Origin of the sequence: Chryseobacterium sp. T20, assembly GCF_047345655.1 — a bacterium.
Classification (GTDB): domain Bacteria; phylum Bacteroidota; class Bacteroidia; order Flavobacteriales; family Weeksellaceae; genus Chryseobacterium.
Map to the genome: position 1 here is coordinate 1,095,490 of NZ_JBLFDU010000001.1, position 57,671 is coordinate 1,153,160.

General features: G+C 35.7%; 52 protein-coding genes, 1 tRNA gene and 1 pseudogene (1 of these 54 running past the window's edge). 19 read left to right on the plus strand and 35 right to left on the minus strand.

Annotated features, from left to right (window positions below; translation table 11 throughout):
* Together ACMA47_RS04825 and ACMA47_RS04830 are read left to right on the plus strand one after the other, a co-directional pair.
* Positions 1-1,156: the 3' portion of a sugar MFS transporter gene (locus ACMA47_RS04825; RefSeq protein ID WP_413928893.1), read on the plus strand. The gene continues 266 nt to the left of window position 1, outside the view; the window shows 1,156 of its 1,422 coding nt (coding positions 267-1,422); its start codon lies off the left edge, out of view; it ends in the stop codon at positions 1,154-1,156.
* 125 nt (positions 1,157-1,281) lie between these two features.
* Positions 1,282-1,641, plus strand: coding sequence for a DUF4260 domain-containing protein (locus tag ACMA47_RS04830; protein WP_413928894.1), 360 nt, complete (start codon positions 1,282-1,284; stop codon positions 1,639-1,641).
* A 379-nt stretch (positions 1,642-2,020) separates the two neighbouring features.
* Here the strand turns inward: ACMA47_RS04830 and rpsO are convergent, their stop codons facing one another.
* Positions 2,021-2,290, minus strand: coding sequence for a 30S ribosomal protein S15 (rpsO, locus tag ACMA47_RS04835; protein ID WP_034692246.1), 270 nt, complete (start codon positions 2,288-2,290; stop codon positions 2,021-2,023).
* Positions 2,291-2,463: 173 nt separating this feature from the next.
* Here rpsO and ACMA47_RS04840 point away from each other — a divergent pair, with 173 nt between their 5' ends.
* The 7 genes from ACMA47_RS04840 (at position 2,464) to ACMA47_RS04870 (ending at position 7,165) form a co-directional block, all read left to right on the plus strand.
* Positions 2,464-3,012, plus strand: a complete 549-nt coding sequence (locus ACMA47_RS04840) for a hypothetical protein (RefSeq protein ID WP_047432712.1) — start codon at positions 2,464-2,466, stop codon at positions 3,010-3,012.
* Between the two features lie 256 nt (positions 3,013-3,268).
* Positions 3,269-3,424, plus strand: a complete 156-nt coding sequence (locus tag ACMA47_RS04845) for a bacteriocin-like protein (RefSeq protein WP_156106372.1) — start codon at positions 3,269-3,271, stop codon at positions 3,422-3,424.
* 160 nt (positions 3,425-3,584) lie between these two features.
* The gene (locus ACMA47_RS04850; RefSeq protein ID WP_156106371.1) at positions 3,585-3,725 is read left to right on the plus strand and encodes a bacteriocin-like protein; all 141 of its coding nucleotides are present in this window, start codon (positions 3,585-3,587) and stop codon (positions 3,723-3,725) included.
* Positions 3,726-3,758: 33 nt separating this feature from the next.
* A complete protein-coding gene (locus ACMA47_RS04855) occupies positions 3,759-3,905 on the plus strand; it encodes a bacteriocin-like protein (RefSeq protein WP_156106370.1) in 147 nt (48 codons plus the stop codon).
* 648 nt (positions 3,906-4,553) lie between these two features.
* Positions 4,554-5,876 carry a magnesium transporter gene (gene mgtE / locus ACMA47_RS04860; RefSeq protein ID WP_413928895.1) on the plus strand — a complete coding sequence of 441 codons (1,323 nt, stop codon included), beginning with the start codon at positions 4,554-4,556 and terminating at the stop codon, positions 5,874-5,876.
* 26 nt (positions 5,877-5,902) lie between these two features.
* On the plus strand, positions 5,903-6,643 hold the full coding sequence (locus tag ACMA47_RS04865; RefSeq protein WP_413928896.1) for an ABC transporter substrate-binding protein: 741 nt from the start codon (positions 5,903-5,905) through the stop codon (positions 6,641-6,643).
* 54 nt (positions 6,644-6,697) lie between these two features.
* Positions 6,698-7,165, plus strand: coding sequence for a cupin domain-containing protein (locus ACMA47_RS04870; protein ID WP_413928897.1), 468 nt, complete (start codon positions 6,698-6,700; stop codon positions 7,163-7,165).
* 52 nt (positions 7,166-7,217) lie between these two features.
* On the opposite strand, the gene ACMA47_RS04875 is transcribed toward ACMA47_RS04870, so the two are convergent.
* A complete protein-coding gene (locus ACMA47_RS04875; protein WP_034692242.1) occupies positions 7,218-7,667 on the minus strand; it encodes a GAF domain-containing protein in 450 nt (149 codons plus the stop codon).
* Positions 7,668-7,679: 12 nt separating this feature from the next.
* Complete coding sequence (locus tag ACMA47_RS04880; protein ID WP_034692241.1) at positions 7,680-9,107, minus strand: hypothetical protein; 1,428 nt, start codon at positions 9,105-9,107, stop codon at positions 7,680-7,682.
* Positions 9,108-9,161: 54 nt separating this feature from the next.
* On the opposite strand from ACMA47_RS04880, the gene ACMA47_RS04885 reads away from it, so the two are divergent.
* Positions 9,162-9,929 carry an MBL fold metallo-hydrolase gene (locus ACMA47_RS04885; RefSeq protein ID WP_413928898.1) on the plus strand — a complete coding sequence of 256 codons (768 nt, stop codon included), beginning with the start codon at positions 9,162-9,164 and terminating at the stop codon, positions 9,927-9,929.
* 92 nt (positions 9,930-10,021) lie between these two features.
* Positions 10,022-10,101 (plus strand) — tRNA-Leu (locus ACMA47_RS04890).
* Between the two features lie 242 nt (positions 10,102-10,343).
* Here the strand turns inward: ACMA47_RS04890 and ACMA47_RS04895 are convergent.
* The 7 genes from ACMA47_RS04895 to ACMA47_RS04925 form a co-directional block, all read right to left on the minus strand.
* Positions 10,344-11,651, minus strand: coding sequence for a hypothetical protein (locus ACMA47_RS04895; protein WP_413928899.1), 1,308 nt, complete (start codon positions 11,649-11,651; stop codon positions 10,344-10,346).
* 773 nt (positions 11,652-12,424) lie between these two features.
* Positions 12,425-13,705 carry a hypothetical protein gene (locus ACMA47_RS04900; RefSeq protein WP_413928900.1) on the minus strand — a complete coding sequence of 427 codons (1,281 nt, stop codon included), beginning with the start codon at positions 13,703-13,705 and terminating at the stop codon, positions 12,425-12,427.
* A 716-nt stretch (positions 13,706-14,421) separates the two neighbouring features.
* Complete coding sequence (locus ACMA47_RS04905; RefSeq protein WP_413928901.1) at positions 14,422-15,117, minus strand: VIT1/CCC1 transporter family protein; 696 nt, start codon at positions 15,115-15,117, stop codon at positions 14,422-14,424.
* Between the two features lie 80 nt (positions 15,118-15,197).
* On the minus strand, positions 15,198-16,118 hold the full coding sequence (locus ACMA47_RS04910) for a carbohydrate kinase family protein (protein WP_413928902.1): 921 nt from the start codon (positions 16,116-16,118) through the stop codon (positions 15,198-15,200).
* A gap of 61 nt (positions 16,119-16,179) precedes the next feature.
* Positions 16,180-16,905, minus strand: coding sequence for a hypothetical protein (locus ACMA47_RS04915; protein ID WP_413928903.1), 726 nt, complete (start codon positions 16,903-16,905; stop codon positions 16,180-16,182).
* Between the two features lie 86 nt (positions 16,906-16,991).
* Positions 16,992-18,338: an MFS transporter gene (locus ACMA47_RS04920; protein ID WP_413928904.1), complete on the minus strand. Its 1,347-nt coding sequence runs from the start codon at positions 18,336-18,338 to the stop codon at positions 16,992-16,994.
* Positions 18,339-18,345: 7 nt separating this feature from the next.
* Complete coding sequence (locus ACMA47_RS04925) at positions 18,346-19,782, minus strand: mannitol dehydrogenase family protein (RefSeq protein ID WP_413928905.1); 1,437 nt, start codon at positions 19,780-19,782, stop codon at positions 18,346-18,348.
* A gap of 163 nt (positions 19,783-19,945) precedes the next feature.
* Here ACMA47_RS04925 and ACMA47_RS04930 point away from each other — a divergent pair, with 163 nt between their 5' ends.
* Positions 19,946-20,950 carry a LacI family DNA-binding transcriptional regulator gene (locus tag ACMA47_RS04930; RefSeq protein ID WP_413928906.1) on the plus strand — a complete coding sequence of 335 codons (1,005 nt, stop codon included), beginning with the start codon at positions 19,946-19,948 and terminating at the stop codon, positions 20,948-20,950.
* A 144-nt stretch (positions 20,951-21,094) separates the two neighbouring features.
* On the plus strand, positions 21,095-21,931 hold the full coding sequence (gene lgt / locus ACMA47_RS04935; RefSeq protein WP_413928907.1) for a prolipoprotein diacylglyceryl transferase: 837 nt from the start codon (positions 21,095-21,097) through the stop codon (positions 21,929-21,931).
* 81 nt (positions 21,932-22,012) lie between these two features.
* Here lgt and ACMA47_RS04940 read toward each other — a convergent pair whose 3' ends face one another.
* Positions 22,013-22,768 (minus strand): SDR family oxidoreductase, encoded by a 756-nt coding sequence (locus ACMA47_RS04940; RefSeq protein ID WP_076597636.1) that lies wholly within the window; start codon positions 22,766-22,768, stop codon positions 22,013-22,015.
* Positions 22,769-23,454: 686 nt separating this feature from the next.
* Here ACMA47_RS04940 and ACMA47_RS04945 point away from each other — a divergent pair.
* Positions 23,455-23,877: a cold shock domain-containing protein gene (locus tag ACMA47_RS04945; protein WP_105702934.1), complete on the plus strand. Its 423-nt coding sequence runs from the start codon at positions 23,455-23,457 to the stop codon at positions 23,875-23,877.
* Between the two features lie 250 nt (positions 23,878-24,127).
* Here the strand turns inward: ACMA47_RS04945 and ACMA47_RS04950 are convergent, their stop codons facing one another.
* Genes ACMA47_RS04950 through ACMA47_RS04965 form a run of 4 tightly spaced genes read right to left on the minus strand, consistent with a single transcriptional unit; the run spans position 24,128 to position 30,192 of the window.
* Entirely contained in the window at positions 24,128-25,579 is a 1,452-nt protein-coding gene (locus tag ACMA47_RS04950; RefSeq protein ID WP_413928908.1) for a TolC family protein, read from the minus strand.
* Positions 25,560-28,682 carry an efflux RND transporter permease subunit gene (locus tag ACMA47_RS04955; RefSeq protein WP_413928909.1) on the minus strand — a complete coding sequence of 1,041 codons (3,123 nt, stop codon included), beginning with the start codon at positions 28,680-28,682 and terminating at the stop codon, positions 25,560-25,562. The genes ACMA47_RS04950 and ACMA47_RS04955 overlap by 20 nt, the downstream gene beginning before the upstream one ends.
* 28 nt (positions 28,683-28,710) lie before the next feature.
* The gene (locus tag ACMA47_RS04960) at positions 28,711-29,799 is read right to left on the minus strand and encodes an efflux RND transporter periplasmic adaptor subunit (RefSeq protein WP_413928910.1); all 1,089 of its coding nucleotides are present in this window, start codon (positions 29,797-29,799) and stop codon (positions 28,711-28,713) included.
* Positions 29,800-29,859: 60 nt separating this feature from the next.
* Positions 29,860-30,192: a hypothetical protein gene (locus ACMA47_RS04965; RefSeq protein ID WP_209785599.1), complete on the minus strand. Its 333-nt coding sequence runs from the start codon at positions 30,190-30,192 to the stop codon at positions 29,860-29,862.
* A gap of 520 nt (positions 30,193-30,712) precedes the next feature.
* Between ACMA47_RS04965 and ACMA47_RS04970 the strand changes: the two genes are divergently transcribed.
* Complete coding sequence (locus ACMA47_RS04970) at positions 30,713-31,936, plus strand: hypothetical protein (protein WP_413928911.1); 1,224 nt, start codon at positions 30,713-30,715, stop codon at positions 31,934-31,936.
* A 235-nt stretch (positions 31,937-32,171) separates the two neighbouring features.
* On the opposite strand, the gene ACMA47_RS04975 is transcribed toward ACMA47_RS04970, so the two are convergent.
* The 6 genes from ACMA47_RS04975 to ACMA47_RS05000 all read right to left on the minus strand — a co-directional run bounded on the left by ACMA47_RS04975 (position 32,172) and on the right by ACMA47_RS05000 (position 42,082).
* Positions 32,172-32,624 (minus strand): hypothetical protein, encoded by a 453-nt coding sequence (locus ACMA47_RS04975; protein ID WP_413928912.1) that lies wholly within the window; start codon positions 32,622-32,624, stop codon positions 32,172-32,174.
* A gap of 616 nt (positions 32,625-33,240) precedes the next feature.
* A complete protein-coding gene (locus tag ACMA47_RS04980; protein ID WP_413928913.1) occupies positions 33,241-33,594 on the minus strand; it encodes a hypothetical protein in 354 nt (117 codons plus the stop codon).
* A 426-nt stretch (positions 33,595-34,020) separates the two neighbouring features.
* Positions 34,021-37,167: an RHS repeat-associated core domain-containing protein gene (locus ACMA47_RS04985; RefSeq protein WP_413928914.1), complete on the minus strand. Its 3,147-nt coding sequence runs from the start codon at positions 37,165-37,167 to the stop codon at positions 34,021-34,023.
* A gap of 98 nt (positions 37,168-37,265) precedes the next feature.
* Positions 37,266-40,760: a SpvB/TcaC N-terminal domain-containing protein gene (locus ACMA47_RS04990; RefSeq protein ID WP_413928915.1), complete on the minus strand. Its 3,495-nt coding sequence runs from the start codon at positions 40,758-40,760 to the stop codon at positions 37,266-37,268.
* Between the two features lie 5 nt (positions 40,761-40,765).
* Positions 40,766-41,242: a hypothetical protein gene (locus tag ACMA47_RS04995; protein ID WP_413928916.1), complete on the minus strand. Its 477-nt coding sequence runs from the start codon at positions 41,240-41,242 to the stop codon at positions 40,766-40,768.
* Positions 41,243-41,269: 27 nt separating this feature from the next.
* Entirely contained in the window at positions 41,270-42,082 is an 813-nt protein-coding gene (locus ACMA47_RS05000) for a cell wall anchor protein (protein WP_413928917.1), read from the minus strand.
* Positions 42,083-42,438: 356 nt separating this feature from the next.
* Here ACMA47_RS05000 and ACMA47_RS05005 point away from each other — a divergent pair.
* Positions 42,439-42,801: pseudogene (locus ACMA47_RS05005) on the plus strand (helix-turn-helix domain-containing protein); the annotation flags it as partial.
* Positions 42,802-43,022: 221 nt separating this feature from the next.
* On the opposite strand, the gene ACMA47_RS05010 reads toward ACMA47_RS05005, so the two are convergent.
* The 4 genes from ACMA47_RS05010 to queG form a co-directional block, all read right to left on the minus strand.
* Positions 43,023-43,475 (minus strand): SRPBCC family protein, encoded by a 453-nt coding sequence (locus ACMA47_RS05010; protein ID WP_413928918.1) that lies wholly within the window; start codon positions 43,473-43,475, stop codon positions 43,023-43,025.
* Between the two features lie 51 nt (positions 43,476-43,526).
* A complete protein-coding gene (locus ACMA47_RS05015; protein ID WP_413928919.1) occupies positions 43,527-44,174 on the minus strand; it encodes a murein L,D-transpeptidase catalytic domain-containing protein in 648 nt (215 codons plus the stop codon).
* 3 nt (positions 44,175-44,177) lie between these two features.
* Positions 44,178-44,861 carry a TIGR02117 family protein gene (locus ACMA47_RS05020; protein ID WP_413928920.1) on the minus strand — a complete coding sequence of 228 codons (684 nt, stop codon included), beginning with the start codon at positions 44,859-44,861 and terminating at the stop codon, positions 44,178-44,180.
* Between the two features lie 360 nt (positions 44,862-45,221).
* Complete coding sequence (gene queG, locus ACMA47_RS05025) at positions 45,222-46,160, minus strand: tRNA epoxyqueuosine(34) reductase QueG (protein WP_413928981.1); 939 nt, start codon at positions 46,158-46,160, stop codon at positions 45,222-45,224.
* A gap of 99 nt (positions 46,161-46,259) precedes the next feature.
* Between queG and ACMA47_RS05030 the strand changes: the two genes are divergently transcribed.
* From ACMA47_RS05030 to ACMA47_RS05040, 3 genes are all read left to right on the plus strand, one after another.
* The gene (locus ACMA47_RS05030; RefSeq protein WP_413928921.1) at positions 46,260-47,465 is read left to right on the plus strand and encodes a porin family protein; all 1,206 of its coding nucleotides are present in this window, start codon (positions 46,260-46,262) and stop codon (positions 47,463-47,465) included.
* A gap of 73 nt (positions 47,466-47,538) precedes the next feature.
* Positions 47,539-47,838 (plus strand): rhodanese-like domain-containing protein, encoded by a 300-nt coding sequence (locus ACMA47_RS05035; protein ID WP_034692125.1) that lies wholly within the window; start codon positions 47,539-47,541, stop codon positions 47,836-47,838.
* A gap of 28 nt (positions 47,839-47,866) precedes the next feature.
* Complete coding sequence (locus ACMA47_RS05040) at positions 47,867-48,484, plus strand: hypothetical protein (RefSeq protein ID WP_413928922.1); 618 nt, start codon at positions 47,867-47,869, stop codon at positions 48,482-48,484.
* Between the two features lie 80 nt (positions 48,485-48,564).
* On the opposite strand, the gene ACMA47_RS05045 is transcribed toward ACMA47_RS05040, so the two are convergent.
* The 10 genes from ACMA47_RS05045 to ACMA47_RS05090 form a co-directional block, all read right to left on the minus strand.
* Entirely contained in the window at positions 48,565-49,335 is a 771-nt protein-coding gene (locus tag ACMA47_RS05045) for an alpha/beta fold hydrolase (RefSeq protein WP_413928923.1), read from the minus strand.
* A gap of 15 nt (positions 49,336-49,350) precedes the next feature.
* A complete protein-coding gene (locus ACMA47_RS05050) occupies positions 49,351-50,340 on the minus strand; it encodes an NAD(P)H-dependent flavin oxidoreductase (RefSeq protein WP_413928924.1) in 990 nt (329 codons plus the stop codon).
* A gap of 72 nt (positions 50,341-50,412) precedes the next feature.
* Positions 50,413-50,910: a hypothetical protein gene (locus tag ACMA47_RS05055; RefSeq protein WP_413928925.1), complete on the minus strand. Its 498-nt coding sequence runs from the start codon at positions 50,908-50,910 to the stop codon at positions 50,413-50,415.
* A 61-nt stretch (positions 50,911-50,971) separates the two neighbouring features.
* The gene (locus ACMA47_RS05060; protein WP_034692121.1) at positions 50,972-52,339 is read right to left on the minus strand and encodes a peptidylprolyl isomerase; all 1,368 of its coding nucleotides are present in this window, start codon (positions 52,337-52,339) and stop codon (positions 50,972-50,974) included.
* Positions 52,340-52,425: 86 nt separating this feature from the next.
* A complete protein-coding gene (locus ACMA47_RS05065) occupies positions 52,426-53,349 on the minus strand; it encodes a PfkB family carbohydrate kinase (RefSeq protein ID WP_034692120.1) in 924 nt (307 codons plus the stop codon).
* Between the two features lie 27 nt (positions 53,350-53,376).
* Positions 53,377-53,934 (minus strand): gliding motility lipoprotein GldD, encoded by a 558-nt coding sequence (gldD, locus tag ACMA47_RS05070; RefSeq protein ID WP_413928926.1) that lies wholly within the window; start codon positions 53,932-53,934, stop codon positions 53,377-53,379.
* 44 nt (positions 53,935-53,978) lie between these two features.
* Positions 53,979-55,013 carry an A/G-specific adenine glycosylase gene (gene mutY, locus ACMA47_RS05075; protein WP_413928927.1) on the minus strand — a complete coding sequence of 345 codons (1,035 nt, stop codon included), beginning with the start codon at positions 55,011-55,013 and terminating at the stop codon, positions 53,979-53,981.
* Between the two features lie 121 nt (positions 55,014-55,134).
* Positions 55,135-55,596, minus strand: a complete 462-nt coding sequence (locus ACMA47_RS05080; protein WP_413928928.1) for a hypothetical protein — start codon at positions 55,594-55,596, stop codon at positions 55,135-55,137.
* A 78-nt stretch (positions 55,597-55,674) separates the two neighbouring features.
* A complete protein-coding gene (locus ACMA47_RS05085) occupies positions 55,675-57,036 on the minus strand; it encodes a DUF5458 family protein (RefSeq protein ID WP_034692114.1) in 1,362 nt (453 codons plus the stop codon).
* 20 nt (positions 57,037-57,056) lie between these two features.
* Positions 57,057-57,503 carry a type VI secretion system contractile sheath small subunit gene (locus tag ACMA47_RS05090; protein WP_034692320.1) on the minus strand — a complete coding sequence of 149 codons (447 nt, stop codon included), beginning with the start codon at positions 57,501-57,503 and terminating at the stop codon, positions 57,057-57,059.
* Positions 57,504-57,671 lie beyond the last annotated feature (168 nt).

Genomic DNA, 57,671 nt, shown 5'->3' on the forward strand with positions numbered 1-57,671 from the left:
AATCCTGTTCGGAATTTTTCTGGCAGCATTCGGTTGCGTTCTGTTTTATCCGGCAGCTACATTTTCATATTATCCGCTGTTTCTGGGAGCTTTGTTTATTTTAGGACTCGGCTTTACAGTACTGCAGATTACAGCCAATGCTTATGTTTCATTGCTGGGAAGTGAAGAATCTGCTTCCAGCCGACTGAACATGACTCAGGCATTCAATGCCTTCGGAACCACCATTGCTCCGGTACTCGGAGGTCATCTTATTTTTGAATTTTTCTCATCTCCGGACGGATCATTCAGTGCGGTAGCAACAAGAATTCCTTACCTTATTTTTGCAGGGATTCTTTTACTGGTTGCTTTATTGATTTCCAGAGTTAAACTTCCTTCATTCCAGATGGGTGAAGAAGAAATCGTAAAAGGTTGGGGAGCGCTTGAATTCAGCCACCTGAAATTCGGCGTATTCGCTATGTTCTGCTATGTAGGAGGAGAAGTTGCTGTAGGAAGTTTTATCATCAGTTTCCTTGAGCAGCCACAGATTATGGGCTTTAATGAAATCATCAGTAAAAATTATCTTTCCTTATATTGGGGTGGAGCTATGATTGGCCGTTTTTTGGGAGCTATTTCTTTAAACCAGTCTTTAAGCCAACAAAAAAAGGCTGTTTATATGCTGGGAGCAGCTGCAGCAGTTTTCCTTGTGATTTTCAGTATTGTGAATCTTACGTTCTCTCAGATCAGCTTTTTCCTTGTATTTATCGTTCTTAATTTCATTGCCTTTTTCGTGGGTAAAGCGGCTCCGGCAAGAACATTATCCATCTTCGCAGCAATTAATGTTATCCTATTGATTTCTGCAATGGTAAATCATGGTGAGCTGGCGATGTACAGTATTTTAGGAATCGGAATTTTCAACTCTATCATGTTCTCTAATATTTACACACTGGCAATTTCGGGACTGGGTAAATACACCAGCCAGGGATCTTCTTTAGTGGTCATGGCGATTCTGGGAGGAGCTATTGTTCCGATATTCCAGGGATATCTTGCAGATCAGTTTGGAGTACAGCATTCATTTATTATTCCTGTATTCTGCTATCTGGTTATTCTGATCTTTGGAGCTTACTGTACCAAATATTTGGGGCATGTAGAAACTACAGAAGCCAAGTCAGGACATTAAAATCAAATTCAATCAAAATGTATAGGGCGGAATATCTCAAAGGTATTCCGCTTTCTTTTTTCAGATTTTAAAATGTAACTTTTCATGAGAAAAAGGAACTTATCTTATAAACTAACACAATTATTATGAAAATACAGTTAAAGCTTGAATATGCCACATTTCTACTCTTAGGTATATATGCTTTTGCACAAACGGAATATTCCTGGTGGTGGTTTGCCGGATTATTTCTTGCTCCGGATATTTCTATGCTGGGATATACAGTTAATACAAAAGTTGGGGCTTTTTGTTATAATCTCTTCCATCATTTCGGAGTAGCTGTCATTGTTTATTTTGCCGGAACAGCCTTGTCTCTGCCCTATTTACAAATGATCGGAGCTATTCTGTTTTCACACTCTGCGTTTGACAGAATTCTGGGGTATGGATTGAAATATCCGGATAGCTTTCAGAATACGCATTTGGGAAAGATTGGGAAGAAGGCTGAATAGCGATGTTGTAAACCACCCCGTCAAAAATTCTTTGAATTTTTGACACCCCTCCGAGGGAGGGGAATTATCGCTCCTTCAGTTGATATTTTTGGTCAGGATTGAATTTCTGTTAATGCTTTTCTCGTTGTTTTAATGCGCCTGGATTCCCACAGAATAACACAATTGGCGTATTGGTCTATCCATACAGTTTATCATTCTGTAGGAATCTTAGCTGTTATAAAGGTTTTCAAAGCTTGTGAACTTTTAAAGCAGTTACTTGTAACTTAAAACAAGCAAATAAAAAACTTTTGTGCCTTTTGTGGTTAAAAATCCCTTGGTGTATAAAAACAAAAAAGCAACCTCTTTCGAAGTTGCTTTTTATTTTGAAAATCTTTATAGATTATTTTCTTAAACCTAGTTCAGCAATAATTGCTCTATATCTTGCGATATCTTTGTTTTTAAGGTAATCTAATAAACTTTTTCTCTTACCTACCAATTTCACTAGAGATCTCTCTGTGTTGAAATCGTGACGGTTAGCCTTTAGGTGTTGAGATAAGTGGTTGATTCTGAAAGTGAAAAGAGCGATTTGTCCTTCAGCACTCCCTGTGTCTTGTGCAGATTTTCCGTGTTTTGCGAAAATTTCCTGCTTTTTGTCTGTTGTTAAGTACATTCCAATATTGTTTAATGATTATTATGTAACGGGTGCAAAATTACGACTATTTTTTGATTCTGCAAACATTATTGATTTCATATATCAAATTTGATAGAAAAAAATGTTAAAAATTTCTTAATCATTTGTATGCAATCCAATGAAAAGGCAGTAATTTTGCATTCGAATTACAAATGAAAAAAATTATATTCTTTACAGCGGTTACTACTTTTTTATTCATCGGATTTACTTCGGTAAAAGCCCAGAAGAATGCTGATGATAAAATAAAAAAAGTTCTTTACTTCAATCCTGAGGTAGAGCCTGATATCGACGAAATAAAAGACCCTACCAACAACGCTTTCTTTGATGCTGTTACCGATAATTTCAGTAACAGAAGAAATAAAATGCTCCGGGCAGAGGTTCAGGTTCCCTTTGATAGTATCGACAAACAGACTATTGCAGATTACTGTCTTAACAATGATGCAGATTTTGCTATTGTTTCCAAAGTAAGATATTTCAAAGTGGGATTTGGAAAATACGTATTCTCCAATCAGGTGGTTGTGAGTATGAAACTCTTTGGTGCCGACGGAACTCTTGTCACCGAAACCGATCATGATACCTACCGCAAAAATATGCGTCTTCTGGGTTCTACAACCAACTCTGTTAAAATAGGAACTGAAGGAGCGATAAAAGGAATCATTAAGAAGCTGAGAAAACTGAAACCCACGGAAGCAGAGCTTTAAGATTTAAGGTTCAAGGTTTAAAGTTCTGGGTTTAAGGTTTAAGGTTTAAGGTTTAAGGTTGGAATATACAGCCTTTTATCGTCAATGGTCAATTTTACTATAGAGATCTGTGCGTATATCAAACTCATTCATAATTCATAATTCATAATTCATAATTCATAATTCTTTCATAGACACTATCCTGTAGTGTATCTTTATCCTTATCAATAAGTTGAAAGCTTTCATTAGTTTAGTTTTATCTTAAATCTAAATTATTATGAAAAAATTAAATCTCAAAAAACTGAGCAGAGAAAGTCAGAAAGAAATTCTGGGGAGTATCATACGTCTTCAAAAATGCCAATATCATTTTGAATGTCCTGGCGGTTCTTGCTGTCACAGAGTATGTGTTGCGTATGCATGCCCTGAATTATAAATATTTTCATGTTAAATAAAGCACTTGTTCATCCTTACGAACAGGTGCTTTTTGTTTAAAACACACTATAAACAATTGATTCACAATTAAATATTTTCACTAAATAAGGATTTATTAAATATTTTTTACTATTTTAGACCAACATTAAAACCAAAATCTCATGAAAAATCTAAAGAAACTCAGCAGAGAAAAAGCAAAACAGATTAATGGAGGATCTATGGAAAGATGCAGCGAAACTAATCCGTGTACCGTTGGATGGTGCTGTTTTGGGATCTGTTCTCCCTTCATCTGCCTTGAATAAAAGATAAAACTAAACCGTATAAAATCAAATCTTATGAAAAATCTAAAAAAACTAAGCAGACAAGTACAAAAGGAAATTAAAGGCAGTGGACCTTTCAAAAGATGTACAGAACATTACGAATGTCCGGGCGGATCATGTTGTCACAACATTTGTGTTGTCAATCCATGTCCTCTGGAATAATATATGATCATTACAGACACCTGCATTAGTAGGTGTTTTTTATTTAAAACATAAATAAAACACTGATTACTAGCAAAATATTTTCACTCTCAAATGAATAATATAGAAATATTTACTATTTTAGTCTGACATTAAATCTAAACTATAGCGCTATGAAAAATCTAAAAAAACTCAGTAGAGAAGCTGCCAAGCAAATTAATGGCGGTATCGGACCGTTCAGATGCAGCATCACAAGACCTTGCTCTGTTGGATATTGCTGTAATGGAGAATGCCTTGACCATGATTGCATGATAGAGCCTTAATTTAAATACAATCATATAGTATGAAGAATTTAAATCTTAAGAAGCTCAACAGGCTTGAACAAAAAAACATTAAAGGAAGTGGAATAAAAAAGTGTGGTGACAATTCAGATTGTGGCCCTTACCAATGCTGTACAAACGCTGTCTGTACATACATTCCCACTTCAGAATGCGAACCAATATAAAGAATATTGGAATTTAAAATTTAATTTTTATACATCCGTTTCGGCGGGTGTTTTTTTTACCCTTATACTGAAGCAATAAACTTTAATTAATCCTTAATTTTGCCAGTTTATTACTCAGTCTTAAAAATTTGAATTATTTTTGCATATCCAAAAAATTTCACGTTTTGAATTCTAGAGACGAACTTATCTTCAACCCTGCCGATATTGCCGAAACCCTCAGCGAACTTCCTGCTGACGAGAGGCTGCTCGCGTTTCTGAAGGTTCCGAAAGAATATAAAGCTGAAGTTTTCTCACACCTTAACCCTGACTTTCAGGAGGATACCATCAGAAGTATCGGAAGCGACGAAGTTTCCGAAATCCTGAATGCCATGACTCCGGATGACAGAACTGCTCTTTTCGAGGATTTTCCGGATGAGCTGATTAAATATTCCATCAACCACCTTAATCCGCAGGAAAGAAGAATTGCTTTAAAACTTCTTGGATACAACTCGGATTCGATTGCCCGTCTGATGACACCTTATTATATCCAGATCCGTAAGGAATGGACGGTAAAAAGATGTCTTCAGCAGATCAAAAAGGTAGGAAAAAGAGTGGAAACCATGAACTATCTGTATGTGGTGGATGAAAGAAACCGCCTGATTGATGACCTTGCCATCGGAACTTTACTGCTGGAAGAGGAAGATACTTTGGTTTCCGACATTACAGACAATCATTTCGTAGCGATTACTACAACAACTTCCAAAGAAGACGCCGTAACCTATTTCGAAAAGTATGACCGTGGCGCTCTTCCTATTATTACGGAAGCCGGTGTTTTGGTAGGAATCGTGACTATTGACGACATTCTCGATCAGATTGAACAGCAGAACACGGAAGATATCCAGAAGTTCGGGGGATTGGAAGCGTTGGACCTTCCCTATATCCAAACTTCATGGACCGAAATGATCAAAAAAAGGGCGACCTGGCTGATCATTCTATTTGTTTCGGAAATGCTGACAGCTTCTGCAATGGGATATTTTGATAAAGAAATTGAAAAAGCGGTTGTACTCGCCCTATTTGTTCCATTGATTATTTCCAGTGGAGGAAATTCCGGATCACAGGCAGCAACTTTGATTATCCGTGCGATGGCTCTTCAGGAAATCAGTCTGAAAGATTGGTGGTATGTCATGAAAAAAGAAATTATCTCCGGATTATGTCTGGGCGCAATTTTAGGAGTTATCGGATTTATCAGAATTATGCTTTGGCAGCAGATAGGCCTGTTTGATTACGGCCAGTATTGGGTATACGTAGGATTGAGTGTTTCTGTTTCCCTGATTGCTATTGTGTTGTGGGGAACATTATCCGGTTCTATGATTCCGTTTGTTTTAAAGAAATTAAATCTTGACCCTGCTACTTCTTCTGCTCCGTTTGTAGCAACATTAGTGGATGTGACCGGACTTATTATCTATTTTACCGTAGCCGGACTTTTCTTAACCGGAAAACTTTTGTAATTTTAGGCATCATCTAACATGCCAATATGAAAATCGTTTCACTTGTACCTTCTATTACTGAGGCTTTATTTGACCTTGGACTGACCGAAAATGAAGTGGTAGGAAGAACCAAATTCTGCATTCATCCTCAGGACAAAATAAAAAATGTAGCCGTAATCGGAGGAACTAAGAATATCAATATTGAGAAAATTAAAGCATTACAGCCGGATCTTATTCTTGCCAATAAGGAAGAAAATGTAAAAGAACAGGTTGAAGCTCTGATGGACGATTACAAGGTAATGGTAACCAATATTGATACAATTGAGGATAATTATTATCTGCTTAAAAATCTCGGAAAACTTTTAGGAAAGGAAGACAGAGCCCAGCAATTCAATCTTAAAATTTATGATGTTCTGAATCAGGCCAAACTGGAAGCTCCGGTAAAAGCAGCTTATCTTATCTGGAAAAATCCTTATATGACCATTGGTTCTGACACTTTCATTCACAGGATTCTGTCAGAAATTGGTTTTGAAAATATTTTCAAGGACAAAACCCGTTATCCACAAATTACCACTGAAGATCTGGCTGATGCCGATGTCATTATGCTTTCCTCTGAACCTTTTCCGTTTAAAGAAAAACATATTGAAGAGCTACAAGTTTTCTATCCCGATAAAAAGATAATGATTGTGGATGGTGAAGCCTTTTCCTGGTATGGAACTCATATTGCAAAATGCGAGAATTATTTTAAAGAACTTCTCACAGAAATTCAACAGGTGCAGCAAAGCTAATTTTTCACGATCAACTTTAATCCCAAAACTTTAAACTTTAAATATTCAATTCACATGTCTGGTACAGTTTTATTATCTGAAGGAGAAGAATTCGATCACGTTATACAGGAGGTTTCAAAATACATCAATCTTTATGTAATGGCATTTGGAAAGGAAGAAAGAGCTATCGCCCGTTTAGAAAAACGTGAAAACATGTATGGAGGAAACGGAACGGTCTATATGATACAGATGTTTGATCAGGAAGAATTGGCCAATAACCGCCTGGCCGCCTACATGGTTTTACTGAATAAAGGAGATGAATCAGGATTCCACACGCACAATCTAAGAAATGAAGAGGAATTGTACGTTGTAGTGCACGGAACCGGAGAATATCGTGAAAGAACCGGAACTGAAGGGACAATACGTAAGAAAACACTTCAGAAAGGAGATATTACAGCCATCAGCTCTATAGGATACCATTCTGTTGAAAACACTGGCGAAGCACCTTTAATTATGTTTGTTATTACCACTAATAATCCATAAAAAACTCCGGCGGAAATAGCCGGAGTTTTTATTTTTTTATAGTAAGTTTCGATTACAAAATCTTAGAAACTTCGTTACAAAGCCATTCTAGCAATTCACGGTCTTCTTTCGTGAAAGGATCGATGGTATGAGAATCAATATCGATCTGACCAATATTTTTTCCATCCTTAAAAATCGGAACTACAATTTCTGCTTTTGTATCGATAGAACAGCTTAAATAATTGCTTTCTTCATGGACATCAGGCACTACAAATGTTTCATTGGAAACCGCAACCTGACCACAGATTCCTTTACCGTAAGGAATAATGGTATGATCTGTTGGTGCTCCTACGTAAGGACCTAAAATCAACTCATCCTTATCTCCATTTTTGAAATAGAAACCCGTCCAGTTGAAATAAGGAATCTCCTGATCCAACAAGTGGCAAACTTTTTCAAGTTTTTCTTCTGTATTATGTTTAGGACTTTCAAGAATTGAGGAAAGTCTTTTCTTTAATTCTGACATTGTTTTTATATTTTAAGAGAATTGTTTTAGGGAAAGTTCTTCTTTATATCCGAACATTCCACGCTCTTTAATCATTTCTGCTACGCCTTCCGGAACCTGAGTTTCCCAGCCTTTCACACAACATGCAATTTTTCTCAATATTTCTCTGGAATAAATCTCCAAAAACTCCGGATTATAGTTGGTAATATCTACAATACGGTTGTTGTGTTTGAAATATTTGTATAATTCTTTAAGGTTTTCTTCTACTTTAAGGTTGGAAGAATCCAACAGCTGATGAGTTTCCGGATCTTTATAAGGATACAGATATACTCTCATCCCGTTTCTGAAAAATTTACCGAAGGCTTCAAGAATTCCTCCTGAGAGATTTTTATAATATTTCTCATCGAATACCATCAACATATTATTTACTCCCATTGCTACTCCGATGTCTCCACTTGTGTAAGATGCGAAGTAATCAATCAGTCTGTAATATTCAGAGAAGTTTGAAATAATAACCGTGTACCCCAGTTTTCCAAGAATGTCTACTCTATCCAGGAAATCTCTTTCATCAATATCTCCGTCTGCTCTCAGATTGGAAATGGTAATCTCGATAAGAACTTCCGTTTCTTCGTGAGTACAGGTGGCATCTTTGAAGAACATATCCATACCGTTTTTAAGCATATCAATGTTCACTTTCGTCACGGGTCTGAAACTTCCTCTTACCGCGAAAATATTTTTCTTGTACAAAACATCTGCCGGAAGCATATTGTTTCCCTGAGAATTGAAGATCACCGCATCGGTCATTCCATTCTTTACCAATTGAAGAGACATCAATCTGTTATCAACATAGGCAAAAGCAGGTCCGCTGAAGTCGATCATATCAATTTCCAGATTATCTTTTGCAATATCGTCATAAAGCGATTCTACTAAAGTTCTTGGATTGTCAAAATAATGAAAAGCTCCGAAAATAAGATTCACTCCCAGATTCCCTAAGGTTTCCTGCTGAAGTGTAGCATCATTTTCTTTGAATTTTACGTGGATGACGATCTCATTATAATCTTCATTTTCTTTGGTCTGAAAACGAATTCCTACCCAGCCGTGGCCTTTTACAGTTTTGTCAAAATTGATAGTAGTTACCGTATTGGCGTAAGAAAAGAATTTTCTATCCGGATTATTATCTCTTGAAATTCTCTCTTCAATCAAAGCTACCTCATATCGAAGCATTTTGCGAAGCCTATTTTGGGTAACGTACCTGTTTTTTACTTCCTTTCCGTAGATGGCATCACTAAAATCTTTGTCATAAGCAGACATTGCCTTAGCAATCGTACCGGAAGCTCCCCCTGCTCTAAAAAAGTGGCGAACAGTCTCCTGCCCGGCTCCAATTTCTGCGAAAGTACCATAAATAGTAGGATCTAGATTAATTGTTAATGCTTTTTGTTTAGGAGTTAGTTTCTGATACATTAGGACATGAAATTTTTTGTAAATTTACCAAAATTAAACCAACCTCAAAACAAAATGAAGTTGAAATTTTTAGGAACTGGTACTTCTCAAGGTGTACCCGTTATAGGCTGTACATGTGAAGTGTGTACTTCGGAAAATCCCAAAGACCAACGTTTACGCTCTTCCGTGATGATCACTACGGAGGAAAATAAAAAAATACTGATCGACTGTGGTCCCGATTTCAGGCAGCAAATGCTTACCAACCATGAACATAACGTAGACATTGCGTTGATTACCCATGAACATAATGACCACGTGATCGGGCTGGATGATATGCGGCCCCTGATTTTTAAAAGTGGAAAAGATGTTCCGTTGTACTGCTATTCAAGAGTGGCTCATGAAATAAAAAACAGGTTTCCATACGCTTTTGCTGACGTAAGGTATCCCGGTGCACCCGCTTTTGAACTTCACGAAATTGAAAATAAACCTTTTCAGGTATTGGACACAGAAATCACTCCTGTGGAGGTGATTCACTATAAAATTACTGTTTTCGGATATAAGTTTAAAAAACTGGCTTACATTACGGATGCAGGATTTATTTCTGAAACGGAAAAGGAAAAATTGAAAGATCTTGACATTCTGATCTTAAACTGTATCAGAAAATTTGATCCCCATCCTGCCCATTTTATCCTTCCGGATGTTATTAAATTGTTTGATGAGCTAAAACCCAAAAAATTATTTTTAACACACATCAGCCATCATTTAGGACTGCATGATATTGAAGATAAGGAGCTTCCATCCGGAATACACCTTGCCTACGATGGTTTGGAACTTAATTTTTAAAAAAAATCTTCAAAAAGCTTTTGAACATTGAAAAAAGTTCCTATATTTGCACACCAATTTGAAACAAACATCACGTTTGAAATCAACATCAAGCCCAGGTGGCGGAATTGGTAGACGCGCTGGTCTCAAACACCAGTTCTTAGGAGTACCGGTTCGATCCCGGTCCTGGGTACAAAAAACCTCTGAAAATTTCAGAGGTTTTTATTTTTTACATATTCTTCAAAATTCTTTTAAGCTCCAGATCCTTTTTTTTGAATAGAAAGAACGGATATCCTCTGATTTCAAAATATATAATGGATCACAAGCAGGATTAATCAATTATTTTCAAACACAAAACCATCTGAAAATCAATTGATTTCCAGATGGTTTTCATATAAGCATTATCATCATTGGGATTTTCCTCAACTTAACATATTAAGTACCATAATACACAATAGTCATTGATCCCTGAGTTATTCTAAAAACTCTGGTATAACTTGCAGTAACTCTAACAACATCTCCAACATTAAAAAACTGGGTTCCTGCCAGGTTATGTCCTATATCTCCGGTTCCATCCCCATGCCCCGAAAGATTATATGAAAATATAGAACCATTTTTAAGGAGGTTTGTACTAGCAGATCCTCCTGTGGGGGAGTTCATGGAGATGTCATATTTTAAAAATACAGAAAAATTATAATATCCTGCTTTATTTATGGTAAAATTACCACTACTGTAGGTTATATTGGTGGCATTATTTTTATTAATCGTAAAAGCTACTGTATAAAAAGTAGTTGCTGCCTGATTAGCAGATATTTCAGCAAAACCTATCGTAGCAATAGCAGGAATATTTAAGTTGCTTCCATCTACCAGAAAACCGTTAGCATCAGTTCCTAACACCCCGATATTTTTGTATTTTTCAAGACGAACAGATCCGTCATCTTGCAACCCCAGCAATTCTTTATTAGTACTGTCATTAATTTCCAAAGCTTTGGTTGCATTAGTAGTCCCTTTACTCAGGATATCAAGCACTGCGCTTGGAGAAGATGTATTAACACCCACAGTACCTGTAGGAGTAACAGTCATTTTGATTGCATTATTAGTCATCACATTCAGGTTATGAGCCGTAGTGGTTCCTATATAAGCAGCACCACCTCCTATATACGTTTTCAGATTGATTGTACCATTGGTATGGTTCAAACCAAAACTATTGTCAGGAGTACTCACGGTAAGCTTTGTATCAGGAGTGATTGTTCCTACTCCAACGCGATCATTGGCAGCATCTACTGAAAGTGTACTGTTATCTACCGAAAAAGCATTGGTAGCCGTTCCTGTGAATGCCAATGTATTGCTACCTTGTGAAACGGCACGATTACCCGTAAGAGCACCATCCGCATTGTAAAGATTAGCAGCTATTGAATTGGTAGGATTATGCAGTTTTACCCACGATGTTCCATCATAATAGTAATAACCAACAGTATCAATATTAACCGCGGTTCCGGTTTGTGATCCCGTAGCAATACTGTTTACGTAAACTAAGGTTGAAACAGGAATTCCAGTCATACTCTGAACTCTCTGCCGATCTACCCGGGTAATCAGAACCCCGTCTATACTGGTAGAAGTACCTGTAGCATTTTTGGCACGAATATCTAAAGTAGCAGCCGGACTGCCAGTATTAATACCTATTTGTGAATAAGCTTTGAAAAAAGCAAACAACACGATCAATGGTAATGCTTTTTTTTTCATAAATTCAGTGTTTTATTTGTTCTTAATATCAAGTCGACAATTCTGTATTTTCGACCCGTCAAAACTAAATACAAAACATTGCTCATTTTGAAATACAAGATGCAACAAACATACACCAAACATACACCAAACATACACCATGAGAAAATAGACTTAACTTTTGAGAGACAGTACCTCTTTTTAATTATTCAATTAATTTTTTTTATCAAAATCACATTATTTTCATCATTTTTGAACAGTGCAATTGTTTTTAATTTAAATTAACATTAGTTGAACTAAAAGGAATAGATATCAGAGAACAACATATCCGCCCAAACCCAATACCGTAATTATTTTCTGATCATTTTTTCATCTAACGCATGGCTGTTGGCAATTATAAATTTAACAGAAGATCAATTGAAATCTTATTTTTTAATAAATGGGCTGAAATTTCATATTGAAAACAACCCCCAACTACCACCACGTGAAATGGGAATATATTTTTTTTAACATAATGTTCGCAAAGCATTTTATTCAATATAGCAGTGGTGGTGGTACTTATCAGACAGTATGCACTGATTATACAGCATTGCTAAATAAAAACGCCCTTACCTAAAATTTATAAAGACATATAGAGATCTATCCGCTTCAGATAAAAAAAACTCCCGAAAACAAATTTCAGGAGTTATTTTTATTGGACAATAAACATTTTTTCAGTACCATCATCAGTATTATTGAAGATTTTATTAACAGTTTATTTTACTAACTGATCATGATACGAAATAATGTAAAATTTAATCAATATAAGTTGAGTTAAAAGAAATGGATATTGGAGAACAAGACATATTGGCTCCGGATGTAGTTCCATTATTATATTTTCTAATCATTCTTACATTTAATGTATGACTGCCGGCAGCTAAAAACTTAACACAAGATAGATTGAACTGCGCCTGCGCCCCTGTCCCAGACTCCTGGGTTGTCTGGTAAACATTAGTAGCCACATTATCTATAAATAAGATAGCTTGATAAAAGGCTGCACCCCCACCAGCAGGAAGTGAGCTGTAATCAATGCCGAGCATGAAATTAACAAATAAAGCTTTACCTCCTGCCGGTATTGTAACAGATTGATTACTACCCGTAACAATAGTATACCCTAAATCATTTACGCTAAAGACTACAGAGCCAGGAGGGTTATTAACAGCATTTTCAGTGGTTGCTGCCTGGGTTGACGTAGACACTGTAATAACATTCCCTGACGCATCTACACCTAGAGCCTGCCCCGTTCCCACAGTCGAAGCTGAATTGAGGTTAGTAAACTTCAATCCCGAAACACCTGCGGTACCTGAATTCACTTCTAACTTAGCACCTGGTATTGCAGTTCCAATTCCTACATCCCCACCAGAAGTAATTGTTACTCTTGCAGCATTAGTAGTCATCACATTCAAGTTATGAGCCGTAGTGGTTCCCATAAAAGCAGCACCTCCTCCGATATACGTTTTCAGACTGACGGTCCCATTGGTATGGTTCAAACCAAAACTATTGTCAGGAGTACTCACTGTAAGCTTGGTATCAGGAGTGGTTGTTCCAACTCCAATACGATCATTAGCCGCATCTACCGAAAATGTCGTATTATCTACCGAGAAAGCATTGGAAGCCGTCCCTGTGAATGCCAATGTATTGCCCGCCTGTGAAACAGTACGGTTTCCGGTAAGGGTACCATCAGCATTGTAAATATTAGCAGCTATTGAATTGGTTGGATTATGAATTTTTACCCAAGCTGTTCCATCATAATAGTAATAACCAACAGCATCCATATTTACTGCCGCTCCCGTTTGTGTTCCCGTAGCAATACTATTTACATACACTAAGGTTGAAGTAGGTACTCCTGTCATACTTTGAGCTCTTTGCCTATCTACCCGGGTAATCAGAACACCATCCACATTGGCAGAAGTACCTGTAGCATTCTTGGCATTAATATCTAATGTAGCAGCAGGAGTGGTTGTATTAACACCTACTTGTGAGTACATTTTACAAAAAGTAAATAATAAAGCCAAGGGTAATAATTTTTTTCTCATAAAATTGGTTTTAAATGATTCGTAACCAAAATTAAGCACAAACCAACATTTAGATTAAAATCACCAATACATCATAAATACATCAATGGCATATCAAACATACAACACAATACCTAATCAACTGTAAATCAAAAGACAAGGTCTCTATATTTAAATATTTCAACAATGAATGATTTACTAACAATTATTCATATCCTAGTAAAAATTTACGTTACATTGACTCCAAAAAGCTTCCCTACTAACGCTGTAATTCCCATCACACAGTTCCCCAGAAATAAATCCTCAATACAACTATTGTATTACCAGAACCACCGGCTCTGGCAGAAATTATCCCTAAAAGCATTAAAAATATAATTGAAAAGCCATATTGAAAATACACCATTTTTTAAGAGAAGCCTAAAGAGAAACAATAAACAACAATAAGGCTCTCACTGCGAATGAACCCAATGAAGTTACTACCGTCTGCAGAGGTTTTGCCTTACAATTCCAGTGATTAACGATAATATGGAAATAAAAGGAGGGTTTAAAAGGTATATCAACAGAAGAGCTAAAAGATTAAATCCAGCACCAGATAAAAGAGATAAAATTTTTCATCACCTGTTATACAAAATTCTATCATCATATATAAAAAAAGAACACCTGCTTTTTCAGGTGTTCTTTTTTATTTTAAATTAATTCAATTCTTTAAACTCTTTCAAGCTTCAGATATCACATCTTTACGCGACATTAACCCCGAAAATATGGCCTACTAACGCTGTAATTCCCATCGCCACAGTTCCCCAGAAACAAATCCTTAATACAGCTATTTTAATACTGGAACCTCCTGCTCTGGCAGAAATTGCCCCTAAAAGCATTAAAAATACAATTGAAAATCCATATTGGAAATACACCATTTCTTTAAGAGGAGCCAAAAGAGACACCGTAAACGGTAATAGGGCACCCACCGCAAATGAGCCGAATGAAGCTATTGCCGCCTGCAGAGGTTTCGCCTGCGTTATTTCATTGATTCCCAACTCGTCACGGGCGTGTGCTCCCAATGCATCATGTTCTGTAAGTTCAATAGCTACCTGCATGGCTGTTTCTTTGGTACAGCCTCTTTTTTCATACACTTTGGCCAGTTCTCTGAGTTCTATTTCGGGCATTTGTTCCAGTTCGCGTTGTTCACGGATCAAATCAGCTTTTTCTGTATCCTCCTGAGAGCTTACAGAAACGTACTCACCGGCAGCCATAGACATTGCACCGGCAATCATACCTGCCAATGCAGCAAGAATAATGATATGCCGTTCCGGTTCTGCAGCTGCAACTCCTATAACAATACTTGTGGTGGATAATAACCCGTCATTAGCGCCTAATACAGCTGCACGAAGCCAGCCTACTCTGTTTACATAATGTTTCTCCAGCTGATGATGCATAACTTTTGTTTTGGTGGTAGGCTAAAGTTACCCAATATTTCATCAAGAATCAATTTAAATTAACATGAGATTCTACCACCTTAACTAACAACTGATACTGGATGTTCGTTTTTAAATCTGATAAAATCCTCTAATGAATATTCCGGGCATGCTCCTTCCTGTGAGGTGATGAATGCTCCGAGAGACACAGCCTGAGTCATAATTTCATGAACAGTACTTCCTTTTTCCAATCTTTTGGAAAGAAATCCTGCAAGGAAAGAATCTCCGCTCCCTACGGTATCTTTTACAGTAACGGGTATGGTAGGATACAGATAAAAATGATCTTCTGAGGCATACAGAGCTCCTTTGCTTCCTTTGGAAATAATAATTTCTTTAAGATCAAACTGATCCTGAAGATATTTTATCCCATCTTCTTCTGTAGTGTATGCTTTTCCTAAAAAATCAAGCATCATTCGCATTTCTGCTTTATTGAATTTAGCGAGATGTGTTTTATGAAGTAAGTCTTTTATCATTCCAACCTCATAATAAGGTTCTCTGAGATTGATATCAAAGACATTATAATGACTGAGTTCAAGCAGCTGGAACAGCGTATTTCTGGATTTCTCATTTCGGGCAACCAGCGTTCCGAACACCAACGCATCTGTTGTATTAAGGATTTCCTTATTTTCCGGGGTGGTTTCAATATAATCCCATGCTACCCCTTCCACAATATCATAATGAGCATCATTATTTTCATCTACCGTAGCAATGACCGTACTTGTCGGATACTCCATATTGATCTGAACATGATCTGCGGGAATATTCCAGTTTTTCATTTTATCCAAAAGATCACGCCCAAGCTGATCATCACCAATACTGCTTATCATATTGACTTCTACGCCCATTTTGGAAAGATGGTAGGCTACATTAAAAGGAGCACCTCCTACTCTTTTCTGCTCTCCCGGAAAAATATCCCAGAGCACCTCTCCAAAACATACTGCTTTATTTTTTTTGTATTCCATTATATAAAAGTAATTAAATGTATTGAGTTTATAAAAAATTTACTCTTTGAAGCTCTTTGCTTCAGAATGAATAAACCTGCACAGAAAACTGAAGAAATGCATTATTATTGACCGGATTCCACATTCCCCAAATTCCCACAGGAATTGTATAGCCTTCAATGGTAAAGCTTTTCGAAACGATAAGGCTTACCTCGTTGAAACCTGTATCTTTAGCAAAGAAATTATTCTTTTCTCCATGACTGTCTAAGGCAAAGGCATAACCTACTCTTCCTCTTACTTCAAGATTATCCTTCTTGTATACAGGATATTCTCCTGAAACAAATGAAGAATATTTATTCCCTGTATTTTCACTATTTCGGTCTCTTCCGAAAACTACAGTATTCCAGCTGAGTACTAAAGGAAATTGATCACTTATGGTATAATAAGATCTGAAATCCCAAAAACGACCAGTTTCCTGAGCGGAATAATTAAAAAATTCCTTATTGTTATAGTTTGCTCCAGGAGAAAAGTTATAGATATCCCATAACTCCAGCGTAAGATGCTTATTCTTATATCCTATATAGTTGTTGAATTCTTTATAGGACCCATCAACATTTTCGCCTGCCCAGAATCCTGCATAAAAATTCTTATAGTCAAGATGTAAATCTCCGGTATAAATAAGCCCTGCAGAGACTTCAATTCCGCGCCATAAATGGCTGTTGCGAAGCTGCAGCGCTGAATGCACTTCCTGCGCGCCCATACAATGTCCTATAATCAGGAAACAAGGTAATAAATAGTTTTTTAACATGACTCAAGTGTTTTTTAAGGCAGTAAGTATCCTGTATCCAGTAATAGTCTACAGGATATTTACATGAATTGAAAGAAACTATATAATTAGTGAATAAAGTCTTTTTCTCTTATACGCGATCCGAACAGCGCATAGGTAAGCATAAGCAGTTCACAGATTACAGTAAGCCACCATGTCCATCTCCATGAACCTAAAATATCTGCTAAGCCTCCCTGAATAAGCGTAAAGACGGCTCCACCAAATACGGCAGAAATAAAAATACCGGATGCTTTTGAGGTATATTTATTCAAACCTTTAATAGAAAGTGTATAAATACAGCTCCACATGGATGAATGCAGAAGGCCGATTGCGACAAGAAACCAAAGATTCTGAGTGATCATGGATATTAAAGCAAGTATTGCTGCAAGTACTGTGGTTGTGATCAATTGCGTTCTTGCGGAAATCTTACTGAAAAAGCTGGACACTGCTCTTCCTACCAGAAAACCTCCCCAATACAATGTGGACAATAATGCATGAATTCCTAAGTCCATTCCTCCGACAATGATATCTGTTTTTCCGAAAAAGGTAATAGGATGCCCTGAATCCATGAGCTCAAAAGCATACAGATTAATATTCGCACCAATGGCCACTTCGGTTCCTACATAAAAAAAGATGGCTAAAACTCCCAATACAAAATGCCTGAATGTCCAAATGCTTCTCTCCAGTTTTTCTTCTCCAACCACTCTTGTATGGACAAGGTCAGGAAGATGAAGTCTTTTCGTGATGATCATGACGGTAAGAATGCAGACAATCAAGATAGAAAGCGGAAACAAAAGCTGTCTGATCTCTATATTTTCAATGGAAATCCCACTGAACATCACTACCGTAACAAAAAAAGGTGCGGAAGTAGTTCCGATAGAGTTAATGGCTGTCAGAATATTCAGACGCTGTACGGGCTGAGTTCCTTTCAGTTCATAGGATGCTGCATAAGGATTTACAACCACCTGAATAATTGCTGCGGCTGTCCCCATTAAATAGGAACCCATGACAAAGACGATAAACCCATAAGGAATAACAGCATCTTTTATATTAAATTTCAAATCAGGATAATGGTCACCAACCCATGATGAGCACAGATACATGAAAAGACCTGAAATCATAAAGAAAAGCCCACGCAGAATTGTATTCTTATATCCGAAAGCATTTACCCATTTGCTTCCCAGAGTTCCATTCAGAAGATATCCTAAAAAGAAGAAAAAGGAAATCAGAGTAGTAAATGTATTTTTAAGACTGCCCGCATGACTCAAAAAAGTAAATTTCAAGGGTGCTTGCAGCTGTTCATTCACTGTGGTCAGAAAACCTACAATAAAATAGATAAACGTAATGATGGCAAACGGCAGTATAGCATTGTTTGCTTTATTGTCTGAAGAGGTTATCCCTGGATTTATCTGCATGGCTGAATTATTTTATGATGGATTGTAAAACCGAAGCGGTTCCTGAGCTTTTTATATCTTCTACAAAACGGTTGTATTGTTTGATGAACGATTCAGAAGTTTTTAGCTGAATTCCTTTAAAAGCTGACAACTCCAGGAAGTCCTGTGGATTTTCACTGGCAATAAGCTTCTGATCATTTTCTGTAATCCAGGGTTCTGCTGTCTCGAATATATTGCCATGATCATCTTTTTTATATGTAAGATAATGTCTGTAGGAAGCAATAAGAAAAGCCGGTCTGGTAAGGTCTTTCCCTCCTTTGATCATTTTATCAAGGTTTGGAATGATATACACTGGGAATTTTGAAATCCCATCGAAACACAGACGACTCACCTGATCGCTTACACTGTGATTGGCAAATCTTTCAATCAATGTCTGTTTATATTTTTCCAGATCTGTATTTTCAGGGGCAGGAACAAAAGGTGTAATGTCTGTATCCATAAAATCTTTGATGAATTTTACAAGATTTTCATCTTCCATAGCCTGATCTACTTTACGGTAACCCATTAAGAAAGCCGGATAAGATAAAAGGGTGTGGGAAGCATTCAATAAGCTTAATTTCATATTTTCAAATGCAGTTACATCATTGGTAAACTCTACACCTACTCTTTCCCATGCCGGTCTCCCTGCAATAAAGTTGTCTTCTATCACCCATTGTGTAAAGTCTTCACAGTATACAGGAACACGATCATCCGTTCCATTCAACTTATTTAATCTTTCCACATCTTCCGGAGTTGTGGCCGGAGTAATACGGTCTACCATACTGTTTGGGAAGGTTACGTTTTCCTTTACCCAAGCTGCCAGTTCTGTATCCTGAGCTTCTATGAATGACATAAAAGCTCTTTTTGCCGTATTTCCGTTATGCTGAAGGTTATCACATGAAAGTATTGTAACGGGTCCTGCATTTTGAATCTTTCTTTGACGCAACCCTTCTGCAACAAAGCCGAAAACAGTATTAGGAAGGGAAGGATTTTTCAGGTCATGCTGTATTTTTTCATCTTCCAATATAAATTCTCCCGTTTCTTTATCAAGATTATAACCTCCTTCTGTAATGGTTAAAGTGATGATCTTAACAGAGCTGTCTGCAATTTTTTTCACCACAGCCTCAGGATCTTCTATTCCCCAGATCAACTCTCTCAAAGAACCTATTTTATACACCTCATCATTTCCGTTTCTTCCACAAACAGTAAGAGAATAGTGAAGATTCTGAGCTCTTAAATTTTTTACGATCTTTTCATCTGAAGGCAGCAGACATACTCCGCAGATTCCCCAATCTTTCTGATCCTTGTCATTAAGCAGCATATTGGTATAAAACTGCTGGTGAGCCCTGTGAAAGTTCCCTACTCCAATATGTAAAATTCCTGTGCGGATTTCCGATGCATCATAGTTGTAATAAATCATACTCATAAACATAAAATTGTTATCATATTAACCGATTCGTTAAAACTATATTAACAAATGGTTAACCGGATAATTTTTTTTAAAATTTCAGACTGGGAACGTTCCCAAAAATCAGGGAACGTTCCCAATTGTCTATTTTTTTATTATTTTTAGCCCAAAAACAAGGCTGATGAGACGTATTACGATTAAAGATCTGTCCAAATTTTTGTCATTATCTACCTCTACCATCTCCAGAGCGCTGCTTCATGATAAAAATGTGAATGAAGAAACACGAAAAAGAGTGCTGGATGCAGCAGAGAAATTGGGCTATAAACCGAACCTTACCGCTTTGAATTTACAATCCGGACAATCCCGGACAATTGGCTTTGTAGTACCGGAAATGATTACTCCTTTTTCCTCCACTGTACTGAAAGGAATTCAGAATATTCTTTACCCTCTCGGATACCGTATTATCATTACTCAATCTGATGAAGATCCTCTTATTGAGAGAAAAAATCTTCAGCTTCTGGAAGAGTTTAATGTAGATGCTATTATTATTAATTTATGTCATGAAACCTCTAATAATGATATTTATCAAAGCATTATGGATAGAGGAACTCCTTTAATCTTTTTCGACAGGATTCCTCACAAATCTCTGGATGTCTCAAAGGTTATTATTGATGATACTATTAAAGCTTCATTAATGGTAGAATATTTAATTAAGACCGGAAGAAAAAGAATCGTTCATCTCATGGGACCATCCACCATCCGAAATGCTGTAGAAAGGGTAAATGGTTATAAGCGCATTCTTATGAAATACAATATTTTTGATGAAAACCTGATCGTACAGACCGATGGAATGACTTTCGAGCATGGAAAAAAAGCGGTTAAACAGCTATTGAACAAGAACATAGAGTTCGACAGCATTTTTGCCTTCAGTGATACTCTTGCCATGGGAGCCATGAATTTTCTTCTTGAACAAAAAGTAAGAATTCCGGACGAAGTTTCTATTGCAAGTTTTTCCGGAACGGAATTGTCAACCATGGTGTATCCTCAGCTGACCAGCGTACAACAGCCTTTGGAAAAAATGGGTGAAGCCGCTGCTGAGCTGGCATTGGAAAAAATCAAAAACAATAATCTTCCAAGCAGGGCTGTATTGATGGATGCAGAACTGATTTACAGAGCTTCTACTTAAATGATTCTCAATTTTGATAGTATGGCATTTTATAGTCTATTGTAAAATGACAAAAAGTTCGGGTAACAGATTACTGTTCAACACATAACCTCTTCAAAACACACCATTCTGTTCAGAAAATCCTATTTTCTTATCTTTGCAGCAATGAATTTATTATATATCAACTGGGATGTTAATCCCGAAATCGTCAATATCTTAGGACTTCCCATAAAATATTACGGATTACTATTCCTTGCGGGACTTGTTTTATCTCTCAATATTTTAAAAAGAATTTATAAAAAAGAAGGTCTTAGCTCACAGGCACACGAAGCTTTATTCTCCTATGCACTGATAGGAATTCTGGTGGGAGCCCGATTGGGTCACTGTATTTTTTATGATTTTGATTATTATTCCCAGCACCCGCTTGAAATATTTTTACCCATTCAGAAAGGGCCGGATGGATCCTACCATTTTACAGGATTTGCAGGTCTTGCCAGCCATGGTGGCGGTATCGGTTTGGTGATTATGCTTCTCATCTATGCAAGAAAGTATTCTATCCCATTCATGACCGTTTTGGATGCCATAGCTATTGTACTTCCGTTGGGTGGAACTTTTATAAGGCTTGCGAATCTTATGAATTCTGAAATTATAGGAACTCCTACTGATGTTCCATGGGCATTTATTTTCCGTCAGGTGGATGATCTTCCGAGACATCCTGCCCAGCTGTATGAATCGATTTCCTATTTTATTATTTTCCTTCTTGTGTATTTTATTTACAGGAAAAATATTTTTAAGATCGGAAAAGGTTTTTATTTTGGAATCAGTATTCTATTGATCTTCATTATGAGAATTCTGATTGAGTTTATCAAGGTGGATCAGGTAGAATTTGAGCATGGAATGAGCCTTAATATGGGACAGCTTCTGAGTATTCCATTTGTTCTTCTTGGATTATTCTTTATCATCAAAAGTATACTGGAGAAAAGAAAGATTAAAACTACTTAATTTTCTTATTTCTTTTACCATAAAAAACTCACTGAAAACAAATTTCAGTGAGTTTCTTTTTTGAATGGATTTTACAATATGCTATCTCGTTGTATAGCCACCGTTGGCAAAAATGGTTTGTCCGGTAATCCACCAACCTTCTGTTACCAGGAATTCTACCAGCGGAGCAATATCTTTAATATCTGTCAATCCTCCTAATGCAGATGCAGATTTATGATAAGCAACGGCATCATCGGTTTCCTGTCCGTAGAAGAAAGGAGTATCCATTGGTCCAGGTGCTACAGCTGTTACGGAAATTCCTCTTGCCCCAAATTCTTTGGAAGCCGCTCTGGTAAAGTGCTCTACCGGTGCTTTTGCTCCTGCATAGGTGGAATATAATCCGGTGTAGGCTGCCAATAATGAAGTTACAATGGTACAGATTTTCCCATGATCGTTCAGTTTTTTACCAGCTTCCTGAAGAAAGAAGTAAGCAGACTTTGAATTGACATTGAACATGGTATCATATTCAGCTTCTGTAGTTTCTGAAAATGGCTTTTTAAGTACCATTCCTACGGTATTGATTGCAATATCGATTCCTCCGAAACGGGAAATGGTTTCATCAAAAAACTTCGTGATATGATCTACTTTGGTAAGATCTCCCTGAAATAAAAATGCTTCAGCTCCTAATGCCTGTACTTCAGCCAGTGTTTTTTCACTTTCAGCTCTTGAGCTTTCGCTGTTATAATGTATGGCCAGCTTTGCCCCTTTGGATGCAAAATCTCTGCTTAATAATCCTCCTAAGTTTTTACCTCCACCGGCAATTAAAACAACTTTTCCTTGTACATTTTGTGTTGACATGTTTTTATATTTAAATGTTAATGAGACAAAGATCAATAATAAAAACCGCCTCAACATGGTGAAATTTTCGGGAATTTCTTTTTATTATTTTTAAACCGAAGGAAAAATGTTTATTATTTTATGTAAACAATATTTTTTAATAGAATGTTATTTACCAAACAGATACGCCTTGACACCTGCCTTTTCAGTTAAACACTTTGGGATAATTCACAAACTCACATCAATTTTAGGCATAACATTTGATACCTTCCTCCCGTATCACGCACCACCACTTCATTTTTAATATATTTTTTTATAATCCTCAGGCTTCTGAGGATTTTTTTATACAATTATTACAACTTCCTTTACTCCTTCATATAGAACATAAAGGATCACTTAAAACCATTTCTGATAATCAATCATTTAAAACCTGATTATTCATTTTATTGTTGTATATTTGCATATTATTAACCAAGTCATTACTTTGTTTTCTGTAACGACCCGAATATTTTTTATTCAGTCTTTGCCTTTTGAGCAGCCATATTTTTAACTTTTATTCTTCTATTAAAGAACAATACTTGTCGGAATTTTAAAGCTCTGTATGATTGGGATTATCCAGGACAGAAAACATAGCCAGGCTTTATAGGGGTCTATACGGACCAGATTGAACTCAATAATTTATAGAAACTAAATACTAAAAATAATTTATGGCAGATTCTTTTTCTAAAAAGGAAAATTTCAAGAAAAAAATTCAAAAGCAAAAAGAAAAGGCGCTAAGACGCGAAGAACGTAAAACGAACAACAACAAAGGAGCGGAGGATGTCTTCATGTATGTAGACGAATTCGGAAGATTAACATCTACTCCACCTGAACAAAGACAGGAAGTAAATCTTGATGACATTCAATTGGGTGCAGCTCCTATTATTGAGGAAGATCCGAGAAAAACAGGAATTGTTACTTTCCTGAGTGAAAAAGGATATGGATTTATTACTGAAGATAATAACAAAGAAAATATCTTCTTCCACAACAACAACTGTGCAGAACCGGTGAAAAAAGGGAATAAGGTATCTTTTGAAAAAGAGAAATCTCCTAAAGGATTTTCTGCTGTTGAAATTCAGATTGTTAAATAATATGTACTTATAAAGTGTTTCTGCACTGAAAGCAGATTCATTTTAAACCATATACAAAGAGACTGCCCGTTAGGACAGTCTCTTTTTTTAGGGACATATAAAAAAAGTTAACTCAACTTATAAAAGTTAGATTGTACGCAAGATCCTGGAATTATTTCAATTAGCATTACGGGAATCCGTAGAATCTGATTAAAACATAAAAGAAGCTGTCTAAAGAGACAGCTTCCTTCATCGTAAAAAAAGTAAAAAATCAATCCAGTTTCCCACCCAATGCTTTAAACAGCAGGACGTTATTTCTGGTATTCTGGTGCTGAAACTGCAGTAAATCCAGCTCAGCAGTTAATTTGCTCTTCTGAGAATTGATCAGTTCAAAATAATTGGCATATCCTGTGAGATACAGATCGTTGGAAACCTCAACACCACGGTCAAGGAAACCTACTTCTTCTGATTTCAGTTTCAGAACACGTTCATAGATCTTCGTCTGCTTCAAAATAGACTGAAGTTCATTAAAAGCAGTCGTGATACTTTTCTGATAGTTTAAAAAGGCAATTTCCTGCTCTTTGCTGGCTACTTTAAATTCATATTTCAACTGTCCTTTATTGAAAACCGGAACCATTAATCCTCCCAACAACTGCCCGGCCAGTGAGCTTGGCTTGAAGAACGTTTCTACAGAAAACGAATTCAGTCCGAAACCTGCACCCAGATCAATTTTAGGATAAAAAGCAGCTCTTGCAGCTTTCGCATCAGCCTGAGAAGCTTCCAAGACATAATAGTTTGCAGCTACATCCGGTCTGGAATGAATCACATTTTCTACATTAATGGTTTTATTCAAGACTTCCATATTGGTAGGCATCAGTATTTTTCCGCGTTTTACATCTCCGCCGTAACTTCCCGTCAAGGTTGTAATCGCCTGTTCTACCGTAACAATTTCTACTCTGATGTGTTCAATCTCTGCCAGCCAGTTGTTATTCTGAGCTTTGAATTGCTGAACTGCCAATTCCGTGGCCTTTCCCACTTCACGCTGAGCCAGAACAATTTCGAAAGCTCTTTGCTGAAGTTTATAGTTCTTCTGATAAATGGCAAGACGATTATCCAACGCTACCAACTGGTAATACAGATTGGCAATATCGGTGAAAAGTTCTACCTGTAATAACCTCAAACCTTCAGTGGAAGCCAGATATTTCTTCTGAGCCGCAATCTTCTTATTTTTCAGTTTTCCCCAGGCATCAATTTCCCAGCTGCTTCTTGCTCCCAACCAGTAATTAGGCGTAAAATCCCGGTTAATTTTCTGATTTTCGGTAATATTAGGGGAAAGATTGGTATCATAATTTCCAACGCCTTCCATTGTATATTTACCGTAGCGGTCACCGGAAGCCTGTACTCCCACTTCAAGAGATGGCAATAGATCCATCTTTGATCTTTGAAGGAAACTGTTGGCAATTTCCACTCTTTGCTGGGCAATTTGAAAATCCGGATTAGCCTGAACTACTTTATCAAAAAGTTCAAGCAGGTTTGAATCTGTAAAATAAGCTTTCAGATTGATCTGCTGGAATTCATCCGGAGATTTATTTTTATCAGCTTTAAGAATCTCTTCAGGTAATTCCTGAGCTTTTTTCAGCTCCGTTACTTTGGGAACAGCACATGAAACCAGACTCAGTGATGCTATTCCATACAATATATTTCTATGATTTAATCTTTTCATCTTTCTTCTTATTTTCAAGTTTTGCAAAGAATATATACAGTCCCGGAATCACCACCAGTCCGAAGATGGTTCCGATGAGCATCCCTCCTGCTGCTGCCGTACCAATGGAACGGTTACCAATCGCTCCGGCTCCTGATGCAATACACAGAGGAATAAGCCCTGCTACAAATGCAAAAGAAGTCATCAGAATAGGTCTCAGACGCTGTCTTGCCCCTTCAATAGCTGCCGGAACAATATCAAATCCCTGTTTATTTCTTGCCACCGCAAATTCTACAATTAGAATGGCATTTTTTGCCAGAAGCCCAATCAGCATGACCAATGCTACCTGTGCATAAATATTGTTATCCAGCCCTGCAGCCACCAATGCGATGTAAGACCCGAAAATTCCTGTCGGAAGGCTTAATAATACCGGCATTGGGAGAAGGAAGCTTTCATACTGTGCTGCTAATAAAAGATACACGAATAAAAGACAGATCGCGAAGATATAAACGGTTTGGTTTCCTGATAAGATTTCTTCTCTTGTCATCCCCGACCATTCAATATCGAATCCTCTTGGCAGGGTTTCTTTGGCTACACGTTCTACAGCGGCAATGGCATCTCCTGAACTGTAACCGTCTGCCGGTTCTCCATTGATCATCGCAGACATATACATATTGTACCTCGTCAGTACTTCAGGACCGTATACCTTCTCGATAGTGATGAAAGTTGAAAAAGGAACCATTTCCCCTTTATCATTTTTCAAATATAAATTCAGAATACTTTCAGGAGTATCTCTATGCTCCGGACTCGCCTGGACCATTACTTTATACATCTGACTGAAACGGATAAAATTCGTGGCATAATAAGATCCCAGCATGGTCTGTAATGTAGACATTGCGTTGTCTACGGATACTCCTTTCTTCGCTGCCATATCATAATCTACATTGATCATGTATTGCGGGAAAGTAGCATCAAAGCTGGTAAAGTTGTTCTGCAGTTCAGGAGCTTCGTTTAATTTCTTAACAAAGTCCTTTGTGATCTTATCTGTATTTTCAATCGTTCCTCCGGTTCTGTCCAGTAAACGTAATTCAAAACCGCTGGTATTACCGAAACCAGGAACCGTTGGCGGAGCAAAAATCTCAATCTGTGCATCTGCAATGCTTTTTGTTTTGTCTGAAAGTTCCGCGATCAGATCATTAACTGAAATATCTCTTTCTTTCCAGTCTTTAAGATTAATCATCGCCATTCCGTAAGAAGAACCTGCAATTTCTGTTACAATGCTGTATCCTGCAAGTGTGGTCACGTTTTCCACGCCTTTAATCTTCTTGGCAATAACCGTCACTTCATCCAACACCTTTTCTGTTCTTTCTACTGTTGCACCCTGCGGAGTCGTTACACTTACATATACCATTCCCTGATCTTCCATTGGAATAAATCCGGTTGGTAAGAATTTGCTGGTCACAAAAGTAAGTCCGACAAATAAAAATAACAGTCCGAAAGTCACTGTGGTTCTTGTGGCAAATTTTGATAAAATACCTACATAGCCATTCGTCAGTCTTTCAAATCCTGTATTGAAACTCTGGAAAGCCCTGTCAACAATGGTTTTCTTCTTATTATGGTCATGAGGTTTTAAAATAATTGCACAAAGTGCCGGAGTAAGCGTCAATGCATTTACCCCAGAAATCACAATACTGATGGCCAATGTTAATGAAAACTGACGATAAAATACACCCACCGGACCATCCAGGAATGCTACAGGAATAAATACAGCAGACATCACAATGGTAATCGCTACTACAGCTCCTGCAATTTCTTTGGTGGCACTGATGGTGGCATCCATCGCATTCATTCCTTCCTCCATTTTCACGTGGACGGCTTCAACGACGACAATCGCATTATCAACGACAATTCCAATGGCAAGAACCAACGCAAATAATGTCAAAAGGTTGACAGAGAAGTCCAACATATTCATGAATGCAAATGTTCCTACCAATGCTACCGGTACAGCCAGTACAGGAATCAATGTGGAACGCCAGTCCTGAAGGAATATAAATACTACAATTCCTACCAGAATAAAGGCTTCGATAAGGGTTGTCAGTACCGCACTGATGGAAGCATCCAGGAATCGGGAAACATCATAAGCCATGTTATACTCCATTCCGGGAGGGAAAGACGTAACTTTTAATTCTTCCATCTTTGCCTTTACACTTTCAATAACCTCTGAAGCGTTTGAACCGGGACGTTGTTTCATCATGATCGATGCAGAAGGTCTTCCGTCTGTTTTGGAAACCATTCCGTAGTTCATCGCTCCGAATTCTACTTTTGCAATATCTTTAAGCTTTAAAATAGTTCCATCCACATCAGATCTGATGGGAACTTCTTCATATTGCTTAGGCTCAAAAAACTTTCCTTTATATTTGATTACATACTGAAGCTGGCTGGAGGTTTTACCAGAGGTTTCACCTACTTTTCCAGGTGCAGCGGAAATATTCTGCTTTTGCAGGGAAGTGATCACTTCATCTGCTGAAATATTATAAGCTGCCATTTTCTGAGGATCCAGCCATACTCTCATCGAATATTCTTTCTGCCCCATGATTTCAGCACGCCCTACTCCATCAATACGTTTCAGCTCCTGAAGGACGTTGATATCTGTAAAGTTATAAATGAACTGTTCATCCTGGCTCGGATCTGCACTGGTGATGTTGAGGTACATCAGCATACTGTTCACCTCTTTTTCAGTAGTTACTCCGGCTCTGATTACTTCTTCAGGAAGTTCATCAAGAATAGTCGTTACCCTGTTCTGAACGTTTACTGCTGCCACATCAGGATCTGTTCCTACTTCAAAGAAAACCTGAATAAGGGTAAGACCGTCATTGGAGGTTACTGTAGACATATAAGTCATTCCCGGAACTCCATTGATCGCACGTTCCAGAGGAAGAGCTACCGCATTGGCAGATACTTCGGCATTTGCTCCTGTATATTTTGCTGTAACAGTTACTGAAGGTGGTACAATATCGGGAAACTGGGTGATCGGCATTTTCAGCAACGCCATAATTCCCAGCAATACAAATAATATGGAAATAACCAACGAAAGAACCTTTCGTCTTATAAACATTTCTACCATAGCTAGTTGATTTAAAGATTATGAAAGGTTAATACTTCTTTTTGATTTTGATAATATCACCATCTTTCAAAGACTGAGTTCCTTCATAAATGATTAAATCTCCCTTTTTAAGACCGCTTTCTACCATATAAGAATCTCTTAAAGTAGTTCCGATCTTAATATTGGTCATTTTCACTTTATTCTGTTTATCCACTACAAAAACATAGGTCTTATCCTGAATGGAGAAGGTAGATTTCTGTGGAATAAGGATCGCATTATTCTGTTGTTCAGAAATGATAAGCTTCCCGGAAGTACCGTGTTTGATCAAACGGTCCGGATTCGGGAAAAGCACTTTATAACGAATAGAACCTGTGGTTCTGTCGATTTCCCCTTCGGCTGTTTTCAAAGCTCCGTTGAACTGGTAATTAACTCCATTCGGAAGTGTTAACTCAATCTTCTGATGACTTCCTATTTTATCATTAGCTAAAAGCTCAAAATATAAGTTTTCAGGAATGGAGAAATAGGCATACACTTCGTTCAATTGAGAAAGGGTGGTTAACAATGTTCCATTTTCCACCAAACTTCCGTCTTTATGGGGAATTACATCAATTACTCCATCAAAAGGCGCCGTAATTCTTGTAAAGCTTATTTTCTGAAGAACTGTCCTCTTTTCTGCATCAGCAAATGCATGTTTTGCTTTGGCAGAAGATAGTTTTGCTTTCACCATTTCCAGCTCATTGTTGGCCACAAATTTTTTAGCATGAAGACTCTGAATCTGCTTCAATTCTACTTCTGCAATACGAACGTCTGCTTCCGTCTGTTTTAAAGCTGCATTCGCCTTTAAAAGTTCCATCTGAAGTTCAGCGTCATTGATTTTAAATAAAGCCTGTCCCTGATGTACAAACTGCCCCTCGTTAACATAAATATGCTGTATAATACCTCCGATTCTGGAACGCATTTCAACATTCTTTTTTGCCTGGATATCGGTCACAAACTGGTTGCTCACCAATGTATCTTTTTCTTTGATTTCCAGTACGGGAACTTCTTTATCTTTCTGATTGTTCTTCTCCTTGTCTTTACTGCATGACACAGCGAATAATGTTGCAAGAATGCAAATTATTACAGTTTTAAAATACATTTTTAAATGTTTAAGTTATAAGATTTCCGTTAAAATGATTTGGTTTTCAAAAGCTTAAACCTAGTACAACTGAAGGAGATGGAGAAAGGATTTAACTCCACAAATAATAGAAATTGCAATTTCAGGAAGCGTAACTTTTGGAATAACTTTTAAAATTCCTGAAAAATCTGCAATTGCAGGATCATTTTTTTTAACTGAATGTTTTACAATTTTAGCAGCTGCAGGCAATGCATGCGTATTCATATCTGCTTCTTCGTAAACATCCAGAACATGAATGTTGGTTACAGGCGGAACATGAGGAATATTCTGCAACGATTTTTCTGCCCAATTCGAATTGAAAAGGGAAAAAACCAGTATGATATAGAATAAGAAAAATGACCTCAGACTTGCCATGTCAACCAGAACACATTAGTTTTTCAGTAAAAACGATAATCCGGCAAAATTAGTGATTTTTACTGGGAAATCCGGTCATTGAACTGTTAAAAAAACTTAAACAATGGATGATTCTACTCATTCATATTGGGATTTCTACGGCATTATACGCGTAATTTATATTTTATTGATTATTAATCACTTACATTTATTTCAAAATAAAAAGTGTCAATATTTGTGTCAATTACAAAGAAAACTGTAATTTCTTATTTCAAATATTTCAGGCATTAGATAAACAGCTTCTATTTCTTTTTAACTGTAACTACGTTTAACGTTCCAAAAACTAAATAACACTTTATTTTCTATTCTAAGTAGCAAACCTCCCTGTTTTGATGTTATGTAGCAAAATCTTTTTGAAGGAGAATTTAGAATTGACAATAAATAATAAGTGAAAGGAGAATCTGTAAATTAATTGAATGTAATTTTTAAATACTATATTTGAAAAATTTATCATTTCAAGCTATCATAAAATACTTAATGCATGAAGTTAATAAAAAGAAACGATAATATCTATATTTTCCCATTATTATTTATAGGTATTATGTATATATGCTCAATAGCTCAAGATCCCAGCTTTGGTGATAGCTTAGTTTTTACGATACAGGGATATAAAGGATTTGAGTTTTCTTCTAATGCAACAAACCATATACTATTTTCTAATTTTTTATCATTGCTCCACAAAATATTTCCTTTTGTAGAGGTACATTTTCTTTTTGTAGGTGTCTGTATTTTATCAGGAATATTGTCGTTATTTTATTTGGGTAGATTACTAAATCTCTTAGATATTTCTCCCAGATCTTCTCTCATATGTATTATGATTTTAGGGCTTTCATTTACATTTTGGAGACAGGCTATAATAACCGAAGTTTATACATTTTATCTGTTATTTTCTATTTTGTATTTAATTAACCTATTTAAATTTGTCCAAAGCAAAGAAATTAAATACTTTTATTATTTGTCATTCTTACTGGGCATTCTTTTTTTAATCCATATTCAGACTATTCTTTTTTTACCGCTCTATTTGTATTTTATTTTTAGAAATTTCACCATTTTAAAGATGCATATTATTTATGGTGGAATAATAACGGGGCTTTTATTTTCTGTTTTATTGATTCCTGTGTTTATGGGACGCAATACTTTTATATCCATATTCACAGATAACTCCTACGAGGATTCTATTTTCAATTATGATCCTTCAATTATCTTAAAAAGTATTATAAGAAATTTGGTATTTTTAATCTATAATTTTCTGTTTTTTATTGTGTTTTTATTTTGGGGGTTGAAAAATAAAACACATCTTGATTATATAGCTATAGGTATCATTCCTTTTTTAGTTTTTTGTATAAAACATAATGTATCGGATGGGTATGTATTTCAATTGATTCCTTATGTGTTTCTGTTAATACTTATGGGAAGAGGATTAGATTATTTTCCCAAGATCTATATAATATTACCGTTATTTTTCCCTGTAATATATTTTACTTCTTACAAGATAGTTGAAAAAACTTCTTTAGGAAAGACTTTCGATAAGGAAAAGTATTACAAGGGAGGAACAAGATATATGCTGTTTCCTCCATTGAATGGAAATCCTGACTGGGATTATTTTATTAATAAATACAAAGGAGGTGCATTATATAACGATCCTAATCTAAAATACTTAGATTCTTCTATTAGAGAATGGGACGAAATTAGAAAGAAAAATTAATTATAAACAAAACATAACTATGAGAAATAATTATTTTAAGTTTTTTCAGACTATAATAGCAGACTTACACGAATAAATATTTATTATATACCTCGAAATACAATAAAAATTCCTGTATCAATTGATACAGGAATTTGATAATTACAAATCAGTGGATAAAAAGTATAAACTTTTTATCTCAAAAAAAGAGAGCAATTCCAAAATCCGTCTCATTTTAAAACAATACGGATAAAGATTAGTTTTGATAATAAAGCCAATCGGTTTTATAATTGCTACACCCACTAAATAAATAAGTATCAAAAGATAACTTAAATCTATACTTTTTCTTTTCTTTAAAAGCTCTTGAGATTCTTCCAGGAATAATTTTAACTTTATATTGTTTGGATTCTTCTCTTTTAAGACATATCATTTTACCAAAACAACCATTAGCTTCAAAACAATCTATATCATCAGCTACATATTTTGTATCCTGATATTCTTTTTTATCATCATTATATACCTGCATATTTATTGGTCTAGCCCATATATCAGAATATTGTTTTGGAATTTTTATTCTTTTATTCTTAATATTTTTAATAGTAAACACTATTTCCCCATTTTCTGAAAGTGAGCTATTGGAAAAAGATAGCTTACAAGTCTGTTGAGCGGATAAAAGACCTATACAAAATACTAAAAGGAATTTATACATAATGTACTTTTTATTTATTTAAAAAAACTGGAATTTGCAAAATCATTATACTGTGACTGGTATTCTCTAATAAGTGTAGGATTTGCAGTCATATAATTATAAAATTGCTTAGCCTTATTCCAATATCCTTCCATGCTTGAAAACGATGCCTTTGGTAATTTATCATTAAATAAGGTATCATGGTATGCAAGAAACTCTCTAACTTCATAAATACTTAAATTTCCTGCAAAGCCCATTATACCTCGTTGATAAACATGGATAAATTCATGATGGACAACTCTTATAAAAACTGCAACAGAACTTTTAAAAACGTGAGTGGCAAGTGTAACCTATTGAGTTTCATACGCCTCTCTCCCTGTTAACCCAGAGAACTTATCACTATCTACATATTCCATAGTATATTTACCTTTAATATCAGCATCTAAATTGTATTTAGAGTTAACTAAGCCAAATGCATCTTGGTAATTCTTCGCTCTTACCAATCGTCTGAATTCTCTTCTTGTTTCTTTATCAATCGACAGGTTATCAGACATTTTATGCATTACATGATTGAACAACGCCACAATACCTCCAATCTTCACGCCTTCCCAGAAATTTCCTCCCGCAAGAGCATCACTTAACTAAAAAAATATGCAAAAAATAATGATAAAAATATTATAAATAAATATAGCCAGACTAATCTTTTATATGCGTTACTACATAAAAAGAAAGGAATTTTTCCTGTTTTGTCGGAAAGTTTATATTTATGAAAATGCCAATTTATGTACTCATCATGTGAAAAACCTTCAGCTTCAATCTCAATTTCATCGATTTTCAAATTTTCTACATATTTATTAATTTTTAAATAACAATCTTCATTACAGAAGATAGAAAGTTTATCATCATCATATGAAAATATATACCCCTCCTCTTCTAATTTTAAAATGGTATATTGATAATTTGCTTTGAATTTAAATTTTCTAAGTAACATATTTTACAATATTTTTTCTAAAATAAAATATTCCAATAATTGCTATTATTTTAATTAAATTAAAAATTATATCATATTTTAAGAAAGGATTATTTATAGAAGGTGAAAAATAAAAAAATATATTTTTTAGTGTAAAAAAGAGTTCAAATATTAAGAAGGTAATAATTGATATTTCAAAAATATTTATTTGTGAATTAATTCGCTTACTTATTGGCATAACTAAATAAAGAATTTTTTTATTGTATTTAATCAGTAAAATACCTAAAGTAATAGATATAAAATAAAGAAAATAAGAGACTATTAAACTTTTATTTATTCCAAACACACAAATTTTATATAAAAATAAAAATATGTAATTGTAAATTATATGTATTCCAATGACATATAGTACCATACTTATTGAATAAAATAGATTTTTCATTTTAGTTATTTTATTAAAGGATATTGATTTATGCCCCCTCTGTATGATGAAAAAGTATAATCAAAGGTAGCTCTTCCTAATGGATAAAAAGGCACTACATTAGAGGTGTCCATATTGGTTGTCGCCGTATAACCAGCAGTTACTCTAACATTTATACTCATAGTACCTGGAGGTATCACAAAATCTGCTCTACCAATATATCTATAATCTGCGGGACGAAAATCATTTACATCTTTTAAAATATTTAAAGACTTCTCATATCTAAAGGTTGAAATACCATATGGCGATGAACCTTCTATTACAACAGAACCTCTATAGTGTTTAGTAATGTTAGTATTTGCACTACTTCCGTATGCCACAACTGATAATTTATTACCAATTAAATTTATAGTACCTCTTATAGTATACCAATCAAAATCTGGAACATATGGATCCTTATCTCTCCCTCCTACTGATCCAAATGGTAATGCAAGTGAAGAAGCTTCAAAATTTACTGTCTTTCTTGGTATTTTATAGTTAGATTTTTTTTTACCTCCGTCTCCTAGTCCACCATTCAATCTATGCATTGCATGATTAAACAAAGCGACAATACCTCCAATCTTCACGCCTTCCCAGAAATTTCCTCCGGAAAGGGCAGACCCCACACCACCGGAAAGCATTCCCAAAGCAACCTGGCTTACACCGCTGTACGCAGCAGCTCCAACAGCTTGTCCATACCCAAACGATACAGCACTTGATAAAAATGCACTGGCAGCCGCAGTAAAGAAATTACCTCCCTGCATAAAGCTCAGCGTTCCCTGTACCCCCGCATGGACGAGACTTTTTAAAGCCTCATTTCCTATACTTGCTGTAGCAGTAGAAAAGACATCTCCTATAACAGTTGTTATCCCCGCACTTATCAAACTCATTACAATACTAGAATATAAGTTGAGAATATTAAACTTCGCACCAGTAATTAAAACAGTAGCAGTGTAAGAGACTACAGCAAACAGTAACGCTTTAACAATAGGAATTGCAAAAATCTGCCAAAATTCCCCACTCGGATCATTAAATATCAATGGATTATTCATTACATACCCATATTTATTGTAATTCTGGGTATTGTAAGGATCCTGAATGTTCTCGTCTGCATTTAAAAATCTTCTCAATAAAGGATCGTATAATCTACCATTCATGTGAATGATACCTACTTCAGCAAAATGCTCATGGCTTGTATATCCTCTGTCTACTAATAACGAAGTAGTATCAATAATATTTTTATCGGTAATTATTGCGCCATTTCCAATTTGTAGATGGGTGAAATTACCCCATGCATCAAAATGTCTTTGTTCCAGTTTATTTCCAGCTTCATCACTGATAGCTAAGATACTTCCTATATAATCTTTATGCAGGAATTTGTAAGAACCGCTGCTCTCCGTAAAGTTCTTTAAATATACAATATTTGATTCATACGGTGTTCCTCCGATATATAAAATATGTTTTTCTTTTCCTGTAGTGTTGTCTTTCAACACTTCAAAACTTCCGTCTTCACTGTAGAATTTGGTAAACTTACCGTCTGCATCAATGCTGAAATTTCCTCCATAGGTTACTCTCTGTCTCATGCTTGTGAGTCCATACTGGAAAGCAACATCTCCTTTCATTCCATCAATAAAAACTGGATCATTGTTTTCGTTATAAGCAATGCTTTGGATTAAGTCATTGTTATAATTCTGAGTTCCTGCCGCATTCAACGTCATTCCGGTTGGCTGGTAAATCTTGGCAGAATTTTCATACTTCATCGTTCCTACCTGATCATTCTCCATGATTCTACCCTTACTATCGTAAACATTTCGGTTGGAAGATGGTTTAACTCCTGTTACCGGATTTGTCCAATTTACCAAACGGTTATTATCATCGTAATCAAAAGATTCTGCAATATTGAAATCTCCTCCCGTTGTTCTACTATTCAATTCATTTTTTATGGCATTAAATGAATAGGAAAGTTGTAAAATACTTGGCTTAACAGCTGATGAATGATTGACATTTGTTAAGAATCCATTTGTATCGTAAGTATTGTTGATATCTGCTGCTCCCAGTTTTGCTTTTAACACCTGACCTTTAGCATTGATTTCTTTCAGCTCCCACAGGCTCTTACCTGTTACCTTATCTTTTACCTGATACAACTCACCATTCCATGCACTGTACACATTTTCAATCTGAACTTTAGTAAGAACACCGGAAGAATAGAGTTGCTTTTCATAAGAAATTACCCTTGCTTTATCATCATAAGTAATACCTTTCTGAATAAAGTATTTCCCGTTACTGCTTTCTGAGGATGACAAGAGTCTTCCCTGTGGATCGTAAGAAACATTTGAACTAAATAATTTTCCTTTTGAAGTTCCTGATTTTGAAATAACCCTTCCCTTATTATCATAAGTAAAAGATATTAATTTATTGGTCGCTTCCCCGGCATCAGTAGTAGAAATTTCTTTTTGAGAAATTAATTGTCCTAAACTATTGTAGGTATATTCTTTGATTCCTTTAGGGCTGATAATTTTCTTAGGTTGCCCGAAACCCTCATATTCATACTTATACGTACCATTGGAAGGATCATTGAATTCTGATTTTCTCCCCCATGAATCATATTTGGTGGTGACAATATTTTCGGCATATTGAGCTTTAATCTGTTCTCCTGCTGCATTGTAAGAAAATTGTATTGTTCCACCTTTATCTGTCGAAGAAATTACATTTTCTAATGCATCAATGGTCTTTGAAGTAGTTCTTCCATAACCGTTAAGTTCTTTGATAGTCGTTATTAAGCCTGAAACAGTAGTTTCCATCTGCTTACCATTGAATGAGATAGCGATTGCTTTGGTGATAGGGAATACAGAATCATCATAAGTAATTGTATTCCATTGACTCGCACTTTGTCCCTCAAAATAAGGTTCACTTTCTTTGAGTTTTCTTCCTAAAATGTCATACTGTGTATCTTTTGAAACAAACTGACCTTGCCCCAAAATTTTAGTCGAAGTTTTATAATCCTGTCCTAATTTGTTAGTATATTTTTTTGAAATATCTCCATCAGGATCATATTGAATAACAGTAAGATTAGCGTTATCATCTCTTTCATATTTATAGGTAGTAGCTCCTCCTAAATTGGTTTTTGAAGTCAATAATTTCCCCCAGCCATCATAAACGTTAACAAGCGTGTTACCTAATGCATCGGTTTGTTTTTTTATCTGTCCCCAGTCATTATATTCAATATTCGTTTCTAATCTAAATTATCGGTCTTTTTCTCTACAAACCTTCCTTTCGGATCATATATACTTGCTTCTGTCTGAGTTTGAGAATCCACGCTATTGCTGACTGTTTTTCCGGTGATATTACCAAAACCATCGTAATTATAAGTTTCCAGTAAATATCCAGTATTATCTCTGTTCCAGGTTTTCTGTGTTTTTAAGAGATTACTCTCATAAGTATATTCTTCTTTTGCCGACTTGATATCTCCGTAAGCTGAGATTTGATCAGTTTTAGATTGAGGACGACCTATAAAGTAATCTGCTCCAATTCCTGATGTATTATGAATATATTCAAAATTAGAAGTTGTTATTGCATATCCATTATTAACATTCAATACACTTTGCTTTGGAAGATAATAATCCCCATAAGTGATAGAAGTGTTTGTTAATGTCCCATTCAGGAAGTCCTTTGTTTTAGTACTTGTGGGAACAGTAGCTGTTACAACTTTCGGTTTATCCGTATCAGCAATTACTCCCGTTACAATTTGCCCGTTTAATAGCTTATCTGTTTTGTAAATAGTAGATTTGAAACTTAATAACTGGGTGTTGTTTTCAGAAATATCCACAGGGAAGATTTTAGACTCATCATTGGTTTTAATGCTCCATTCTTTTACCGGAATTCCATCAAAAAGAGGATCAGTTTCTGCTCCAGACCATGTCTTGATATTTTCAAATCCATCAGCATACCATGACGAACGAGCAGATTGATGATACCCCATCATCCCTTTTCCATGCATATGCCCAGTCATTCCTCTGTACCGAAAATCCTGCTTTCTCCCTTCTTGTCTAAGTTGAGATACAGCATAGGATTGGTCAACCCTGCTTAAAGAAAAATAAGGATAATATTCTTTTTTAACCTTTTGATAAAAATTAGGGTTAAGAGGATTATTTGGGATTACCTCTAAATAATCTGCTGATGTAGTAATTCCTCCCTGGGTAATGGTTTGTACTCGTGACAGCTTTCCAGCGGAAGAAGGGGATTTAAGCTTGTGCATCCTTTCTTTCCAGAATAAGAAAACATCATAATAGTTATTATTAACTTTAACCTGTGAGGTAATAGGAGAAAATAACGTAAAATTACCAACATCAAAGGTTACATAATTATATCCTCCATAAGTATAGCTCGTATAGAAATCAAGGCTTCCATTTGTTGTAACTCCGTTAGCTGTATAAGCATCAATTGTATAGCCAAAGTATCGGTTAAGTATAAGTCCGCTTGAATTTACCTGCCCCGCCTTGTTAAAAGGAAGAATATGGACAATATCCGATTTCCCATCCTTATTGATGTCTGACACCGAATATACATGCTGGTATATATTAAAAGTAGGGTAATTACTGTTTTGATAGTCATTAGGTTTTCTGTATTTTAAGAAATCTGTTTTTAGAAAATTGGAAAATCCTTTTTCTGTTCCTATATAAAACCTCCAGTTATCTTTTTCTTGTGTATCCGTGGTTGGGATGGTAAAGTCAAGATTTCCATCACCGTTAAAGTCTCCGAATAATACCGGAGATTCCGGTGCTTTTGTTTCAGCTAAATTACCCGTGAATCTTATTTCCTTAAGATACTGATTAGGAGCTGTTTTTACAAACTCAAATACGGTATAAGCAGTATTGGAAACATCAATAATATCTACTTTCCCATCGCCATCAACATCCAGATATTGCTGTTTATAATATGAGCTTTCATTGATCCCTGAATCAACTGTGTAGGTTGATAAAGGATTGCTAGCATTTTTTAAATCAACAATATAATTCCCAACCAAATAAGTGTAACAATTGAGTTCATGACATGGAGGAGGTCTATTGATTGTATTATCAGAAGTTGATGTAGTTGTTTGTGTCAAGTTATCACATCCAGGTGTTGGTTCAAATTGACATATTTCCTTATTAATCTTCACAAATACATCTGAAATACCATCCCCGTTTATGTCTCCTTCATTGAATGAAGCCATTTCTACACGGCAACCTACACCACCACCCTGATATGTACAGTTTGGGTCAACATAAACCACCTTTTCAAATACTTTGACAAAAGTATTATCCCTAAAAATATAGCCCACTACTTTTCCTCCTTCATATTGAACAATCCCATTTCCGTTGTAGACTTGTCCTTCTTCATCTAATAAAGTGTTAACAACTTTAGCTTCAGTATTAAAAGTTTTACCTGTGGAAATATCGGTATAGGTATCATTTAACCCTCCAAGCTTAACAGTACCATTGTTCATTACGAAATCCAAATAGGAATCACCATTAAAGTCTCCTGACAATTTTACATTTTCAAAACTCTCAACATTATTATTTGAGAACTCTAAATTTGGCTGTGTTGGAACAGGATAGGTAAAAGCTACCGGATTGGCAGCATTATTATCAGCGTTGTATTCCGTTATTTTATCAACTACCTGATAATTTGATCCATTTTTTAAATAATCAATTCCGTATTTTTTAAATTGGCTTCCGTTGGAGCTTACTTTAATTTCAAATAACAGTTGAGTCTGTAAAAAACGAGTTCCTCCTATATAAGAATCTTCGGCTAAGCTTCTGCTAATGTAAGTAAAATCTATTGTGTTAAAATGAGGTTTGCCCAGTGTTTCATTCCCTCCCCATTGAATGCTTGAAATCGTAGCGATATTTGAGAAACCTTCCTGCAAATAATTATAAGTGATATAATTACCTTTACTATCCTTCCATTTTACAATATTGTATTCGATAGGAGTTCTGGCATTACTAAGCCCTGAAGCAGTTGCTCCATACCAAGCCTGTGAGCCATCCTCAAAAGTTACTTCCCAATATTCAGGACCTTTCCAACCTTGTCCTGTGATTGAGCCAATAGATTTAATTTTTACATTAGAGTATTTTTCAGTAACATATTCTGCTCCGTCCTTACCATATTCTCCAGACTTTAAAATGAGTCTTTGTCCGTTAAAGCTGTAATAATCTGATTCATCTAATTGTGCACCTTTAGCTTCTCCATCTTTTTCTACGGTTCTTCCGGTTCTTGATACAGCTGTTAATCCTAATAAATTCCAGCCATAACCGGAAATTCCGTTAGATGAACCGCTGGTATACACTAAATTAACCTGAGGTGCTATATTTTTAATTCCAGGAGGCAAAGCAATAGGTAAAGTAAATTGTAGTTGTCCTGCTCCGTTAACCTCAATATTACCCTTGGTATCGTGGAAACTTTTTCCTTCCGGTGCTGTCGTTCCAGGTTGATTATTTGCTCCTGCATTTGAATCAGTTGGTCCTCCGCCGGGATTCTCTGTAGTAGGACCTATTTTAGCTACAAATGGATTCGATGAGCTAGAAGAAGCATAAAATCCCTGAGCTAACACCACTGATTGTGGATCTTGTACTGTTCTTGAGGTACTTTCTGCCTGATACAGTATGGTCTGCGAAAAGCCCAATACCGAACACAGGGACAGTATAATTGTTGAAAATAGCTGTATTTTCTTATCGTAACGTTTCATGGATCTTATCGTTTGGTAATGTTTTTACTGAAAACCCTGCCGTCTTTTAGGGTAAAGCGCACAACATACACTCCCCAGTCATACCCGGTCATATTAACTTTGACTTGCTTGTTAAGATCAGGTGTATTCTGCTGTTGAAATTTCCAATGCACGGTACTGTGCTGATAGAGTGAAACAGATTCTATGAGTCCATCTACTTCATTCGTCCAATCAATCGTCAGAATATCATTAACCGGAACAGGATATAATCTAATCTGTTTCCAAAATGAAGTTTCATCTATAATTTGAGATTCAGTTTGAGTTTGAGCTACAGAAACCGTTTTAGCTGCGGTTTGTACAGGCTCTTGTGCTGTTTTTCCAGCGATATTAGTTCCCCTATATCGTTGATTTCCGGCTTCATCATATTTGAAATAAACTTCGGTTTGGGAAAAACCGAAAAAGCCTATCATCAGGGATGATAGTGATAGTAATTTTCTTTTCATTTGTGATTATTTTTTGGTTGATAATAATTATTGAACTTGATGTTTCAGTTCTTGAAGCTCTTCGGATTGTTTTTTTAACATCTTAATTTCTTCTGCTTGGAACTTTAATTGCTTATTTTGTTCAATAGAGTACAATGTTAATTCCTCAATCTTCTCAAGCAGCTTGGAATTCATCTCAGCAACGTTAATTCCGTTTTCCAGTACTTCCTGAGCAGTGGGAATGTTAGGCAAATGTCCTTTTTCATTAATATGTTTTTCAACATCCTCTAAAGATCTAAGCTGGTATTCTTTTTTAAACACATAATCAGCCCATACATTGGCTTTTACTTCAACTTCTTTAGCCTTAATTTTGCCGTCAAATCTGGCAATAGCATTGTTGAAGAACTTTACCCAAGTTCCGTTATAGTCATCCCGGATACCGAAATAGGTGGATCCATCATTACCGTTATTAGGCTGAGCTATAATGATATTATGAGAAGCGTCAAGGTTTCTTAAAACAGTATCTCCTATTCCCCCACCATAGCAACCATTACAAGATGATTTTCCAATTTGAAACCTTCCTAATGAATTGGCAACCTCAAAAACAGTATTTTCATTATTATATACTCTCAAGGTAGTACCAGAATTGGTATCTGTGTCATTTAGCCCAACTCTTAAGACTCCCGTAGGAAGTATGCGAAGTGATGGATTATTATTAGCTTTAAAAACTAACGGTTGGTTGTCTGTAGTCCCAATGAAATTATTGGATGGATTAGTCCCTGAATTTCCTGTTGTATTCCAGCTTTGGGCAAATGAAAATGATGACATTAATAATGCCAGCGAAAATAATTGCGTTTTCATAATTGTGTATGTATTAAATATTTATGTTTAAAATACTCCTACAAAAGTATATTTTTTTGTTCACAAGAAAAAGAGTTATTTAATGGATTTAATATGAACATTCTTAATTTTACTTTTAATCTATTATTTAACAGTTATAATGCAAAGCTACCACAGCAAAGCGACAAAACTAGACGCATTAAATTTTTTTTTAAACTATTTCCAAAGTTTCTTAAAAAACAACACTTGTCTATAATCAGTGAAATATACCTTTACAAACATAAAAGAAATTTTCTTTCAATATCATCGGTATTTTGTTATTTTTGAACAAAATATTGATACTATGAGTATAGGCACTAAAGTAAAAAAGATTTAGAGAAACAAAAGGGCGTTCTCAGGATGAAATAGCATTACGCCTGGATGTGGCGCAGAGTACTATTTCCAGAATAGAATCCGATAAGAATATACCCAACTTATTATTACTGAATAAAATTGTCAGAGAATTGGAGGTAGATATTAATGATCTTCTAAATGAAGGAGTTCAGGTAAATAATATATTAAATAATAAATTCAGTGATATATCTAGTGCAGGGACTATTAATCAATATAATCCAGTATTTAATATGCAGTCACCTGAAATTGTTGAAAGTATACTAAAAAATCAACAGCAAATAACTAAACTCATTGAATATCAAAATAAGTTTATAGAGAATCCTTTTAAAAAAAATCAAAATCTCTGATATAAAACATTGGAAAATAAATATTTCTTATTGGTTCCTGCGGAATGACAAATAGGACATGAAGTCTATTCATGTAGTCTTTCATTCCGAAGGAATCCAACTTCTAAAATTCCGAATGAAAAATGGCATTAGGTTTTGGCTAAAACCAGATGAATTTTGGTTTATTATTAACGGGCCCCCTTCGACTACGCTCAGGATTATAGCCCGTTCCTATTGAATATCTAGAACAGTTTACTCAATATTCTGAAGCGGTAATCAAAGATGTGTTCCAGTTTCTTTCGAACGAAAAGACGATGGGCAAATTCTCCTAAAAATCCCATTGGAAGTTCATAATCTATAGTATCTCTCATCAGAACACCCTCTTCATTGGGAATAAATTCATGGTGGTGGTTCCATAGTTTGTACGGCCCCTTTTTCTGAAAGTCAATGAAACTTTTCTGAAAATCTACATGGGTGATCTCGGTCTGCCACTTCATTTTGATACCGAATAATGGCGAAACATAATAATCAATGAGCATTCCTGCATAAATTTCATCATCTTCCATTTCCGTTAATACAATGAAGCCCATGTCTTTCGGAGTAATTTCTGAAAGATTGTTCGCGGAGGAAAAGAATTTCCAGGCCGTTTCTATATCACAATTGAGCTGTTGTTCACGGAAAAGGGTATGTTTCATAAGGCAAAATCAGTTAACAGGATTGTTATGAAACAAATGTATGACAAAGATTTAATTATAGATCCACATCAGGACAGGTTTTCCTGATTTCTGAATCATCGGATCTATTTCCTTCATGGCGTTGTTGGAAACGGTGGGACATCCCCATCCTTCAGGAGATCCGTTCGGGAAAACTTCATCATCGCTCATCATATCCCAGGAATGAAAGACAATAAATCTTTTTAAAGCATTACTGTTGGTTTCTTCCAGGCCGTGCATCAGGTATTTGATATTGATTCCCCAGTCGCTGTAGCCTCTTCCTTCCAATTTATACTTTCCTAAAGATGAAAGGTGGCTTCCGTCTTCATTGCTGAAACCCGGATTGGCTTTAGAATTATCTTTACTCCAGGAATTGGAACCGCACCCATGCCCTACCAGATATTTTTTCGAAATCTTATTATTTTTAAAATCCCAGACAAAAAAACGGTTAACGCCGGAGTGAAGGCTCATATCAATGAGAATACAGAAATCTTTACTGAGGTTCTTTGAAGCACAGAATTTCAAGGCTTCTTCTGCTTTTAATTTTAATTTAGAAAAATCAGCTTCAGGTCTCTTTTCTTCAACTACTGATGTTTCTACCGTTCTTATTGTATTATTTTTCCTCTCCTGAGAACAGGAGCAGATCCAAAAGATGGTGAAAAACCAAAAAATCCTTTTCATATTTTATTTATAATGCTGAAAGATTCCGAAATCAGAAGGGGTCCAAAGTGCGGCTTTCTGTCCTGCAGCTTTCAAAGCGTTATTTGACCATGTATTACAGGTATACAGAAAGCTGTAAGTTCCTTTTGCATCGTAAAAGGCATCGTTATCACCATAAACAGCATTGGTAGGGATCAGCATGAAATTTCCGTTCTGATCTCTGTCAAATTTATCTTCCACATATTTCACCAGATTTTCATACTGGCTTCTGCTGATCATGATCATTTTACAGTCATCACCTTCTTTCATCGTGTTATAATAAGTACAGTGCATGGCAGAATCACTTAGCCAGAATGCAGCTTTTATAGCTGTTGAAAATTTCAGGTCTGCCCACGTAGGTGTATCAAGATAGAAACCTTTATCTCCCCATCCTATTCCTATATACTGATAGTCTGTTTTTTTTGATTTTGTATTGGCAAAAGGAATTTTCTGGCTCCAGTCCTGCAAGTCGTTTTTCACAGGCATTACAATATCGGTATGAACTCCGTTGGTATAAATATAGATTGGAATTTCTTTCTTTTGTCCGTCATCTTTTGCAGAAACGGGAATATAGGGAATCAACAGCCCAAGGATGACATAAATAATCACAATTCCTAAAATAATTCCTACCACTTTAAGGAGATACATTAATATCGTTTTCACAGTCATGTTTTTTAATAAAATTTAATCTTTAATTTTTAGTAAAAGTATTTGTTTTAATCGAAAAATTAGCTATATTTAGTTACGAAATATTCACAAATATGCGTAAAAATACTAAATCCCAAAAAAGGTTTAAAGTAAGAGTAAAAACTGCTCCTAAAAGAATACAAAAAAGACGTTGATTTTCGGTGAGATTTTGATCTCCTGAAAATCAATTTTTCTTTATAGGAAAAGCTTTTTAAGAAACTTATTGATGTAAATCTTCACCTCCTTAGAGCGAAAAATTTAAGGAATGGTCAATTATCAGCTCTGGTTTGGAACTTCAAAAAATTCCAAAAGAGGGATTGTCACCAAAAGTTTAAAGAAAAATCAGTCAGAAGATTTCTGTAAAAACTCAATATTTCTCTTGAGCCCTGCAAATTTGGTTCTTTTCACGGGAGACTTTCTGAAGATTTCTGAGAAAATTTCCTGAGTAAGTTCCTTCCATTCTCCTTTTTTGAAGTTTTTCAACGCTTCATTGGGTTGAAAACGACTCTGTTTATTAGGCGCTGAGAATCTGTTCCAGGGGCAAACATCCTGACAGATATCACATCCGAACATCCAGTCTTCCATTTTATCTTTAAAATAATCCGGAATTTCATTTTTGAGTTCTATGGTTGCATAAGAAATGCAGCGGCTTCCATCTATAATTTTTTCAGAAACAATAGCATCTGTGGGACAGGCATCGATACATTTTCTGCAGCTTCCGCAATGATCTGTGGTTGCATGATCAGGAATCAGCTCCAGATCACAGATAATTTCAGCCAGAAAATAAAAGGAACCACTTTGTTTGGTAATGAGGTTGGCATTTTTTCCTACCCAGCCTATTCCTGACTTTTTCGCCCAGGCTCTTTCCATCACCGGTGCAGAATCTACAAAGACCCGGAAACCAAACTCTCCTATTTCTTCCTGCAGTTCAGCTACCATTTCCCGAAGGATCTCCTTAATTACTTCATGGTAATCTTCTGCATAGGCATATTTTGAGATTTTAAAATTCTCAAGAACGGAGATTTTTTCTTCAGGAAAATAATTATAAGAAAGTGAAATTACAGATTTTGAACCTTCTACCAAAAGTCTCGGATCAAGCCTTTTGTCGAAATGATTTTCCATATACTTCATTTCGCCGTTAAAATTATTCTTCAGCCATTTTTCAAGATGAGGAGCATCTTCCTCCAGAAAATCAGCTTTGGAAATGCCACAATTCTGGAATCCAAAACTTTTTGCTTTGGACTTGATCAGTTGGGAATATTTTTCGGCACCGGCATTCATTAATTTCACACTGCAAAATTAAGATTATTTTATAAATTTGCAGTTTTTAAAAATAACCGCCTTAAAGGAAACGAATATTTAAACTACTCATCAACAACCATGAAAAAAATTGGTCTTTTAACAGCACTTCTTGCTGTTAGCACTTATCATGCACAAATTAAATTTGAAAAAGGATATTTCATCAACAATTCCGGTGAAAAAAATGAAGTTTTAATCAGAAACTTAGATTGGAAAAACAATCCTGTCAATTTTGAATATAAGACAGACGAGACTTCAAAAGTTAAGACGGAAAGTATTAATAATGTTAAAGAATTCAGTATTGATGGTGATCAAAAATTTATAAGAGCAACCGTAATGCTTGATCGTTCTTCTGCCAATCTGGATGAAATGTCTGATAATAAAGAACCTGATTTTGAAAAGGAAACGGTATTCCTTAAGTATATTATCGAAGGAAAAGCAGCTCTTCTTTATTATGAAGATGGTAATATCGCGAGATTCTTTTATAATTCAGAAAAATCTAACCCAGAGCAGCTCATTTACAAAGCTTATCGTATCAATACCGGAAGTATAGGATATAATGAAGATTATAAAAAACAAATTACTGAACATCTGAAATGCGATATTAAAACAGAGCAAATTCAGAATATTGATTATAATATCAAAGATCTAACAAAAGTATTCACTCAATACAATGAATGCTCAGGAAGCCCGATCATAGAATATAAAAAAAATCATGAACAGAAAAGCTATTTCCATATCAACATCAGACCGGGAGTTAATTTTTCCAATCTTGAGATTAATTCTACTAATGGCAATGTAAAAAGTGATTTTGGAAAAAATACTTCATTGAGAATCGGGGTAGAGTTTGAATATGTTCTTCCTTTCAATAAAAATAAATGGTCTCTATTTGTTGAACCAACATATAGCTACTATAAAAGTAATTTAGAAAACGTCCAGAATGATGTCAGTTATTATCAAAGCAGCTATAACACCTCTATTGATTATAAATTTATAGAAATACCAATTGGTATAAGACATTATTTCTTTTTAAATGACAAATCAAAAATATTTGTGAATGCGGCTTATACTTTAAGTTTCGACATCAACTCTTCATTCAAATACAGAACTGTAGAACCAGAAATTATCTCCGGAAATAATTTAGTGTTTGGGGCAGGATATAAATATAATGATAAGTTCAGTGCAGAATTCAGAGTAGGAACATCCAGAAATTTATTCCGTAATAATTTTTATTTAGAGTCAAACTATAATACTGTATCTTTTATATTAGGATATACACTTTTCTAAAAATTACTCCAGTAGAAAGTTTTAAAAAAAATTACGTAATTTCGTTTCTAATTTAATGTTTAAACCAACAACTATGTCTTTAATAGAAGTAATACAATCCGGAAACTATGAATTAATCGACGTTCGTGAGCCAATGGAGCTTGAAATGGACGGTAATATAGACGGTGCTAAGAATATTCCTCTAGGTGAAGTAGAAGACAGACAGGATGAAATTCTATCTGTTGAAAAACCAGTAATCTTATTCTGCAGAAGTGGAAACAGAAGTGGAAAAGCATTGGATTATCTTAACGCTCAAGGGTTAAAGGACGGCTATAACGGCGGAGGCTGGGCTGATCTAAAGGCTGTACTGGAAGCAAATCAGGGAACTTTTTAAAAGTTCCTTTTTTTATATCTTTATTTCTATGAATCTGAAAAATCAATTTGAACAGCTTTGCGCTCCGTTTACAGAAGATCAGCAATTAATCCGTGATCTGTGGAGGGAAATTGAAACCAGATATTCTGAAAAAGGCAGACATTATCACAATCTTCTCCATCTTGAAAATATGTTTCGTGAGCTTGAAGCAGTAAGAATGAATATCTCAGATTTTACAGCTCTTGCTTTTTCCGTATTCTATCATGATGTGATTTATGATGCAACTTCCAAAGCTAACGAAGAGAAAAGTGCTGCCAAGGCAGAAAAAAGACTTACCGAACTTCATATCAATCAAGATAAAATTTCATTAATTTCTGCACAGATTCTGGCTACAAAATCTCACCAAAGCTCTGATGATGAGGATACCAATTATCTTCTGGATGCTGACCTTTCTGTACTGGGCAAAGATTTTAAAACTTATTCAGAATACACTCAGAATATCAGAAAAGAGTATTCTATTTATCCTGATTTCCTTTACAAACCGGGACGAAAAAAAGTGCTTAAACATTTTCTCGAACTAGAGAGTATCTTTAAAACTGAATATTTTAAGGAAAAGTATGAAGCTCAGGCAAAGGAAAACATTGCTGCTGAACTGCAGTTACTTTAAATACAATTTCATTTATCATTCATATCAATAAAGACACCCTGATTACAAGGTGTCTTATTTCTATATTTTATAAGTTCAGATTAAAAATATTTACCAATAAATTCCGTAGCTTTCTCCAATACAAGCTCAGGAGATTCTTTATGTGGTGTGTGTCCTATTCCGGGAATGATGTATTTTTCCGCACTTCCACTCACCTGGGTAATCGTTTTTTCTACCTGATCCAATGTACCGTATTCATCAGCTTCTCCCTGAACAAATAATAATGGAGCAGTAATATTTTTTAAGAGATATTCAATATTCCAGGTTCTGTAATCTTCACGCGTCCAGGTTTCTGTCCAGGCCTTGAAAAGCATTTCTACTTTATCACCATGATATTTCTGTAAACGTTCGGGAAGATTGGTCGTTTTGTAAGCTTCCCAGGCGTCATAAACCCCTTTCAACGTTACCTCTTCCACAAAAATATGACCTGCTTCACAAATGACAGCTTCTACTCTTTCAGGATATTTCGCAGCGGTGATCAAAGCAATTGTTCCCCCATCACTGTGTCCGAACAGAATAACCTTATCAATATGCATTTCAGTCAATACATCATTCAGCAGATCTGCTTCCAACTCCATATAATTGATTGGTCTTATATGAGTAGGCATTGGATATGATTTTCCATAACCTAAACGGTCATAGCCAAGGATATTACATTGTGTGGTTTCGGATAGTTTGGCTGGAAAATCTCTCCAAAGCTGTACTGAACCTAATGAATCATGCAGAAAAACAATCGTAGGCCTGTCTTGAAATTGATTATTGTGTTCGATATATAATTTTTGTCCCTTTACATCTATTACTCTTCCCTCCATTGAATAAAATTATATTTAGAAAGTTGGCATTTTTGTTTCTTCAAATTCTCTTAAAAGGTGGCTGAAAACAGTTTCTACCGGAAGAATATCATCAATCAGAGCTGAAACCTGGCCTATTTCCAGTTCACCATCTTCCATATCACCTTCAAACATTCCACGCTTTGCTCTTGCTCGTCCTAATGAAGCAACTAAGGCGTCTTTATCTCTTCCGTTTACATAAATATCCTCCAGTTCATTGAAGAATTTATTTTTAACCATTCTTACAGGTGCCAGCTCTTTCAAAGTAAGATGGGTATCTCCTTCCTGCAGTTCTGTGATCTTCTTTTTCCAGTTTTCATGGGCACTTGCTTCGGTTGTAGCAGCAAAGCGGGAACCAATCTGTACACCGTCTGCACCGAGAATCATGGCAGCTTTAATCTGTGAACCTAAAGCAATTCCTCCGGCTGCGATTAACGGCTTAGAAATATGTTTCTTTACATTCGGAATAAGGCAGAATGTGGTGGTTTCATCTCTTCCGTTATGACCTCCTGCTTCGAAACCTTCTGCAACAATGGCATCTACCCCGGCATCTTCACATTTTACAGCAAATTTGGTGGAAGAAACTACGTGAGCTACTTTTATTCCTTCTTTCTGAAGGGTTTCCGTATAGGTTTTCGGGTTACCGGCTGACGTGAATACAATTTTCACTCCTTCTTCAAGAATAATCTGAATGATTTCATCAATATTAGGATATAACATCGGCACATTTACCCCGAATGGTTTATCTGTTGCCAGTTTACATTTCTGGATATTTTCTCTCAGGATATCAGGATACATACTTCCTGCTCCTATTATTCCTAATCCTCCACAGTTAGAAACTGCAGAAGCAAGTCTCCATCCTGAATGCCAGATCATACCTGCCTGGATAATTGGATATTTAATATTAAAAAGGTGTGAAATTCTATTGTGTGTAACCTCCATGTCATGAAGTTTTTTTGCAGCGTTAAAATCTATAAAATTGCTCATGTGTAAAAATAATAAAAACAACGATTTCCAGAGCCTTCAATTGATTAAAAATATACAGGAAAACAGATATATTTATTTTTTATACTGTTCCAAAACTCTGTCAATAATTGGGCTGATATTTAAAAATCTTCGAGCGAGTTCATAAACATCTTTTTCTATATGATCAGGTTTTAATTCCAGCCAGCCTTCCATTAATGTCAGCGGGCCATAATTGACCTTTACATTAGGCCAGTCTTTCTGGTATTTTACAAACTCTTGTCTGAAGTTTTGGGCAAATTCTCTGCTGGGTATTTTATAAGCTTTCAATGCTCTTAGCTTTAACGCATGAATGTTATAATAGATCTTATTTTCACGGATAGTTTTATCATTTACCCAGACTGAAAAGAAAATCCTTCCTTGAGCATCTAAAGGCGATTGTGGCTCTCCTGTCCATTCCGGCTTGTAAACTTTAAGGGCTACCGATTCTAAAACGGTATCAACAGATATTTTCAACCCATATTTACTAATTTTTTCTTCAGGGATTTCAGATGCTGCCTGATGAAATTTTCTAAGGTAAAAAGCATAATCCATACTTTTAGTTTTTGTAAATATATCAATAAAAAAACCTTCAGAAATTCTGAAGGTTTTGATTTTATTTTGTCATGGATTGTTTCTTCCAGTTAGACTTAAAGTTACAGCTGTCGTAACGTCCGTCAATTGAAATAAAGGTTGTCGGCAACTTGGAGTTGACAAACTTTTCAACCATTTCACTTTTCTTTTTATTCAGCGCCATCTGCTTGATTCTGCTGAAATCTGTCTCCAGAGTAATCTGGTGAGAAGGAATCACATCTTCAACTTTGATGATCTTGATTTGTTTTCTCTTGTTCTCTTCGTCTTCAAAAGCAGTAGTGATATCACCTTTGTTTAATCCTGCCAATTCGTAGCTGATTGTTCCAGGGATACTTTCTCTTTCGATTTTATCAGAACCATCAGCTCCAGGAATAATCCCTGCATTGAATTTTGTTCTTTTATCGTCTGAATATTTAAAAGCAGCATCTTTAAACGTCATTTTACCATCAACGATAAGGCCTCTGATACTGTCTAATTTTGCTTTTGCAGTTTTAATTTCGTCATCAGTAGGAACAGCTTTTAACAAGATGTGTCTTGCATCATATACCTTACCTGATCTTTTCACTAACTGAATAATATGGAATCCGAATTCAGATTCAATAGGATCTGAAATTTCATTTTCCTGAAGGTTCAATGCTGCAGCTTCGAATGGCTTCACCATCTGCCCTTTATTGATATTTTTATATAATCCTCCGTTAGCAGCAGATCCTTCATCTTCAGAATAAATTCTTGCCTGGCTTTCAAAAGTCTCACCTCCGATAATATCCTGCTTGATTTTTTTCAACCTGTTGATAAGTTCTTGTTTGTGAGCTTCCGTAAGTGACGGGTAGATCATAATCTGAGCTAAAGTAACTTCATCTTTTACCTGTGGCAACTGTGTTTTATACATGTTGTAAAAATCAGTTACCTCATTAGGAGTTACATCCGCTTTATCAGTTACTCTCTGGTACTTTGCCTGTCCGTAATACTGGTCTGTATCTATTTTTTCAATAGCATTTTTCAGCTCATATGCATTTCTGAACTTATAGGCTGCAAGCATTGTTTTTTCATCCGGAAATTGAGAAAGCATCTGACGGTATTTTGCATTTGCCTGTTCTTTGATTGCTGCAGAACGATTTTCAATTAAGGTATCTTTTTTTGCTTCGTATACAAGAAGCTTATTGCTGATAAGGTTTTCCAGGAACTCACATTTGTCTGTGTTGGCAGCTCCCTGCTGTTTACCATAATTCATCTGCTCGATTACATCAGATTCCAATACAATCTCATCCCCGATAACAGCTGCAATACCATCCACCAAATCTCCTTGTTTTAGCTGGGCATTCATCATATTTGAAGAGAATATCATGATGAAAATCCCAAGAAGAAAAGTGATTTTTAGTTTATTTGTCATTTTACTATTTTAACAAGTTGCAAATTTAGAATTCTTAACGAATTTCACTCAATTTTTTATTATAAATATTTCTTAAAAAGACTTATTTACTGCAGTTCAACATCAAATGTCGTTAATTCTTTGAATTGTCTCAATCTGCTGAACATATCTGCTTCGTTTACTTCTTCTATTCTTTCTGTCCCGAATTTCTCTACTGTGAATGAAGCCATTGCAGATCCTACGATAAGGGCAGACTTCATTGTTTCGAAATCAATTTTCCCTTTTTTAGCAAGATATGCCGCGAAACCTCCTGCAAAAGTATCTCCAGCTCCTGTCGGATCGAAAACATCTTCTAAAGGAAGTGCCGGAATAGCAAATACTTTATTGTCATGAAAAAGTAAAGCTCCGTGCTCTCCTTTTTTGATAATTACATATTCAGGACCCATTGTGTGGATCTTTTTAGCAGCTTTTACCAGAGAATATTCTCCTGAAAGTTGTCTTGCTTCTTCGTCATTGATGGTAATAACATCTGTTTTGGCAATCATATCCATTAAGATATCCCATGCAGAGTCCATCCAGAAGTTCATGGTATCAAGGATAACCAGTTTAGGACGGTTGTTCATTTTTTCAAGTACAGATAACTGAACTCCAGGGTGTAGGTTTCCAAGTAACAAAATTTCGGCATCCTGCATTGAATCCGGGATTTTCGGATCAAAATTTTCCAGTACATTTACTTCTGTAGCCAAAGTATCTCTTGTATTCAGATCGTTGTGGTATTTTCCAGACCAGAAGAATGTTTTTCCTTCTTTCACGATTTCAATTCCTTCGATGTTTACCTCTCTGTCTGTGAACATATCAAGATGTTCCTGTGGAAAGTCTCCTCCTACTACAGAAACAATTCCGGATTTAACGCCTAAAATTGATGAAGTGATTCCGATATAAGTGGCTGCACCTCCTAAAATTTTGTCCGTTTTACCAAATGGTGTTTCAATTGCATCAAATGCAACACTTCCTACAACTAAAAGTTTCATATATTTTTCAATGTATATTAAAAGTAATTATTTTTTCCATTCAAAGGTGTCCAGCAGGTGTTTCATATCATTTTTGATATAGTTCACTGCAGGCGCAAGAGAGTCCGGTTTCGGTCTCGTATTAAAGTATAAGTAAGCAGTCACGAAGTGTTTCGTACTGTCTGTAATGTAAAACTGAAGGTTGGAAGCGCTCTGCCCTTTCAGTTCATAGAAGTTCCCGTATACTTTCTTTTCAGGGTATTCAAAGGATTTTGTATCTATGGAACTGGCTTTGATGGTATGTTCATATACCATTTTCTCGGCTTCCTTGATATGGTCAGCAAAGTCGTTCTGTATCGGATAATAGGTAACGAAAAGCTTCGCTTTCATTTTCGGATAGTTCAGATAGAACCAGCAAGGTTTTTTGGCCGGTGCAATCGAAGCAAAGTCCGAATATTCAAAGGTATACGCACAATCGTTTTCAAACTTTTGGTATTTCGGTGTAGGATATTCAAGACGCAATTCTCCATAAGGTTTTGGTGAAGGATCTTTTCCACATGAAATTAAAAGCAGCGATACAAAAATAAAAATGACTTTTTTAATCATTTTGCAAAAGTACAAATTAGATTTCAGATTTCGGAAGACAAATTTCAGTCTTTCAGAGAGTTTTGAATGTAATTTTCCAGAGGCTTCGGAAACGATTTTTCATGAGAGCCTTCAACGTCTGTAATCAGGTACTGATTTTCAATGATAAAATCATTCCAGATCTTCTCAGAAGTAACCTCAACATTCCATATTTCAATGCTTAAATTCTTATGAGTCAGCTTATGGGTAACTGTTTTTGAACCTGTAATGAAAAGTTCCATCTTAGTAGAAATAGTTGTTGGAAACTCAAATAATTTCTTCCAGATGAAGTCATCAGTTCTCTGACGGATCAGAAATTGTCCGTTTCTGTGAACAAAATAATACGTCAGCGCAAGATCTTCTGCTTTTACTTTTTTTGTTTTAACGGGATAATCTGAAATTTTCTGCATAGAAAATGCCAGACAGTCTTTATTTACAGGACATTCTCCACACAATGGATTTTTGGGTTTACAGATTTCTGAACCAATATCCATCATCGCCTGATTAAAATCTCCAACATTTTCCGGCATTACCAAAGCTGCCAGTTCAGAGAAATAAGTAAATGCTCTTGAATTTGAAATATCAAAATCATCGGCAAAAAGGCGGCTCAAAACACGGTAAAAATTTCCGTCAACTGCAGGCATTTTCCCTCCAAAACATATACTTGAGACCGCTGCTGCAGTATATTTCCCTACTCCTTTCAGTTTTAAAATTTCTTCGTACTGATCAGGAAAAACCCCATGATAATCATTCATGATCTGTTGAGCAGCTTTATGAATATTGATCGCTCTGGAATAATAACCCAGCCCCTTCCAATAGAGTAAAACTTCGTTTTCTTCAGCTTCTGCCAACGTTTTTACATCGGGAAATCTTTTAATAAAATTATTGTAATGATTCAATCCCTGATTGATCCTCGTCTGCTGAAATACAATTTCACAGATCCAGATTTTGTACGGGTCTTTTGTCTGTCTGAAAGGCAGATCTCTTGCATTATTTTTATACCATTCTAGAATTTTGCTGCCCACATGCAGAAAATCTGAACTTCGGTTATCCTTCTCCAAAAATTTTTGTTTTGCTTTTAAAAGATACTTTGACTTTACAGACTCAATAACATTTGTTTTATGTTTGAAAAATGTCATGCTGAGCTAAGCCGAAGCATCTTATATCATGCAAAGATAAAACTTATTTATCAGCTTTAACAGAATATACAGGAGCGGCCTTTAACCATTGGTACTTAAGGTTTCTGTCTTTGGCTATAAAACGGTATCCTTCAAGCTTCTTCAGATACACATACATAGAATCCGTATTTTTGATTTTTAATTTATACTGAGATAAAAACATCATTGGCATATCTACAGTAGAATCTCTCACTGTTTTCAAAACTTTTCCTGATCTTACTTTATAAAGATAGAATGATTTTCCGCGGCCTTTTGAACTGTCTGCCAGTTTTACCTCTGAACTTGCAAGTACAAGTTCACTGCCATCAAAACATTCATCTCTATTCATGATGTATGCTTTTCCTTCCTGACGTTCCTGTGCGAAAAGATCATTTTCGTAAGTGCCCGGACTTTGGTATTTTTTTTCACAACTTATCAAAAGGATGATCAACATAAAGGGTAATCCAATAATAAGAGTTTTATTCATATTCAATTTCATAGGTGTTGGTTGAAAAAAAACCGATGTAATATTGCATCGGTTTTTGTTATATAAAGTACGTTTATGTTACTCCTGAGTGTATTCTGCATCCCATTCGTTACCGTCATCTCCTTTGTGTCCGTCCAGTTTAATAACGAAACTTTTTGTAGGGAAATAAGGGGTCATACGGATATCCAGCCATACTCTGTCTTTATTTACTCTATCCTGCTCGAAACGAACAATTTTGAATTTCTCGATCAACTTGTCCGGTCCTTTGATATTGTCAAGGAAAGTAACAATCTGTCTTCTCAAATCGTCTTCGTTTTTAGCATTCCAGTTTTCGAAAGCTCTTCTGTTCAGGAAGTCAAGCAATACCTTGGTTACATAGTCGAATACACGAACTACAGAATATGTCTGAAGACCGATATTGTCTCCTGTAAATAAGGTCTTCGCTGAGAAAGCCATAATTTTTCCGTACTCGTTTACCATTGGTACAAGACCCATTTTTTCCAATTGAGAAATTTCACTTTTCTTCAATTCGAATTTTACTGCGTCTACTTCGTTGATGTTACCATGTTTTTTACCTGCTGCTACCTGAGACATCAGTGTTTTGTGGATTTTTCCTGCTAATGAAGTGGAAGGTGGAAGTTCTACGTTTTCTTCTTCCCCTACTTCTTCAGCTTTACCACGTCCTACCAGCCAGTTACACGTCATAATAACGTTACTTCTGTGAAGTTCACCTCCTGTAAGGTTAGCAGAGTGGAATAAATCTACCACATCATCCGGCTTATCAAGGTTGGCGAAGTCTGTAACCATCATTACTTTGTTTTCGTTACAGATTTTTGCCCATTTCTCGATGACCTTATTAGATCCTAAATATCCTGGTATTGCAAGGATTGAGTAGTTATCTCTAAGGTCAAGACGGTCGTAATAGTTTTTGAATTCTTCTGAGATGGCATCGATGAACAAAGGATTATCCAGATCGGAAACCTGATCAAGGCTTGCATTCACGATACTTACGTTGTCCACTTTATCCAATTCCGTATTCTTGTAGAATTGAGCTACTGTTCTGTAGTTGGTTTCCAACATACGAACGGCATCCAGTGTATTTTTTAAGTTTGTTTTTAAGTTCTGATCGGCCTGTTGTGCTTTACTTTTGCACGTATCAGCCATTTTATCTGCAGATTCGCTACCTTCTAAAAGGTTTACCCAAAGATTGATCTTCTGAAGAAGTTCTTTTCTTTCGTCGGATTTATTGCTATCGTTCAGGAAGATTTCTTTTCTTGCCTTTCTTGTTGGGTTCATATTGGCAATACCGTCTACAACGGATTCAACAAAGCCAAATCCTCCCATTTTATTGAGCTCTGCAAGCGGGTTGCCTTTCGGCTGCCCTGCGTGTTGCTGCTGCCCCTGCTGCTGGCTCTCTTGTGCCTGTAATTTGCTATCCATGATTTAATGTAAGTCTTTAATTATTTTTCAAGTTCTTGTGCCACTTCTTTCAATACTTCTATAAACGCTGCTCTTGTCTGATCGTTCTCCAGCATGTTGCGTAGAATTTTGTTTGTTTTCAGCTGACGTACGATTTTATTGTACTGCTCCTGTTCCATGCTCAATTGCTGCAGATAATCTGACTTCTGAGTAAGGCTTTTAGGGGTAAAGTCTCCAAGGTTTTGAAAACGGAATTCTTCTTCTACCATTCCACCATCTTCTGTTTCGTGTTGTACCGATACCGAAGGCTGAAAATGTTTGAAAACGTCTTCCACTGTTTTTAATCCTGTTACGATTTCAGGGGTATAAGACTCGTCTGTTGTAAGTTGGCTTACTATCAGTGATTTATTTTCCTGTATTTCCTGAATAGCTTCATTAGCGTCTACTTTTACCTCGTTTCCGCCAACACCATAATTAAACATTGCCATATTATTGTTATTTTGAGATTTACTATTTTGGTTTGGATCTGTCTTTGAATAATTTACCGATGAATCAAATAAATTACCAATCCAATGTTTAAATTTAAAAAAAAACTGTAACATACAAAATTTTACTAAGATTTTTCTTGAATCATCTAAATCTATTTACATTTATTC

Bases quoted from the DNA above. Each gene is read 5' to 3' on its own strand.
- ACMA47_RS04830 (WP_413928894.1), top strand. From the start codon at position 1,282: ATGAAAATACAGTTAAAGCTTGAATATGCCACATTTCTACTCTTAGGT.
- rpsO (WP_034692246.1), bottom strand. From the start codon at position 2,290: ATGTACTTAACAACAGACAAAAAGCAGGAAATTTTCGCAAAACACGGA.
- ACMA47_RS04840 (WP_047432712.1), top strand. From the start codon at position 2,464: ATGAAAAAAATTATATTCTTTACAGCGGTTACTACTTTTTTATTCATC.
- ACMA47_RS04845 (WP_156106372.1), top strand. From the start codon at position 3,269: ATGAAAAAATTAAATCTCAAAAAACTGAGCAGAGAAAGTCAGAAAGAA.
- ACMA47_RS04850 (WP_156106371.1), top strand. From the start codon at position 3,585: ATGAAAAATCTAAAGAAACTCAGCAGAGAAAAAGCAAAACAGATTAAT.
- ACMA47_RS04855 (WP_156106370.1), top strand. From the start codon at position 3,759: ATGAAAAATCTAAAAAAACTAAGCAGACAAGTACAAAAGGAAATTAAA.
- ACMA47_RS04865 (WP_413928896.1), top strand. From the start codon at position 5,903: ATGAAAATCGTTTCACTTGTACCTTCTATTACTGAGGCTTTATTTGAC.
- ACMA47_RS04870 (WP_413928897.1), top strand. From the start codon at position 6,698: ATGTCTGGTACAGTTTTATTATCTGAAGGAGAAGAATTCGATCACGTT.
- ACMA47_RS04875 (WP_034692242.1), bottom strand. From the start codon at position 7,667: ATGTCAGAATTAAAGAAAAGACTTTCCTCAATTCTTGAAAGTCCTAAA.
- ACMA47_RS04880 (WP_034692241.1), bottom strand. From the start codon at position 9,107: ATGTATCAGAAACTAACTCCTAAACAAAAAGCATTAACAATTAATCTA.
- ACMA47_RS04885 (WP_413928898.1), top strand. From the start codon at position 9,162: ATGAAGTTGAAATTTTTAGGAACTGGTACTTCTCAAGGTGTACCCGTT.
- ACMA47_RS04895 (WP_413928899.1), bottom strand. From the start codon at position 11,651: ATGAAAAAAAAAGCATTACCATTGATCGTGTTGTTTGCTTTTTTCAAA.
- ACMA47_RS04900 (WP_413928900.1), bottom strand. From the start codon at position 13,705: ATGAGAAAAAAATTATTACCCTTGGCTTTATTATTTACTTTTTGTAAA.
- ACMA47_RS04905 (WP_413928901.1), bottom strand. From the start codon at position 15,117: ATGCATCATCAGCTGGAGAAACATTATGTAAACAGAGTAGGCTGGCTT.
- ACMA47_RS04910 (WP_413928902.1), bottom strand. From the start codon at position 16,118: ATGGAATACAAAAAAAATAAAGCAGTATGTTTTGGAGAGGTGCTCTGG.
- ACMA47_RS04915 (WP_413928903.1), bottom strand. From the start codon at position 16,905: ATGTTAAAAAACTATTTATTACCTTGTTTCCTGATTATAGGACATTGT.
- ACMA47_RS04920 (WP_413928904.1), bottom strand. From the start codon at position 18,338: ATGCAGATAAATCCAGGGATAACCTCTTCAGACAATAAAGCAAACAAT.
- ACMA47_RS04925 (WP_413928905.1), bottom strand. From the start codon at position 19,782: ATGAGTATGATTTATTACAACTATGATGCATCGGAAATCCGCACAGGA.
- ACMA47_RS04930 (WP_413928906.1), top strand. From the start codon at position 19,946: ATGAGACGTATTACGATTAAAGATCTGTCCAAATTTTTGTCATTATCT.
- lgt (WP_413928907.1), top strand. From the start codon at position 21,095: ATGAATTTATTATATATCAACTGGGATGTTAATCCCGAAATCGTCAAT.
- ACMA47_RS04940 (WP_076597636.1), bottom strand. From the start codon at position 22,768: ATGTCAACACAAAATGTACAAGGAAAAGTTGTTTTAATTGCCGGTGGA.
- ACMA47_RS04945 (WP_105702934.1), top strand. From the start codon at position 23,455: ATGGCAGATTCTTTTTCTAAAAAGGAAAATTTCAAGAAAAAAATTCAA.
- ACMA47_RS04950 (WP_413928908.1), bottom strand. From the start codon at position 25,579: ATGAAAAGATTAAATCATAGAAATATATTGTATGGAATAGCATCACTG.
- ACMA47_RS04955 (WP_413928909.1), bottom strand. From the start codon at position 28,682: ATGGTAGAAATGTTTATAAGACGAAAGGTTCTTTCGTTGGTTATTTCC.
- ACMA47_RS04960 (WP_413928910.1), bottom strand. From the start codon at position 29,799: ATGTATTTTAAAACTGTAATAATTTGCATTCTTGCAACATTATTCGCT.
- ACMA47_RS04965 (WP_209785599.1), bottom strand. From the start codon at position 30,192: ATGGCAAGTCTGAGGTCATTTTTCTTATTCTATATCATACTGGTTTTT.
- ACMA47_RS04970 (WP_413928911.1), top strand. From the start codon at position 30,713: ATGAAGTTAATAAAAAGAAACGATAATATCTATATTTTCCCATTATTA.
- ACMA47_RS04975 (WP_413928912.1), bottom strand. From the start codon at position 32,624: ATGTATAAATTCCTTTTAGTATTTTGTATAGGTCTTTTATCCGCTCAA.
- ACMA47_RS04980 (WP_413928913.1), bottom strand. From the start codon at position 33,594: ATGTTACTTAGAAAATTTAAATTCAAAGCAAATTATCAATATACCATT.
- ACMA47_RS04990 (WP_413928915.1), bottom strand. From the start codon at position 40,760: ATGAAACGTTACGATAAGAAAATACAGCTATTTTCAACAATTATACTG.
- ACMA47_RS04995 (WP_413928916.1), bottom strand. From the start codon at position 41,242: ATGAAAAGAAAATTACTATCACTATCATCCCTGATGATAGGCTTTTTC.
- ACMA47_RS05000 (WP_413928917.1), bottom strand. From the start codon at position 42,082: ATGAAAACGCAATTATTTTCGCTGGCATTATTAATGTCATCATTTTCA.
- ACMA47_RS05010 (WP_413928918.1), bottom strand. From the start codon at position 43,475: ATGAAACATACCCTTTTCCGTGAACAACAGCTCAATTGTGATATAGAA.
- ACMA47_RS05015 (WP_413928919.1), bottom strand. From the start codon at position 44,174: ATGAAAAGGATTTTTTGGTTTTTCACCATCTTTTGGATCTGCTCCTGT.
- ACMA47_RS05020 (WP_413928920.1), bottom strand. From the start codon at position 44,861: ATGACTGTGAAAACGATATTAATGTATCTCCTTAAAGTGGTAGGAATT.
- queG (WP_413928981.1), bottom strand. From the start codon at position 46,160: ATGAATGCCGGTGCCGAAAAATATTCCCAACTGATCAAGTCCAAAGCA.
- ACMA47_RS05030 (WP_413928921.1), top strand. From the start codon at position 46,260: ATGAAAAAAATTGGTCTTTTAACAGCACTTCTTGCTGTTAGCACTTAT.
- ACMA47_RS05035 (WP_034692125.1), top strand. From the start codon at position 47,539: ATGTCTTTAATAGAAGTAATACAATCCGGAAACTATGAATTAATCGAC.
- ACMA47_RS05040 (WP_413928922.1), top strand. From the start codon at position 47,867: ATGAATCTGAAAAATCAATTTGAACAGCTTTGCGCTCCGTTTACAGAA.
- ACMA47_RS05045 (WP_413928923.1), bottom strand. From the start codon at position 49,335: ATGGAGGGAAGAGTAATAGATGTAAAGGGACAAAAATTATATATCGAA.
- ACMA47_RS05050 (WP_413928924.1), bottom strand. From the start codon at position 50,340: ATGAGCAATTTTATAGATTTTAACGCTGCAAAAAAACTTCATGACATG.
- ACMA47_RS05055 (WP_413928925.1), bottom strand. From the start codon at position 50,910: ATGGATTATGCTTTTTACCTTAGAAAATTTCATCAGGCAGCATCTGAA.
- ACMA47_RS05060 (WP_034692121.1), bottom strand. From the start codon at position 52,339: ATGACAAATAAACTAAAAATCACTTTTCTTCTTGGGATTTTCATCATG.
- ACMA47_RS05065 (WP_034692120.1), bottom strand. From the start codon at position 53,349: ATGAAACTTTTAGTTGTAGGAAGTGTTGCATTTGATGCAATTGAAACA.
- gldD (WP_413928926.1), bottom strand. From the start codon at position 53,934: ATGATTAAAAAAGTCATTTTTATTTTTGTATCGCTGCTTTTAATTTCA.
- ACMA47_RS05080 (WP_413928928.1), bottom strand. From the start codon at position 55,596: ATGAATAAAACTCTTATTATTGGATTACCCTTTATGTTGATCATCCTT.
- ACMA47_RS05085 (WP_034692114.1), bottom strand. From the start codon at position 57,036: ATGGATAGCAAATTACAGGCACAAGAGAGCCAGCAGCAGGGGCAGCAG.
- ACMA47_RS05090 (WP_034692320.1), bottom strand. From the start codon at position 57,503: ATGGCAATGTTTAATTATGGTGTTGGCGGAAACGAGGTAAAAGTAGAC.